The organism is Streptomyces vastus (assembly GCF_039532825.1).
Taxonomy (GTDB): Bacteria; Actinomycetota; Actinomycetes; order Streptomycetales; family Streptomycetaceae; genus Streptomyces; species Streptomyces vastus.
This window is the reverse complement of record NZ_BAAASJ010000039.1, coordinates 110,635-167,272: the sequence shown is the minus strand read 5'-3', so window position 1 is coordinate 167,272 and position 56,638 is coordinate 110,635. Positions and strand designations below refer to the sequence as shown.

Sequence of the window (56,638 nt, the reverse complement as noted above, 5' to 3'; positions counted from 1 at the left end):
GGAACGCGTCGAAGAGGCGTACGCCGCCCCGCGTGCCGTCCGGGGCGCGGTCGCCCGCCTGCAGGGCGTCCTCCAGGAGGCCGGTGCGCGTCTCCACCGCCAGGGAGCAGCGCCGGTAACCCAGTCCGAGCTGCTGCGTGGCCTCGCCGCGTCGGGTCTCGCCCCGGTGGACCCGTGTCGACAGGCCCAGCATCTGTGCGGCGAGCGGCAGCCGTTCCTCCTCGTACGAGTCGAGGAGGGCGTCCGGTGCATCGCCCCGCAGGACGGCGCCGAGCTTCCAGCCCAGGTTGTACGCGTCCTGGACGCTGGTGTTGAGGCCCTGGCCGCCGGCCGGTGAGTGGACGTGGGCCGCGTCTCCCGCGAGGAACACCCGGCCCTCACGGACGCGGTCCGCAAGCGCGGCCCGTGGGCGGAAGTCCGAGGCCCAGCGGACCTCGGTCACGGCTTCGGCGGCGAGATGCGTGCGCTTGGCGATGAGCTTCCGGATGCCGTCCAGGGAGAGGTCCGGTGTGGCTGACGGGTCTTCGAAGTCGGCCACGAGCTGGAAGTCCTCGACGGCCGGGAGCGGCCAGACGGCGAGGAAGCCCTCGCCGTCGGCCGGCGGGAAGACGTGCAGGTTCTCGCGGTCGAGTCCGGTGATGCGGACGTCCGCCACCAGCGTGGGGCTCGGGTCGACCGTCTCGCCGGTCATGCCGATGCCGAGCAGCCGGCGCACGGTGGAGCGGCCGCCGTCTGCGGCCACCGCGTACCGGGCCCGTACGGGGGCGCCCGTCGCGAACGTCGCCGTCACCCCGTCCGCGTCCTGCGCGAGCCCGGTGAGCTCGCGGCCGAACGCGACGTCTGAGCCCAGCTCCCGCAGCCGCGCACAGAGGATCTCCTGCGTGCGCCACTGGGGCACCATCCACGGGCCGCCCGCGTACGGTTCGGTCTCCGTTGCCTCGGTCTCGTCGAACATCCGGTGCTCGCCCTGCCGCTTCCCGTCCTGCCAGATCATGCCGACGGGATAGCGACCGCCCGCCGCTCGCACCGCGTCCAGCACGCCGAGGTCGTCGAAGACCTCCATAGTGCGCGGCTGGATGCCCTTGCCGCGCGAGCCGGGGAAGAGCCCGTCGGCCCGCTCGACGACGAGGGCGCGTACGCCCTGGCGGGCCAGGTCGCAGGCGAGCGTGAGGCCGGTGGGGCCCGCACCTACGACCAGTACGCCGGTTTCCTTAACGTCGTTAAGTTCCATGCGGGGAGGATCTCCTTAACATCGTTAAGTTGTCAAGGAGATGCTGCCGGACGGGGTCCGGATAGGGTGCGGACGTGGCTGTGGCGAAGAAGATCGACCGGGCGCTGGTGGCCGACGCCGCGCTGCGGCTGCTGAACGAGGTCGGCCTCGAAGGTCTCACTCTGCGCGCCATCGCCAAGGAACTGGACGTCAAGGCCCCCGCCCTGTACTGGCACTTCAAGGACAAGCAGGCGCTGTTGGATGAGATGGCGACCGAGATGCTCCGGCGGATGAACGCCGATCTCGGCGAGCTGCCGGCGCGGTGGCAGGACGCCGTCACCACCGCGATGCGCGGACTGCGCGCGCACCTGCTGCGCTACCGCGACGGCGCCAAGGTCTACAGCGGTACGCACTTCACGGACACCTCGTACGCGGACCCGATGGAGCGCTACCTCCGGGTACTCACGGCTGAGGGCTTCACTCCGGCCCGCGCCGCCCGCGCCTGGTTCACCGCGACCAGCTACACCATCGGCTACGTCATCGAGGAGCAGGCGATGGGGCCCGACCCGGCCAGGGGCGAGGAGGGTTACGACCTCGCGGCCCGCGCCGAACGGCTCGCCGCGTACCCGCTGGCCGTGGCCGCGGGCGAGGCGATGTTCCGCGACCACGACCGTGGCTTCGAGGAAGGCCTCGCGGCGATCATCGCCGGAATCGACGTGACGCTGCGAGGCTCTTGACGGCGTTCAGCGAGGCGCGTTCAGCGACGAGGCCTCGACAGCGCCGAGCGCAGTCGGGGTCCCAAGCGGTCCTCGACCAGGCGGTTCAACAGCCACGCCAGTAGCAGCATCGTTGCGATCGTCAGCAGGAAGGTCGCGTACGACGGGATGTTCAGGCTCTGGTGGTAGGCCTTGATGGCGACCCAGCCGAGGTGCTCGTGCACCAGGTAGAAGGGGTACGTCAGCGCGCCCGCGACCGTCAGCCAGCGCCAGTGGGCCCAGTTCAGCCAGCCCAGGGCGATCGCGCCGACCGCGACGAAGCCGAAGGTGACGACCAGGATGATGCCGGACGAGGTGCGGTAGGAGAAGAAGTCCGGGTTGGGGGCGTGCCACAGGCCGGCCACCGCGTAGTGCTGGCCGAGCAGCCAGCTGACGAGCACGATGCCCCAGGCGTACGCGTCGTGCCGGTCGCGGTGGATGAGGTAGAGGCCGATGCCGCCGATGAAGAACGGCGCGTACTCGGGCATCAGGATCAGGTCGAGCAGCGGCTCGTTCGCCGCCTCGGCGATCGCCGCGGCCATGGTCCAGCCCGCGCAGAACAGGATGATGCCCTGGCGGTTCGCGCCCGGCATGACGACGCACAGCGCGAACAGCGCGTAGAAGCGGACCTCCGCCCACAGCGTCCAGCAGACGCCCAGCACCCGGTCCACGCCCAGGGGCTGCTGCATCATCGTCAGGTTCAGCAGCGCGTCGCTCGGCGAGACGGCCTTGTACGCCACCGCCGGCAGCGCGAAAACCACTGTCACGAGGATCACCGCCGCCCAGTAGGACGGCAGCAGCCGGGACGCACGCGAGGCGAAGAACGAGCGCAGCGGCCGTCCCCAGCCGCTCATACAGATCACGAAGCCGCTGATGACGAAGAAGATGTGCACGCCCAGGCAGCCGTACGCGAACCACTCGCTCATCGTGGGGAACTGCAGCTTCGCCGAGGAGCCCCACGCCTTCGCGACTTCGCCGTCGCGGCCGCCGTAGTGGTACGCGGCCACCATCAGCGCGGCTATGAGCCTTAGTCCGTCGAGCGCGCGAAGGCGCGAGGCACGGGGCCGGGCGATGATCGGGGGCGGTGGCGTGCCGCCCGCGCCGGTGCCGGTACTGACGGCGATGGCGCCCGCCTCCGGAGAGGCCGTCGGGACGGGCTTTGAGTCGACCGAAGTCATCCGAGAGTGGCCCTCTTGAGCGATCGGGCGCGACGGGCCACACGGCGTACGGTGGCGTTGCGCGGAATGAAGGCCAGTTGGGCCGGCACGGCGCCGGGCAGACCCAGCGAGGTGAGCCGTCGGCGCTTGAAGTAGCGCCAGTTATGGCCGTTGAGGTGGCGCGACAGATACCGCTCGGCGGCCGGCCGCAGATCCGGGTAGATCTTGGACTGCATGGCGTAGCCGACCGCCCGCAGCAGTTCGGTGAGTTGTTCCGTGCCGAGCCCCTTGCGCTGCTCGGTGACCGCCTTGCGGTCCGTCAGCTCGGGCAGCATGGCGTCCACGATCGTCACGGGGACGCGATTGCTGTTCTCGTACGGCGAGAGGCGGTCCAGGAGCGTCTCCGTGCCGATCCGGGCGACGGGCAGGCCGTACAGCGCCGAGGCGGTGAGCAGTGCCGTGGAGAAGCAGCCGGCGACCAGCGCCGGCCGCATCCGCTGGTAGAGCACCTCGGCGAGCACCGGAGTGTCCAGCACCGTGAGTTCGGCGCCGAGCTTCTCGGCCTCCTTCTCCAGGGCGCGCGACCAGCGGGCCGGTGCGCTGGGGTGCGGCTTGAACACCACACGCTGGTGGCCGAGTTGGACGGCCCCCCGCAGCATCCGTACATGCAGGTCCTCTTCCTGCTCGGCGGTGAGGATGCCGAGCGCGGAGAGGTACTGGCCGAGCAGCAGGGCCGGCTCTTCGATGACGGGCAACTCGTCACCCGTGTCGATGAGTTCGGCGAGCACCTTGGTGAACGCGTCCGTCGGTACGATCTCCGGCTCGACGTCGAACTCGGTGAGCAGCAGGGGCTTGAGGTCCGGAACCAGGTCGAGGTGCAGGAGCCGGTCGATGCGCGTGCCGACCAGCGGGTCGATCTTGCTGCGGGTGGGCCCGTAGCTCATCAGGCCGTCCGCGTAGACGGTGATGGGCGCGCCCGTGAAGATCTGCGCGACACCGAGTGCCGGGTTCACCTGAATCGACTCGACGGCCAGCTCGATGTCGTCGTCACCGAGATTCCAGGCGAGCCGCAGATGACGCTCCCACAGCGGTACGTCGTTCAGACGCGGCGACCAGCCGCCCGGGTGGAAAGGGGAGATGGTCTCGTTCCACGAGACCACGTCGTCGAAGCGGCCGCGCAGACGCTCGAAGCCGGGCATCTCGTCGATGCCCGGCGAAGTCTCGGGCGTCGCCGAGTTGTTGGAGACCAGCAGGATGCGCCGGTCGGCAGGGCGGAAGCAGTCGGCGTCGACGGCCGCCGCCAGCGTCGCCGTGCCGTACAGCGTCGACGCCATGAAGATCTGGGTGGTCACGCGGCCACCCCCGCGGACACGGGACGGCGGCGCAGCCGGCGCAGCCGCGTCGCGCGCTGTACGTCCATGGAGTCGAGGGCGTCGTCGAGGACGTCCTGCGGCATACGCCGCAATGCGACGGCACTCATCGACTTCAGTTTCCGTGCCACGGGAGGCTCGAACCTTTCGATGGAACCCAGGTGATGAGAAATAATCGCACAGTAGGTCCGCACGGCCTTCGGCAGGAGTTTGTCCGCCTCCCGGTCCTCGGCAGTTTCCCGTACGACCTGGTCGAAGGCGCGAATGAAATCCAGCTGCCGTACGTCCCCGATCTGTGTCAGCGAGGATGAAACTCCGCGCCGGTAGAACACACCGAGCAGCCCCACCACGCCGAACGACTCGGCCTCGCGGTGCAGCTTCCAGATCCACGGCCGGTCCTCGGCCGTGCGCAGCCCGTCGGTGAAGTGCAGAACGCCCCGGTCGACCAGGCGGCGGTGGTAGATGCCCGCCCAGGCGTACGCGTAGTCCACGGACGTGGAGCGGTCGGCGGGCAGGATCGCCTCGCGCGGGTTCAGCACGACACCGCGCCGGCCGTGCGGAACCCGGTGGATCGAGCGGGCCCGAGCGGTCGTCTGGACATGGTCGGTACGGACGAAGTCGACGCCCAAGTCCTCGATGGCTGCCAGGAGTTGGGCGTAATAGCCGGGCGCGAGCCAGTCATCGCCGTCGAGGAACGTCAGGTACTCGCCGCGCGCCGCGTCGATACCCGTGTTGCGCGCGGTCGCCAGACCTCCGTTCTGCTCGTGTCTGACGTACACGGCACCCTGGAGCTCGCGCTCCGCGCGCGCGAGAATGTCCGGTGTCTCGTCACGCGAACAGTCGTCGACGAGAATGAATTCGAAGTCCTGACGCGCGTTGGCACGCAGGCTCCTCAGGGTGTCGGGTGCGTATTGCTGCACGTTGTAGAACGGCACGATGACGGAGAGCTTGACCACCCACGTGACGTTAGGGGGAAGCCCGGCATTCGTCTTGACCGATGGTGAGATGTCAGGTGAACGGCGCGTGGCGGAACGGTGAACCCAGCCTTTTCCTACGCGGATCCGGGCCCGATTCGCCATTCGGCGATGTGCTGTTAACCCTTTGTTGCATTCCGGTTGGGCCGCGCATCGGAATCGCTTCCTAGCGTCTTCGATGTGCCAGCAAGTACCTCGAACTCCCTGCGAGTCGCCGTTCTCGCGGATTCCGATACCCGGTGGAAATGGGGCGCGCTCACCGCGAACCGTATCGCACCGGCCGAATCGGACATCCGCCTCGACGGTTATCTCCTGCGCGGCCGTGCGACCCCCACCGCCCGCCAGCTCCAAGAGGTCGGCGTCCGCGCGGACTCGCTCCGCGAGGTCACCGGTGTCGAATTCCTGCGGACCCTGCGGGAAGCGGAGTACGACATCGTCGTTCTCGCACTCGTCGGCGGCGCCGTCCAGGCGATGCTGCACGGACTCGGACACGCCTGGCAGGAGCGCGCGAAGCGCCCCGTGGTCGTCACCGGCTATGTCGGCGTCGTCTACGAAAAGCTCGCCGACGGGCTGCTGCTGCGGCACGGCGCGGACCTCGTCCTCGCCAACTCCCGCCAGGACGCGGAGCGTTTCACCGCCGTGTACGAGGGAGTGGGCGCCGACGCCTCCTCCGTGACCGAGGTCGCGCTGCCGTTCCTCGGCGGCGACTCGTACGAGAAGCACGACCCGTACACCGTCGTCTTCGCCGCGCAGCCCTCCGTGCCGGAGAGCCGCAAGGACCGTATGTACCTGCTGGAGCGGCTCGTCCAGCACGCACGGCTGCACCCGGACCGCGAGGTCCTGCTGAAGCTGCGCTCCAAGCCCGGCGAGCACACCACGCACATCGAGGAGCAGCCCTACCAGAAGCTGGCGCAGCGCCTCGACCTGCCCGCCAACTTCCGCCTCGTGTACGGGCACATGGGCGAGGTCCTCGACCGCACCGACCTGCTGGTCACCGTCAGCTCGACGGCCGCGCTCGAGTCCCTGCACCGGCGCATTCCCACGGTCCTGCTCACGGACCTGGGCGTGCGCGAGTCGCTCGGCAACCACCACTTCGTCGGCTCCGGATGCCTCGCCTCCTGGGACCAGCTCGACGCCGGGCACAAGCCCTCGCCCGACGAGGAGTGGGTGGCACGGCAGGGTGTCGCCGCCGACGGTGCGTACGAGACGGCCTTCGACGCGGCCCGTACGCGCATCGCCGTGCTGCTCGACAAGGGCGAACTCCCTTCCCTCGCCCCCTACTACACGCCCGTCACCGCCCCCGGCTATCTGCCCGGCATCCTCGCCCGCCACCACCTCGCCCCGGACGGCAGCCCGCTGCCCGGCGCGCCCGCCGCCGACACCGAGCCGGGACCCGTACGGCAGATCGTGCGCCGGGCGGCGCGCGGCGCCTACCGGCACGGCGTGCAGCGTGTGGCGCCCGTCATCCGCCGGATGGGCGAGCTGTGAGCGCCCCCGAGCCGACGGGCGCCGAGCGCTCCGCTGAAGGCGCCGTCATGAACCTGCAGGTCCGTTGTGGCTGGTCGCGCAGTTCCCCTCGCCCCTTGCGGGGCGCGATACAGCGCCGCACCACCACACGACCGTCAACCAAGGAGTACAGGCAATGACCAACTCGGAAGCGGACCAGGCGACGGCGGGCCGGGTGAAGCCGGTACGTCGCGTGCTCGCGGTGATCCCCGCCAGGGGCGGCTCCAAGGGCGTCCCCGCCAAGAACCTCCTCCCGGTCGGTGGCGTGCCGCTGGTGGCCCGCGCGGTGCGCGAATGCCGCGCGGCCCGGCTGGTGACGGACGTCGTGGTCTCCACCGACGACCAGGCGATCGCCGCCGCCGCCCGCGAAGCCGGCGCGGAAGTCGTACTGCGCCCCGCCGCCATCGCCGGCGACACCGCCACCTCCGAGGCGGCCGTCCTGCACGCCATGGACGCCCACGAGGCGCTGCACGGATCCGCGGTCGACGTGGTGCTCCTCGTGCAGTGCACCAGCCCGTTCATCGTCCGCGAGGACCTCGACGGGGTCGCGGGCGCGGTCGTGGAGAACGGCGCGGACACCGCGCTGACCGTGGCGCCCTTCCACGGCTTCATCTGGCGGGACGCCGACGACGACCCGGCCGTGGTCGACACCCGGGCCACCCAGGCCGTCGGCGGTGGCACGGCCGTCGCCAACACCACGGCCACAGACGGCGGTTACGGCGTCAACCACGACAAGTCCTTCCGCCCGCGCCGCCAGGACCGCCCGCAGGACCTGCTGGAGACCGGCGCCGCGTACGCCATGGACGCCGCCGGGCTGCGCGAGCACAAGCACCGCTTCTTCGGCCGTACGGAGCTCGTACGCACCGACCCCGCGCGCGTGCTGGAGATCGACGACCCGCACGACCTCGCCCGGGCCCGCGCACTGGCGCCGCTGTTCGACGCGAACCGCCCCGGCGCCCTCCCGACCGCTGACGACATCGACGCGGTCGTCCTCGACTTCGACGGCACCCAGACCGACGACAGGGTGCTGATCGACTCCGACGGACGGGAGTTCGTCTCCGTGCACCGCGGAGACGGACTCGGTATCGCGGCCCTCCGCAAGAGCGGCCTGACGATGCTGATCCTGTCCACGGAGCAGAACCCGGTCGTCGCCGCCAGAGCCCGGAAGCTGCAGATCCCGGTCCTCCACGGCATCGACCGGAAAGACCTCGCACTGAAGCAGTGGTGCGAGGAGCAGGGCATCGCGCCTGAGCGCGTGCTCTACGTCGGCAACGACGTCAACGACCTCCCGTGCTTCGCCCTCGTGGGCTGGCCCGTGGCGGTCGCGAGCGCCCACGACGTCGTGCGCGGCGCCGCACGCGCGGTCACCACCGTCCCCGGTGGCGACGGCGCGATCCGAGAGATCGCCAGCTGGATCCTCGGTCCTTCTCTCGACTCCCTCGACAAGTAAGGAACTTCTCCACCATGAGCACCAACTCCCGTCTGCGCACCTTCGGTTCGAAGACCGCCGGCCCGGGCCACCCCGTCTACGTCGTCGGCGAGATCGGCATCAACCACAACGGCGAGCTCGAGAACGCGTTCAAGCTCATCGACGCGGCCGCCGAGGCCGGCTGCGACGCCGTGAAGTTCCAGAAGCGCACCCCGGAGATCTGCACCCCGCGCGACCAGTGGGACATCGAGCGCGACACCCCCTGGGGCCGCATGACCTACATCGACTACCGCCACCGTGTGGAGTTCGGCGAGGACGAGTACCGCCAGATCGACGAGTACGCCAAGTCGAAGAACATCTCCTGGTTCGCCTCCCCGTGGGACACCGAGGCCGTCGCCTTCCTCGAGAAGTTCGACGTCCCGGCCCACAAGGTCGCGTCCGCGTCCCTGACCGACGACGAGCTGCTGCGCTCGCTGCGCGCCACCGGCCGCACGGTCATCCTCTCCACCGGCATGTCGACGCCGAAGCAGATCCGCCACGCGGTCGAGGTCCTCGGCTCGGACAACATCCTTCTCTGCCACGCCACTTCGACCTACCCCGCGAAGGCCGAGGAGCTCAACCTGCGCGTCATCAACACGCTCCAGGCCGAGTACCCGAACGTCCCGATCGGCTACTCCGGCCACGAGACGGGCCTGCAGACCACGCTGGCCGCGGTCGCACTGGGCGCCACCTTCGTCGAGCGCCACATCACGCTGGACCGCGCGATGTGGGGTTCGGACCAGGCCGCTTCGGTGGAGCCGCAGGGCCTGACCCGCCTCGTCCGCGACATCCGCACCATCGAGGCCTCCCTCGGCGACGGCATCAAGAAGGTGTACGACTCCGAGCTCGGCCCGATGAAGAAGCTGCGCCGCGTCCAGGGCGTCGTCGCCGAGGCCGAGATCGCCGCCGCCGCGGGCGAGCCGGTCGCGGTCTGATCCCGGCCCCCATCAGTCCGTATCCACGGACTCCCCAGTCCGTACTCACGGAAGCGACGGTCATACGTCGATGAGCCCCCGCGCCGGATCCGCCGGCCCCCGCCCGGCCTCCACACACACGCTCGCGTTCGTGGAGAGCCCGGTCCAGCTCCTCAACGTCCTGGAATGGGCGCATGCCGATGCCCTCCGGGCTGCGGGGGAGTCGGCCGGGCCTGCGCCCGGCGCGGGGGGCGGAGGGCCGGCGCCCGCGCCTGCGGCGTGGCCGGCACCCGCGGCGGGCCCGGGGGCCGACGAATCGACGGCCGGCGCGGCGCCGGATGCCGCCGAGGCGGCGTCCGGTCCCAGGGCCGGGAACGCAGGGCCGAGTCATGCGGCGGGACTGGCACGCATGCCGGAGGCCACCGGCCCGGCGGGTGGGCCCGTGCCCGGCACTGCCGGTGCGGTGGCCCACGCCGGGCTCACCCTCGTCGTTCTCTCCCCCAACGACCCCATGACCCGGGGGCAGCTGCGCCGCATGGCGGAACTCGCCCGTGGTGAAGGGCACGAAGTGCGCTGGGAGGAGGCCCGGGGTGGGGCTACGGCGCCCTTTCACACGGTGGGCGGCCTGGCGCCGCTGCTGCGGCGGGCGAAACGGATCGTCATGGGCGACCCGTTCTCCCGCTACGTACAACTCCTGCTCACCATCACCCGCGCCCGCGACCTGGTCGTCGTGGACGACGGCACCGCGACGATGGAGTTCGTCTCCCAACTCGCCCGCGGTGAACGCCTGGTGCGCTGGCACCGGCGCGGCGGCCGGCCCGGCCCGCGCGACCTGGTGTTCGCGCCGGTCTCCGCCTCGGCCCGGCGCCGCCTCACGCCCGGCTCCCGGCGCCGCGTGGAGGTGTTCTCCTCCATGCCGATCACCGAGACGCCCGACGGCGTCCACGTCACGGCCAACGACTTCTCCTGGACCCGCGCCCGCTTCGGCCCGCCGCGCCTCACCAAGGGCGCCGACCTCGTGGGCACCTCCCTGGTGGAGACGGGTGTCGTGGACCCCGACCGCTACCTCGACGCGGTGAAGGGGCTCACCAAGACCTACGGCGCGACCCGTTACTTCGCACACCGCCGCGAAAGCACCGACAAACTCCACCGGCTGGCCGTCGAAACCGGCCTGGAGATCGTCCGCCCAGACCTCCCTCTCGAACTGATCGCCCGCCGCGGCCCCATCGGCCGCACGATCCTCAGCTTCCCTTCGACGGTCGTCCACACTCTGCCGCTGGCGCTCGCCGGCACCGAAGTCCGCGTCGCCGTCTGCGACATCGACCCGGCGTGGCTCACGGCGACCGCCTCCCCGCGGGCCCAGGGCTTCCTGTCGGGAGTCACGGGAACGGCCCGCGACGTACACCGGTTGTCGGCGGTCACGACGGCAACCTGAGGAGGGCCCAGCGCGGGCTCAAGTGCGGCTCGGTGCGGGTGCTCAATTGGGTTTGCGGGCCAGCAGGAAGGCGCGCGGGAGCTTCTCGTTCTCGTTCGGCTCGCGGATGACCTGGGCGTGCATGACGAGCCCGGCCTTGTCGATGAGCTCGGTGACGTTCTCGGGACGCCGCCAGTGGTAGTCCAGCGAGATGGCGTGGCCGAAGCGTTCCGTCAGCTCGAAGTGCTCGTCGCCCGCCTGGAAGGCGAGCAGCAGGTGGCCGCCGGGGGCGAGTACGCGGTGGAACTCCGTGAAAACGTCGGGGAGTTGATCGTCCGGGACGTGGATCGTGGAGTACAGGGCCGCGATTCCGCCGAGTACGTCGTCCGGAAGGTCGATGGCCGTCATCGAGCCCACGTGGAAACGCAGCTCGGGGTACGACTGCCGGGCCATCGCGACCATCTTCGGCGACAGGTCGATCCCGAACACGGGCGTGTCCAGGCTGCTGAGGTACGCCGTCACATGCCCCGTCCCGCATCCGACATCGGCGATCGGGCCGACCCCGGCGCTCCGCACGAGCTCGGCGAACCCGTTGATCAGCGCCTTGTCCAGAGGCTTGTGTTCCAGGTCGTCGGGAAAGCGGTCCGCGTACTCGGTGGCCATCGAGTCGTAGGACGCGCGGGTGTTACGTATGAAGTCCGGTTCGCTCACGGTCGGGGACGATACTGCGCGGCATGGGGTCGGTGGCCGCGGTTCACGCGTTCTTCGGCGGAACGTCGGCTTCGGGGAAGGCCGTGCGATGCGTTGCCGGCGGGCGTACCGCCACGCGGGCTGGAACGGCCCGCGACTGGGATGCGTGGTATGCGTAGAAGTCCGGGTACCGAGGTCCGGCCTCCACCGGCAGCACCGGTCATCCCCGTGGCTCCGGGAGCGGAGACCCCGCTTCGGGCCCGAAAGCCGGGCGAGTGTACCCATCGCGGCTGATATGTAAGCGCGACGCGGTCGGGTTTTCTCGGCCGGCGGGCTGAATTTTTGTTGATCGTGGGTCAGCCGGCCCCCGAGTCGCCCTACCCTTCAAAGGGTGAACCAGTTGATGTCCCTAGAGTCCGAGGCCGAAACGACTGGCGGAGCCGTGCTCCCCGGCACGCTCCCGGAGGGCTTGCGCACGGAACTCGTAGCGTTCCGCCGCGACCTCCACATGCACCCCGAGCTCGGCAACCAGGAGTTCCGTACCACCGCGGCGATCAAGGCGCGGCTGGAGCGCGCCGGGCTCCGGCCCCGTGTGCTCGCCATCGGAACCGGGCTCATCTGTGACATCGGCGAACCGGACCCCGCCCACCCCATGCTCGCCCTGCGCGCGGACATCGACGCGCTGCCGATCCCGGACATGAAGGTCGACTGCGCGTATCGCTCGACCGTCCCCGACCGCGCGCATGCCTGCGGACACGACGTCCATACGACCGTGGTGCTGGGCGCCGGACTCGTACTCGCCGAGCTGCACAAGAAGGGCCTGCTGAGGCGCGCCGTACGGCTGATCTTCCAGCCCGCCGAGGAAGTGCTGCCCGGCGGTGCGCCCGACGCCATCGAGTCAGGAGCCCTGGACGGTGTCGGACGCATCGTCGCCGTGCACTGCGACCCGCGGGTCGACGCGGGGCGCATCGGGCTGCGGCACGGACCCATCACCTCGGCGTGCGACCGGCTCGAGGTCGCGCTGGACGGCGCCGGCGGACATACCGCGCGCCCTCACCTCACCACCGACCTCGTGACCGCCGCCGCCCGCGTCGTCACGGACGTGCCCGCCCTGGTCGCGCGCCGCGTCGACGCTCGCAGCGGGCTCGCCGTCACCTGGGGCCGTATCGAGTCGGGGCACGCCTGCAACGTCATCCCGCAGCACGCCGAGCTGTCCGGAACCGTGCGCTGCCTGGACCTCGACTCCTGGCGGGCCGCCCCCGACCTCGTGCACGCCGCGATCGACGAGATCGCCGACCTCTACAAGGCCAAGTCGGAGATCAACTACATCCGTGGCGTCCCGCCCGTCGTCAACGACCCGATGACGACCGAACTGCTCCGCGAGGCGATGGCCGCCCGCTTCGGCGCCCAGTCCATCGAGGACACCGAGCAGAGCCTGGGCGGCGAGGACTTCTCCTGGTACCTGGAGCACGTGCCCGGCGCGATGGCCCGCCTGGGTGTGCGGACGCCCGGAGAGCGGGGCGTACGGGATCTGCATCAGGGCGACTTCGACGCGGACGAGCACGCCATCACGGTCGGTGTCGAGCTCTTCACCGCGACCGCCCTCCTCGACGTGACCCCATAGGTGCCCAGTAGTCCGGGTGGCCGCACGGCGTCACTCCGGTTGTGCCTCGTCCAGCCCCATAGCAGCCGGTGCGCGTGCCTCTACGGCGCGCGCACCGCCACGTAGAGGCTGACCGGGCATACGGAGTGTGAGGTGCGGGAGGTGGGTTATGTGCTGAGCCGCACCTTTCGCGGCCATGGTTCACGAGGACTTAACCGGCCATTGGCACGAATGGATAACGGCCCGGTGGTACCCCATTCCCCAGAGGGTCTACGCGCGTTACTGTGCGCCGAACTCAGCACCCACTGCGGGGCTTTTGAGAATGGGGAACTTCGAGATGCGTCGGATATCCAAACTGACCCGAGTCGCGGTGGGGGTCGCGTCGCTCGCGCTCGCTGCCACGGCTTGCGGCGGCACCAGCAGCGAAGCCGGAAGCAGCGATGGTGAGGGCGACAGCAAGAAGGGCCTCGCCATCGCCTACGACATCGGAGGCAAGGGCGACCAGTCCTTCAACGACGCCGCCTTCTCGGGCCTGGACAAGGCCAAGAAGGAGTTCGGCTACGAGACGGCCGACATCGAGCCCACCGAGGGTGAGACCGACGCCGACAAGGTGCAGCGCCTGACCTCGCTGGCCAAGCAGGGCTACAACCCCATCGTCGGTATCGGGTTCGCCTACGGGCCCGCGATGACCGAAGTCGCCAAGAAGTACCCGAAGGTCAGCTTCGGCATCGTCGACTCGGTCGTCGAGGCCGACAACGTGGCGTCCCTGGTCTTCGCCGAGAACGAGGCCTCGTACCTCGCCGGTGTCGCCGCCGCCAAGGCGACCAAGACGAACACGGTCGGCTTCGTGGGCGGTGTGGACATCCCGCTGATCCACAAGTTCGAGGCCGGTTACAAGCAGGGCGTCACCGACACCAACCCCAAGGTCAAGGTGCTCTCGCAGTACCTGACGCAGACCGCCGAGGAGGGTGGCTTCTCCAGCCCCGACAAGGGTAAGGCCGCCGCCGAGTCCCAGCTGGAGAAGAACGCGGACGTCGTCTACCAGGCCGCCGGCCTCTCCGGCCAGGGCGTGATCGAGGCCGCCGCCACCCAGAAGAAGTGGGCGATCGGCGTCGACTCCGACCAGTACGAGCAGGAAGCCCTCGCCAAGTTCAAGAACTACATCCTGACCTCCGCGCTCAAGGATGTCGGCGGTGCGGTGTACGCGCTCGCCAAGTCCGTCGAGGACGGCAAGCCGCTGACGGGCGTGCAAACCTTCGACCTGAAGGTGGACGGCGTCGGCCTCTCCGAGACCAACCCGGAGTACGCCAAGATCGCGGGCCTCAAGGACGCGGTGGACAAGGCCAAGGCGGCCATCATCGACGGCACCATCAAGGTCAAGACCGAGTAACGATTGCTCGGCACGGTTGGGGGAGGCAGGCGGGCGCGCACGGCGCCCGCCTGCTCGTTTTTCGCCGGGTTCCGCGGTGTTGTTCACGGCCGGATAACAAGGTGAACGGGAGGGGTTTTCTCGCGGGTCTACGCGCGTTACTCTGCGGCGAAGCCAGCGCCAGAGTCATACCGCAAGGGCGCTTGGCGCTCCGCTGGAAGAACCGTGATGCACCGCGGGCCGGCGGAGGCTGGTCGCGCAGTTCTCCGCGCCCCTCACGGGCGCGGTACCGCACCGGACTTCACCAAGGCCGCTTTGTACGACAGGAGCAACAACTCATGCGCCGGGTTTCCCGCCTCGCTCTCGCAGGCGCCGCGACCACCTCTCTCGCCCTCGCCCTGACCGCCTGTGGCGGCACCTCGACCTCCGCCTCCTCGGAGGCGGACGGCAACCAGGGGCTCGCCATCGCCTACGACGTCGGCGGCAAGGGCGACCAGTCCTTCAACGACGCGGCGTACGCGGGCCTGGAGCGGGCGAAGAAGGAGTTCGGCTACGAGACCACCGACGTCGAGCCCACCGAGGGTGAGACGGACGCGGACAAGACCCAGCGTCTGGTCTCGCTGGCCAAGCAGGGTTACAACCCGGTGGTCGGCGTCGGCTACGCCTACGCGACTGCTGTGAAGGAGGCGGCGGAGAAGTACCCGGACACCACCTTCGGCATCGTCGACGACTCCACGATCGAGGCGAAGAACGTCGCGGACCTGGTCTTCTCCGAGGAGCAGGCCTCGTACCTCGCCGGTGTCGCCGCCGCCAAGTCCACGAAGACGAACACGGTCGGCTTCGTGGGCGGTGTGGACATCCCGCTGATCCACAAGTTCCAGGCGGGCTTCGAGCAGGGCGTCGCGGACACGAATCCCAAGGTGAAGGTGCTCTCGCAGTATCTGACGCAGACCGCGGAGGAGGGTGGCTTCTCCAGCCCCGACAAGGGCAAGACGGCCGCCGAGAGCCAGATCGAGAAGAAGGCCGACGTCGTCTACCAGGCGGCGGGTCTCTCGGGCCAGGGTGTGATCGAGGCCGCCGCCGCGGGCAAGGTGTGGGCGATCGGCGTCGACTCCGACCAGTACAAGCAGGAAGCCCTCGCCAAGTACAAGAACCACATCCTGACCTCGGCGACGAAGGACGTCGCCAAGGCGGTGTACAACCTTGCCAAGTCGGTCGAGGACGGCAAGCCCGAGACCGGTATCGTCAGGGGCGATCTCAAGGCAGGTCAGGTCGGCCTCGCGGACTCCAACCCGGAGTTCAAGAACAACACCGAACTCCAGAAAGCCATCACGACGGCCAAGGAGAAGATCATCAGCGGCGAGATCAAGGTCAAGACCAGCTGATCCGGCAGGACCACGAGCAGTGCGGCGGTCCCCGAGTGGCCGCTGGTAACCGCGGGGTTACATCTGCTGAACGGGGTACCGGGAGCCTGGCTCCCCGTACCCCGTTGTCGGCGGTACGTCGCCCCTCTTCCGATGCCGTAGGGGCGCGCGTAGACGACCCCCTTCCCCAGGAGAGTGCGCCATCAACGCGTCCAGCAGCCCTCCGGCCGAGGCGGCGGGCGGTCAGGTGACCGCAGTCGAACTCGCCGGGATCACCAAGCGATTCCCCGGGGTCGTGGCCAACCACGACATCCACCTCAGCGTCCATAAGGGCACCGTCCACGCGCTCGTCGGCGAGAACGGCGCCGGCAAGTCGACCCTGATGAAGATCCTCTACGGCATGCAGAAGCCGGACGAGGGCACCATCGCGATCGACGGTGAGCAGGTCTCCTTCTCGTCGCCCGCCGACGCCATCGCCCGCGGCATCGGCATGGTGCACCAGCACTTCATGCTCGCCGACAACCTGACCGTCCTCGAGAACGTCGTGCTGGGCAGCGAGAAGCTGTACGGCATCGGCGGCAAGGCCCGCCGCAGGATCCAGGAGATCTCCGAGCGGTACGGCCTCGGGGTGCGCCCCGACCTCCTGGTCGAGGAACTCGGTGTGGCCGCCCGCCAGCGCGTGGAGATCCTCAAGGTCCTCTACCGCGGCGCCCGCACGCTGATCCTGGACGAGCCCACCGCCGTCCTCGTGCCGCAGGAGGTGGACGCACTCTTCGCCAACCTGCGCGAGCTCAGGTCAGAGGGCCTTTCGGTCATCTTCATCTCCCACAAGCTGGGCGAGGTGCTCTCGGTCGCCGACGAGATCACGGTCATCCGGCGCGGTACGACGGTCGGTACGGTCGTGCCCGCCGAGACGACCTCGCGCCGGCTCGCCGAGCTGATGGTGGGCAGCGAGCTGCCGACGCCGGTGACCGCGGAGTCCACGGTCACCGACCGCCGCGTACTGACCGTCGAGGACCTGCGCCTGGAAGCTCCCGGCGGCAAGGCGCTGCTCGACGACATCAGCTTCACCATCCACGCGGGTGAGGTCCTGGGCCTGGCCGGAGTCGAGGGCAACGGCCAGACCGAGCTGGTCGACGCGCTCATCGGCCTCAAGCACGCCGATTCCGGCGTCATCAAGCTGGCCGAGGAGGAGATCACCTCCTGGCCCACCCGCAAGCGCCGCGAGCAGGGCGTCGGCTACATCCCCGAGGACCGCCACCGCCACGGACTGCTCCTGGAAGCCCCGCTCTGGGAGAACCGCATCCTCGGCCATGTCACCGAGCGGCCCAACGCGAAGGGCGTCTGGCTAGACCCGAAGGCCGCGCAGGAGGACACACGGCGCATCGTCGAGGCGTACGACGTCCGCACTCCCGGCATCGACGTCACGGCGGCCTCCCTGTCCGGCGGCAACCAGCAGAAGCTGATCGTCGGCCGCGAGATGAGCCACAAGCCGCGCTTCCTGCTCGCCGCCCATCCCACCCGCGGAGTGGACGTCGGCGCGCAGGCCGCGATCTGGGACCAGATACGCGAGGCGCGCCGCGAGGGCCTCGCCGTCCTGCTGATCTCCGCCGACCTGGACGAGCTGATCGGTCTCTCCGACACCCTCCGCGTGATCTACAACGGCAGGCTGGTCGCGGACGCCGACCCGACCACCATCACCCCGGAGGAACTCGGCTCGGCCATGACCGGCGCCGCCTCCGGACACCTTGAGAACGAAGAGCTCGTAGAGCAGCTCGAAGAGCACGCAGAAGCCCCGGAAGACGAGGCCCGCTGATGAAGAAGTTCGACAGGGAGCGCGTGCTCCTCGCGGTGGCCGGGCCGGTCATCGCGCTCGTCGTGGCCGTGGCCCTGACCTCGATCGTGCTGGTCGCCTCCGGCAAGAACCCGGTCGAGCCGTACACGCTGATGTTCGAGCAGGCCACGTTCTCCGACGTCCAGGTTCTGATCATCAACCAGGCCTCGATGTACTACATCGCTGCCCTCGCGGTGGCCGTCGGCTTCCGGATGAACCTGTTCAACATCGGTGTGGACGGGCAGTACCAGCTCGCCGCCATGATGGCCGCGATCGTCGGCGCCCATGTCGCGCTGCCGGCGGCGCTGCAGATCCCGCTGCTGATCCTCACCGCGGTCTTCACCGGCATGTTCTGGTCGGGCATCGCCGGTGTCCTCAAGGTCACCCGCGGTGTCAGCGAGGTCGTCGCGACGATCATGCTGAACGCCATCGCGACCTCCGTCATCGGCTACCTGTGGCTGCCCAACGTCTTCGGCGTGAAGGTCGGCAACAACAACACGACCGGCGAGATGCACGAGTCCGGCTGGATGCCCGGCATCGACATGGGCGCCGCCGGCGAGATCTACGGCTTCGTGGTCATCGCGGTGCTGCTCGGCATCGGCTACTGGGTCATGCTCAACCGCACCCGCTTCGGTTTCGACCTGCGTTCCTCCGGCGCCTCGACGACCGCCGCCGCCGCCAGCGGAGTCGACCCCAAGCGCATGGTGGTCACCGCGATGCTGCTCTCCGGCGGTCTTGCGGGCATGGCGGGCCTGCCGATCCTGCTCGGCGGCACGCACACGTACAGCCTCAACTTCCCCACCGGCATCGGATTCCTTGGCATCGGCATCGCCCTGCTCGGCCGCAACAACCCGACCGGCATCGCCTTCGCGGCTCTGCTGTGGGCCTGGCTCGACAAGGCCTCGCCCGAGCTGGACTTCCACGACTACGACAAGGAGATCGCGGTCATCATGCAGGGCCTGATCGTGCTCTCGGTCGTCGTCTCCTACGAGGCCGTACGCGAATGGGGTCTGCGCCGCCAGCAGCGCCGCGTCGGTGCTGAACTCGCCGCGGGCCACGTCCTCGGCGCCTCCTCTGACAACTCGACCGAGAAGGAGGTGGCTGGCCGATGACCACCGCAACCGACCTCAACCAGCCCACGCTGCAGCCCGCGGCACCCGTCGGCCGTCGCCTGACACTCCCTGTCCTGCTGCTGATCATCGCGGGCGCCCTGGCGCTGACCTCGATCGTCCGCATCATCACCGGCGCCGACGGCATCACCAACGTCAGCCAGATGTCCACCGCGCTCGAACTGGCCGTCCCGATCGGCCTCGCCGGTCTCGGCGGTCTGTGGGCGGAACGCGCGGGCGTCGTCAACATCGGCCTCGAGGGCATGATGATCCTCGGCACCTGGTTCGGCGCCTGGGCCGGCTACCAGTGGGGGCCTTGGACCGGCATCCTCGTCGGCATCATCGGTGGCTGCGTCGGCGGACTGCTGCACGCCGTCGTCACTATCACCTTCAACGTCAACCACATCGTCTCCGGTGTGGCCATCAACATCCTGGCCCTCGGCGCCACCCGCTACCTCGCCCCGCTCGCCTTCGAGGGCGTCCAGGGCGGCTCGGCCAAGCAGTCCCCGCCGGTGGAATCCCTCGGCGACTTCACGGTGCCAGGTCTCTCCGACGTGCTCATCGACCTCAACCGCGAGGGCTGGTTCCTGATCTCCGACATCGCGGGCCTGCTCGGCGGACTGGTCACCAACGTCTCCTGGCTGACCCTGATCGCCGTCGCCCTGGTCCCCGCCACCTGGTGGATCCTGTGGCGTACGCCCTTCGGTCTTCGCCTGCGCTCCTGCGGCGAGAACCCCATCGCCGCCGAGTCGCTCGGCGTGAACGTCTACAAGTACAAGTACCTGGCCGTGATCATCTCCGGCGGCCTGGCCGGCCTCGGCGGTGTCTTCCTCTCCATCGTGGCCAACCCCTTCTACCTGGAGGGCCAGGTCAGCGGACGCGGCTATATCGGCCTCGCCGCGATGATCTTCGGCAACTGGATGCCGGGCGGACTCGCCATCGGCGCCGGCCTGTTCGGCTACACCGACAGCCTCAACCTGCGCGGCGGCTCCTCGAACGTCCACGCCCTGCTGCTGCTCGCCGCCATCCTGCTGGTCATCGGCGCGATCTGGCTGGTGGTCAAGAAGAAGTACGCGGCCGCCGTGCCGACCCTTGCCGTCGGCGTGCTGGTCTTCACCTGGTACGCCGTCACCGACGAGGTCCCGAATCAGGTCGTCTCCGCCACGCCGTACGTCATCACGCTGCTCGTCCTCGCACTGTCCGCGCAGCGCCTGCGAATGCCGAGAGCGAACGGCATGCCGTATCGCAAGGGCCAGGGCAAGTGACACCCGCCGTCGACTGGGAGGCCCTCCGGGAAGCGGCGCGTGCGGCCATGTCCCGTGCGTACGCCCCGTATTCGGGCTTCCCGGTCGGCGCGGCGGCCCTGGTCGAGGACGGCCGCACGGTGTCGGGCTGCAATGTCGAGAACGCGTCGTACGGGCTGGGGCTGTGCGCCGAGTGCGGGCTTCTCTCCCAGCTCCAGCTCACCGGCGGCGGCCGGCTGACGCACTTCACCTGCGTGGACGGCCGCGGCGAGATCCTGGTCCCGTGCGGGCGCTGCCGCCAGCTGCTGTACGAATTCGGGGGCCCCGAGCTGCTCCTGGAGACCCCGGCGGGGATCGTGCCGCTGTCGGAGATGCTGCCGCAGGCTTTCGGCCCGGGCCATCTCAACAAGTGACAAGCGACGACAAGTGCATTGTGGAAGGAAAGCCATGACGCTGTTGTTGGCGGACGCCATCTCCGTCATCCGCACCAAGCGGGACCGTGGTGAGCTCAGCGACGAGCAGATCGACTGGGTCATCGACGCGTACACACGCGGTGAGGTCGCCGACGAGCAGATGTCCGCACTTGCGATGGCCATCCTGCTCAACGGCATGAACCGTGCCGAAATCGCCCGCTGGACGGCGGCGATGATCGCCTCCGGCGAGCGCATGGACTTCTCGTCACTGTCCCGGCCGACGGCCGACAAGCACTCCACGGGCGGAGTGGGCGACAAGATCACGCTTCCGCTGGCACCGTTGGTGGCGGCGTGCGGGGCCGCCGTTCCCCAGCTGTCGGGCCGCGGCCTCGGCCACACCGGCGGCACCCTCGACAAGCTGGAGTCGATCCCGGGCTGGCGGGCGCTGCTCTCGAACGAGGAGATGCTGAACGTCCTGGACGGTGTCGGCGCGGTGATCTGCGCGGCGGGCGACGGTCTGGCCCCCGCCGACAAGAAGCTGTACGCGCTGCGGGATGTGACGGGGACGGTCGAGGCGATCCCCCTGATCGCCTCGTCGATCATGTCGAAGAAGATCGCGGAGGGTACGGGTTCGCTGGTCCTGGACGTGAAGGTGGGCACGGGCGCCTTCATGAAGACGCTCGAGGACGCGCGTGAACTGGCGTCCACCATGGTCGGGTTGGGCACGGACCACGGAGTGCGGACGGTCGCGCTCCTGACGGACATGTCGACCCCACTGGGCCTGACGGCTGGCAACGCGCTCGAGGTCCGCGAGTCGGTGGAGGTCCTTGCGGGCGGCGGCCCTTCCGACGTCGTCGAGCTGACCCTCGCCCTGGCCCGCGAAATGCTGGACGCGGCGGGCGTGAAGGATGCGGACCCGGCCAAGGCCCTGGCGGACGGCTCGGCGATGGACGTATGGCGCCGCATGATCACGGCCCAGGGCGGCGACCCGGACGCGCCCCTGCCGACCTCCCGTGAACAGCACGTGGTCAAGGCCTCCTCCTCGGGCGTCCTGACCCGCCTCGACGCGTACGACGTCGGCATCGCGGCCTGGCGCCTGGGCGCGGGCCGCGCCCGCAAGGAGGACCCGGTCCAGGCGGCCGCAGGCGTGGAGATGCACGCGAAGCCGGGCGACGCGGTGACAGAGGGCCAGCCTTTGCTGACCCTCCACACGGACACTCCGGAACGGTTCGCGTACGCGCTGGAGGCGGTCGAGGGTTCGTACGACGTCGCGGCGCCGGATACGGACTTCACGGCTGCGCCGGTGGTGTTGGAACGTATCCCCTGACCTGGAGTTTCCTCATTCGGGTGAACGGGATCGGTGGACCTGCACCGGTCCCATTCGGCATGCTGTGATCGGTGACGCAACGAATGGAGACCGCCATGAGCGCACTCACCGTGAGCCAGGAGCCCGAGCAGAACTGGGACGACCTCGTCCGGTTCTGGGAGGACATGGAATGGCCTGAGGGCAGCAAGGTGGAGATCATCGAGGCGATCATCACCGTGTCATCTGCTCCCGCCTACCGTCACAACCTGATCGCGGAAACAGTCCAGCGTCGCCTCTACTCCGTGATCCCCGAGGACTGGGGGATCTTCCAGACACTGGCGATCGCAGTGCCGTCCCGTCTCGGCATGCTCATCCCGGACCTCGTGGTTGCCCCGAGGCGGGAGGACACGGACTCGGACACCCACATCCCGGCCGCCCTCGCCGAACTCGTCGTCGAGGTCACTTCCCAGTCCAACGCACGCCATGACCGCATCAGCAAACCCGCTGCCTACGCCACGGCCGGTATCCCGCTCTATCTCCTCGTCGACCGCTGGGCGCCCGACGGCCCGACCGTGACGCTCTACGGAGAACCCAAGGGCGACGTCTATCGCCCCCTGAGCATCGCCAAGTTCGGTGAACCCATCAAGCTCCCCGCTCCCTTCGATCTCGTCATCGACACCAGCGAGTTCCCCGGAACCTGAGCCACCTTCACCCCAACAACGCCGCGACCACCACCAACACCGGCACCGCCAACATGGTCGACAACAGGATCGACTCGCGTGCCAGCACCTCGCCGACCCCATAGCGCGAGGCGTACGTGAAGAGGTTCTGCGCGGCCGGCAGCGCAGAGGTGACCACCACGTCGAGCAGCGGCGCCCCGTGCAGGCCGAAGACTCCCGCCGCCAGCGCCCAGGCCACCAGGGGCTGGCCGACGGACTTCAGGGCGACCGACAGCAGCACCGGAGCCCGGTCCGGGCCCCGGCCCGGCATCGTGCTCCCGCAGAGCGAGATACCGAAGGCCAGCAGGACCGCGGGTACCGACATGTTCCCGATCAGGGTCAGCGGGTCGAGGACCGGGCCCGGGACCGTCAGACCGCTCGCCGAGACGGCCACTCCGGACAGGGAGCCGATGCCGATGGGGTTGCGCACGGGGGCGGTCACCCGCTGCCACAGTGAGGCCGTCTCGCCCGGCCGCGACAGGTCCAGGATCGTCAGCGCCACAGGGGTCATCACGATCTGCTGGAAAAGCAGCACCGGCGCCACGAGCGAGGCGTCCCCCAGCACGTACACGGCGATCGGAATACCGAGGTTGCCCGCGTTGACGTAACTGGAGCACAGCGAGCCGATCGTCGTCCGGCCCACGCCCCAGCGGCGTACGGCGCCGACCGCGACGAACACCCCGGCGACCGCGCACGTACTGATCGCCGTCACCAGCAGCCGGCTGGAGAGGATCATCGACAGATCGGCCTGGGCAAGGGTCGTGAAGAGGAGAGCGGGCGTGGCCACGTGAAACGCGAGCTTGGTCAGTACCTCCCGTCCGTTGTCCCCGAGATAGCCGCGACGCCCGATCACATAGCCGACGGCGATGACCACGGCGATGACCGCGAAGCCGTTCAGCACACCCTGCACGGCGCCTCCTCGGGCGGAAGCGTGTAGGAGTCTCCGTCGGGCTCGTAGGTGACGTATCCGCCCGCTGCCTGGGCGCCCAGCCACTCCCGGACGTACCGCTCGTGGGTGCCCGTGCGGGCGGCGAGCTGAGAGGTGACGGGCTCCCCGTCCCCCATGGCACGCCACAGCCCGAGCCGGTCCCCGATCACGACCAGGGCCGCGTTGAGCGCCCCGCCGGCCTCCTGCACGACCTTCCCGGCGAACGCCTCCACGCGGCTCTCGTCGATGGTCGCGGTCACGTTGTGCGTCATCGTTCTCTCCGTTTCCTCGAATTCCTCGAAAACGTCGTCGGTCGATGCGAGGAACGCTAGGGACGGCGGCGCGCGCCTTCGTGAGCCGAACGTGAGGCGCACGTGAGGGAGCCGGCTCATGTACGCCTCATGTTCGGCTCACCCACGGCCCCGCGGCCCCACGCACAGTCGGGAATGTCCGTACGAACCGTGGGCCGTGGCGCACGGCCCGGCATGAAGGAGCGGGTACATGCACATTCAGATCGTCACGTTCGAACTGCACGGCATCGACGAGGCCGGCTACCAGGCGCAGGCCGAGGCGGTCGCCCCGGCGTTCGCGGCCTTGCCGGGGCTGCGGGCGAAGGTGTGGCTCGCCGACCCCGGCACGAACACCTACGGGGGCGTCTACACCTGGGACGACCGCGCCGCGATGGAGACCTACCTGGCCGGGGAGCTCTTCCGGGGCTTGCAGGCGACCCCGGGCATCGGGACAGTGGTTTCCAGGGACTTCGCCGTCCTGGAGGAGCCCACCAAGCTCACCCGAGGTGGTCACTGACCTCGGTGGCCGCTGACCTCGCTTCCGGCCGGCGGCAGGAGTGGGGGACGCATGACCGGAACCTTGCGCGGCCTGCTGGCGGCCCGGGCCGCCGCCGTCGTGGGCAGGCAGTCCGAGCGGGCGGTGCTGCTCGACCTGGTCGAGCAGCACCGCCCGCTCGTCGTCGCCGTCCACGGCATCGCCGGCGTCGGCAAGTCCGCACTGGTGGCGGCCTTCACGGCGGATGCCCGCGAGCGAGGCGCCACCGTCGTCACTCTCGACTGCGCCGCGGTCGAGCCGACGGAGCGGGGCTTCCTGGCGGCGCTGGCTCGGTCCACCGGGCACCCGGTCACTTCCGTCGTCGAAGCGGCGGCCGTACTGGGCGGGTCGGCCGCCGTGTCGTGCTCGCCCTGGACACCTACGAGCTGCTGCGGCTGCTGGACACCTGGCTGCGCCAGGATCTCGTCCCGGCACTGCACGACAACACCCGCGTCGTCCTCGCCGGGCGTGAGCCACCGGTGTCCGGCTGGCTCACCGATTTCGGTGGCCTGCTGCGGACCGTGCCGCTGGGCAGCCTGCCGCCCGCCGACGCGGAGGAACTGCTGCGCCGACGCGTGCTCGGCACGCACTCGGCGAGCGCCAAGCGATGAGTTCCGCGTCACCGCTCGGTCTACCGATCGTGGACGCCATGACACCCGCTGTACTCGTGCTGGCCGGCCCCGTCGCCCGTGACGAGGTGCCGCGACTGTGCGAGGACGTGCGCGCGAGACTGGAGGCCACCGGCGCCGGTGTCGTGGTCTGCGATGTCGCGGGCCTCGGTCCGCCCGGACTGACCACCGTCGACGTACTGGCCAGACTCCAGCTCGCCGCCCGCCGGGCCGGGGGCCGGATACGCCTGCGCGATCCGGACCCGGCGCTACGCGCGTTGCTCGGCCTCGTCGGGATCCGCCTCGAGGTGGAGGGGCAGCCCGAAGAGCGGGAACCACCGCTTCGTGTCGAGGAAACAGTGGAACCCCACGATCCGGCCCCCTGAAATCTCCAGGACCTGGACGGCCCACGGCGTGTAGCCGCCGTTCTCCGGATCCGGCTTGTACTGGGCGAAGCCCGGCAGCCCATTGACCTCGACCGGCACCAAGCGCGAGTTCGCACAAGGGGCGCCCAGCGTCGTCATGAAGCCCGTGATGTCCTCGGGGCCGCTCAGCCACAGGTCGAACGGCGGCATCGTCATCACGGCGTCCTCGTGCAGCAGCGCCGTCAACGCCGTCATGTCGTACCCCTCGAACGCCGCCACATAGCGCTCCAGGAGCTTCTGCTGCTCCTCGTCCAGCGGGTCGGAGACGGCGCCCTCCTCGGCCGCGCCGTCGCGCTCCGCGAGCGTCGCCCGGGCCCGCTGGAGCGCGCTGTTGACCGAGGCGACCGTGGTGTCGAGCAGCTCGGCGACCTCGCTCGCCTTCCAGGCCAGCACCTCGCGCAGGATCAGCACGGCCCGCTGCTTGGGCGGCAGCTGCTGCAGGGCGGCCATGAAGGCGAGGCGCACCGACTCCTTGGCCACCGCCGCCTCTGCCGGGTCGCTGGGTGTGGGCAGTACGCGGTTGTCCGGCATGGGTTCCAGCCAGGTGTTGTCCGGGCGCGGGGTCAGTGCCGCCTGCGCCAGTGGTGTCGAGTCCGTCAGGTCCATGGGGCGGGCCCGCTTGTTGCCCGCCGTCAGCATGTCCAGGCATACGTTCGTCGCGATCCGGTACAGCCACGAGCGCATCGAGGAGCGGCCCTCGAACTTGTCGTAGCTGCGCCAGGCGCGCACCAGTGTGTCCTGCACCGCGTCCTCCGCCTCGAAGGACGAGCCGAGCATGCGGTAGCAGTACCCCGTCAGCTCGACCCGGTGCTTCTCCAGCCGGACGTCGAGATCCGCTGCAGTCGCCGTACCGTCGCTCATGGCCAACCCACCCCTGTGGCTGATTCCGTCGCACGCACCTTTGCGCGCCAGCACTTCGGAAGCTACCGCAGCCCACTGACAACGGCCCCCAGACCACACGAACGCCCAGGTCGGGGGCTCCGCCCCCGGGCCCCCGCCAAGGGCTCCGCCCCGGGCCCCCGCCAAGGGCTCCGCCCCTGGACCCCGCTGGGGCCGCGCCCCAGGCCCCCCATCGGCCTGGCGGCCTCGCCCTCAATCGCCGGACGGGCTGATTGATGTCGGCCTCGGCTGCACAGTTCAGCCCGATCCACGCAAAATCAGCCCGCCCGGCGGCAACTCAGCCCGCCCGGCGGCAACTCAGCCGGGCCGGAGGAAAACAGCCGGGCCGGAGGAAACAGCCGGGCCGGAGAAAAACGGCCCGCCCGGCGGCAAATCAGCTGGGCCGGCTGAAATTGAGCCGGCCCGGCGAAAAGTCAGCCCGTCCGGCGTTTGAGGACCGGGGGTCCGGGGGCTGGCCCCCGAAACGGGGTCCGGGGCGCAGCCCCGAAGGAGAGCCGGGGCGCAGCGCCAGTGGGGTCCAGGGGCGCAGCCCCTGGTGGGGGCTCCGGGGCACAGCCTCAGGGATGGAAAGGGCGGGGGCGGCGGGGGCGAAAACCCTCGGCGCGGCCCCCGGCCCTCAGGGGCCCGCGTCGGCGACCGGCGTCAGTGCGCCGCCACCAGCCCCCGCCGGGCCTGCACCCGAGCCGCATGCGACCCCACCACCGTGATCCCCACGACCCCGACCACCGCCAGCAGCCCGAACGCCACCGTCCCGCCCCAGCCCCCCGCGTGGAACGCGACCGCCCCGAGCGTGCTGCCCGCACTGGACCCCACGTAGTACGCGGACTGGTACAGGGCGGATGCCTGCGCGCGCCCCTGCTTCGCCGTGTGGCTCACCGACGACGATGCGACCGCGTGGCCCGCGAAGAAGCCCGCCGTGATCAGGACCAGGCCGAGCAGAACCAGCACCAGCGAGTCCGCCAGCGACAGGAGCAGGCCCGCTGTCGTAGTGCCGCCTGCCAGGTAGAGCGAGCCTCGGCGGCCGAGGCGGCCCACCAGCTTGCCCGCCGTCGACGCCGAGACCGTACCGACCAGGTAGACGAGGAAGATCGAGCCGATGATCCCCTGGGGGAGGGAGAACGGGGCGTCGGTCAGCCGGTAGCCGATCACCGTGTAGACGGCGCCGAACACCGTCATGAACAGCGCACCGATCGCGTACAGCCGACGCAGCAGCGGATTCGAGAGGTGGGTGCGGACCGTGCGGGCCAGCACCCGAGGCCGCAACGAGCCCGCCTTGAAGTGCTTCGGCGCCGGCAGCAGCAGCCGGAACGCGACCGCGCAGGCGACCGCGACGACCCCGATCGCGCCGACGGCGACCCGCCAGCCCCACTCCTGCGCGACCCAGCCCGTGATGACCCGGCCGCTCATCCCGCCGACGCTGTTGCCCGCGACGAACAGACCGATCGCGGTGATCAGCGCCTTCGGCCGTACTTCCTCCGCCAGATACGCCGTCGCCGAGGCCGGCAGCCCGGCCAGCGCCGCACCCTGCACCGCCCGCAGCGCGATCAGGGCGCCGACCGACGGGGCGAAGGGAACCAGCAGCCCGACGGTCACCGCGATCCCCAGGGATGCCGTCATGACCGTACGCCGGCCGAACCGCTCCGACAGCGCGCTCATCGGCAGGACGAACAGCGCCAGCGCGCCGGTCGCCGCCGACACCGTCCAGCTCGCCGCGCTCGCCGTCACCCCGAAGTCGCCGGAGATCAAAGGAAGAAGGGCCTGCGTGGAGTAGAGCAGCGCGAAGGTCGCGACACCCGCGAGGAACAGGGCGAGGCTCATCCGGCGGTAGCCGGGCCCGCCCGGAGCCATGCGGGAGTCGGTCGTGGAAGCGGCGGAAGGTACGGAAACGGTCGAGGCGGCGCCCATGGTGGTGGACGCCTGGGTACTGACGGAAGGCATGCTTCGAACCTAAAGAACGGTCTCTCATCCGTCCAATGCATGGAATCGTCATAATCGTTCCCATGAAGCATCAGCAGAGGTCAGAGCCTCACCTGTCACCATCCAGTGACACAGAAGACATCGTCGCGCTGCTCGCCCCACGCCTGGCGTACTTCGCGGGAGTCGCCCGCACCGAGCACGTCACACGCGCCGCGCAGGAGATGCAGGTCCCGCAGTCGACCCTGTCCCGCGCCATGGTCCGCCTCGAACAGGACCTGGGCGTCGACCTGTTCGCCCGCCGGGGCCGTACGGTCTCGCTCACCTCCGCCGGGCGTACGTTCCTGGGCTCCGTGGAGCGGGCGCTCGCCGAGATCGAGCGCGCGGCCGACGCGGTACGGGCCGACGCCGACGCCACCTCCGGCAAGGTCGCCTTCGGATTTCTGCACACCATGGGCTCCGAAACGGTGCCCGGGCTCATCCGTGCCTTCCGGGCCGACCATCCACGCGTCCGCTTCAGCCTCGTACAGAACTATGGCGAGGCGATGATCGAGCGGCTGCGCTCGGGCGAACTGGACCTTTGCCTCACCTCCCCGGTGCCGGACGCCCCCGACCTCGCGGCCCGCCGCCTCGACGAGCAGAAGCTGCGCCTCGTGGTCCCCGCCGACCACCGCCTCGCCGGCCGCAAGCGCGTCCGCCTGGCCGAGGCCGCCGACGAAACCTTCGTCACCCTGGAACCCGGCTACGGCCTGCGCCGCATCACCGACGACCTCTGCAAGGAGGCCGGCTTCCGCCCTCGAATCGCCTTCGAGGGCGAGGAGGCCGAAACGCTACGGGGTCTCGTGGCGGCGGGTCTGGGAGTAGCCCTCCTGCCACCACCGGCCGTACCCCGCCCAGGAGTTGTCGAACTCACGGTCACCGCCCCGCGAGCGGCCCGAGAGATCGGAGTCGCCTGGCTGGAGGGCCACCCGGACACACCACCGGTGGCAGCCTTCAAGAAGTTCCTACTGTCGAGGAGAGGCAACCTGCTCCCGGACTGACACTGGCATGCCCCCGCCGTTCGAACTGGGGCCGGCTGCAGCGCCCCTGTAAGGGGCGCGGGGCTGTATCAATGTGCGGCTCCGCCGTGCGGGCGCGACAAGCCACGACGGCCCCGCGCGGGCCCACGACGCAAAGCCCCTAACGGCGAAGAGACTTCCCAAAGCCGGAGGCAAGCGGCATCCGCAACCCCAACGGAGGCGGAGCCGCAAACGCATCCTCCACAGGCCGCGAAAACCCCCGCCCGAACAGCGCCCCCATCACAAAGTCCTCAGCGAGCGCGAGGACTTCCTCCCGATGCTGGGACAGCCCATGCCCATCGGAGTGCACCTCGAACCGACAGATGTCCCGGTTCGCCTTCTTCGCCCGCGCCGCGAGCCGAAAGGACAACTCCGGATCACTGCGCGCATCCATCGTCCCGTGCACGATCAGCACCCGCCGCCCCCCGAGCTGCTTGACGGGTTCCTCGGCGGCCGCCATATCGTCCTCCGGGAGCCAAGGGGACAGCGACAGGACGGAGTTGACGGCGGGGTGCCCGGCCGCGTGCAGGGCGGCCCGGCCGCCCATGTCGAGACCGGTGAGACACACGGGTACGTCCCCGTAGCGGCGTACGACCTCGTCGGCGGCCCAGGCGGCATCGTGCGCGAGATGCGCCTCGCTGCCGTTCCAGCCGCGAAACCTGTAGTGCACCACGTGCGCGATCAGCCCGTCCGTACGCCCCGCGCGCGCGAGGCGGCGCCCCAGCGAACGTACGGAGGCGGTCGCCAGCATCGGTGACGGCCTGCGGGCGGAGGTCTCCTCGCCACCGGGCAGCAGCAGCACCACGCCGCTCACCGCCGTCGGTTCCGTGCCGAGCGCCCGCCCCAGCCGGGCCCTGCGAACCGGCGTCGCTTGCTGTGCCATGACAGAACATTGTCAGAAGCAAGGGTGTACGTCAGTCGTCCGCAGGGTCACCGTTGGGTATCGACGAATTTCCCAAAGGAGGGCTCTACGCGCGTAGGCGCTAGTATTCGGAAATGACGACCCAGCACCAGCACACTCCCGGTGCGGACCAGATCCGCCGGGCCCCCAAGGTCCTGCTGCACGACCACCTCGACGGCGGTCTTCGCCCCGGGACCGTCGTCGATCTCGCCCGCGAGACCGGCTATACGAACCTGCCTGAGACCGACCCCGACAAGCTGGGTGTCTGGTTCCGCGAAGCCGCCGACTCCGGGTCCCTGGAGCGGTATCTGGAGACCTTCGCGCACACCTGCGCCGTCATGCAGACGCGCGACGCCCTCGTCCGGGTCGCCGCCGAGTGCGCCCAGGACCTCGCCGAGGACGGAGTCGTCTACGCCGAGGTGCGGTACGCGCCCGAGCAGCACCTGGAGAAGGGGCTCACCCTCGAAGAGGTCGTCGAAGCCGTCAACGAGGGCTTCCGGGAAGGCGAGCGGCGCGCCCGCGAGAGCGGCCACCGGATCCGCGTGGGCGCCCTGCTGACCGCCATGCGGCACGCGGCCCGCGCCCTGGAGATCGCCGAACTCGCCAACCGCTACCGCGACGTGGGCGTGGTCGGCTTCGACATCGCGGGCGCCGAGGCCGGCTACCCGCCCACCCGCCACCTGGACGCCTTCGAGTATCTGAAGCGGGAGAACAACCACTTCACGATCCACGCCGGTGAAGCCTTCGGGCTGCCCTCCATCTGGCAGGCCCTCCAGTGGTGCGGTGCCGACCGGCTCGGCCACGGCGTACGCATCATCGACGACATCCATGTCGCCGACGACGGCTCCGTGAAGCTCGGCCGCCTCGCCTCGTACGTGCGCGACAAGCGCATCCCGCTGGAGCTGTGCCCCAGCTCCAACCTGCAGACGGGCGCCGCCGATTCGTACGCCGAACACCCCATCGGGCTGCTACGACGCCTTCATTTCCGCGCGACCGTGAATACGGACAACAGGCTGATGTCGGGCACCAGCATGAGCCGGGAATTCGAGCACCTTGTTGACGCCTTCGGTTATTCGCTCGACGACATGCAGTGGTTCACAGTCAATGCGATGAAATCAGCATTCATTCCTTTCGATGAACGGCTGGCGATGATCAATGACGTGATCAAGCCCGGCTATGCGGAGCTGAAGTCCCAGTGGCTGTTCCAGCAGACTGCCTCGACCAGCGGTTCTGTGGTCGAGGGGAGCTGATCGGGTCGTAGGGAAAGCGGCCGGGCGATTGTCGCCCCGGCCGCTTTTCGATGTTTGCGGGGCGTTCTCCCACGTGACTACGGTTTCGAACCGCTCGAGATCCGTCACAGCGCAAGGACGAAGTCGAAAAATGAAGCAGTCTGCTGTCAAGACCCTCGGTGTCGCCGCTCTCGGTGCCGCCTTCGCCGCCGTCGGCGCGGGTGCCGCCAACGCGGCCCCGGCCGTGCCCGACCCCACCGGGACCGTGGACACCGTCACCTCGGTCGTGCCTCTGGGCGAAGCCGCCCAGACGCTGCCCGCCGGCGGTCTGAACACCACCCAGCCGGCCACCGACGGCGCCTTGCCCGCGGACCCGGCCGCGCTGGCCGCAGACCCGACCACCCAGCCCGCGGACGCGGCCGCGCCGGTCACGGATGTGGCCGGTACCGCCCCCGGCACGGGGCTGATCGGCGGCCTGCCGCCCCAGCTGCCCGCGGCCGGTCTGCCGGAGCTGCCCGCGGCCGGTCTGCCGGGGCTTCCCGCGGTCTGAGTCCGCACCTGCACGCACCGATGGGGCGCCTCCTCCGATCCGGGGGGCGCCCCATCGGCGTACGTGCGTGTGGGGTGCGTCGATCACCAGGCCGTACGAGCCGCCTTGCCCTCCGAGGGGAACAGGATCCACAGCGCTATGTAGAGCAGGAACTGCGGACCCGGCAGCAGGCAGGACACGAGGAAGATCACGCGCATCGTGGTCGCGGAGGTGCCGAAGCGCCGTGCCAGCGCAGCGCACACTCCGCCGATCATCCGGTCGTTCGTGGGGCGGGCAAGGCGGTTCATCACGGCTCCTTCGTGAGGGTGGTCCGAGGCCTCCCCTGTGGCTGCCTCATCTGCCTTCCACGCTACGAACACGAAGGGGGCAAAGCGTCGCTCTACGGGGCGATCCCGACCCTGGGAATCGTCGGGGTCCGACCCTGAGCCGCTTCCTCCCGATGGAGGGCGGCCCGGCGCCGCGTCTCGGTCCGGCGGCGCAGCCTCGCGCGTGCGGCGGGGACGAACGCCATATGGGCCAGGGCCACTCCCACGGTGTTGAGCAGCAGCGAGTCGACGTCCACGACCTGGCCGGGGATCCCGGTCTGCAGCAGCTCGATGCCCATGGAGAGCAGGGCCCCGGCGGCGACCGTACGGAGCAGGGACAGCATTGGGGAGGCGGACAGCCTGCCGCCGGCCATGGGCAGCAGCACGCCGAGCGGAGCGAGCAGCAGCAGCCCCTTGCCGATACTGCGGGCCGCAGCCTCTGGGCCCAGAGCCAGATCGGCTCTGATGCTCGCGAACGGACGCAGGTTCGCGGCGCTCACCCACGGCACGTCCAGGGGACGCAGCGTGAGCCAGGCGACGAGCGCGAGATGTGCGACGAGAAGAACACCTCCCGCCGCACGGATGCGGAACGCGGCGCTGCCGCCGTTTGAGCCTTGACGCTGCACGACCCCCAAGACGCGGCCTCCGGCAGGATCGGTTCCGTGTGTCGCAAGGGCTTGCCTCACACGGGTGCGATGGCGCTCCGCTGGAGGCACGGGGATGGACCTGCGGGTCGGTGGGGGCTGGTCGCTCCCCCGCTCTCGGCTTCTCCCTCACTCTCGGCTTCGCTCGAGCGGGGGGTCCCCCATGAGCGGGGGACCCCCATGAGCGGGGGACCCATCGCGGCGGAGCCGCAAATGTCACAGCCCCGCGCCCCTGTCGGGGCCTGCGGCCCCTCAAGCGGGCGGACTCAGGGCCGGTCGATCTCCGTCGACGGCGGGGAATGGGTGCCCGGCCTGGAGAGGACCTCCGGTGTGCACTCGTAGCGGCGTACGGGGTCCGTGCCGGGGCCGCCGAGGATCACCGCACCGCCGTCGGAGGCCGCGGCCGAGGCGCTGAAGGTGCAGATGAGCTGGGCCAGGGCGTACGAGGTGAACGCGGCGGGCTCGGTGCTGAGCCGGAGCGCGCCCTTCGGGTCCTCCGGGCGCGGCTCGCCGACCGTCATGCCTTCCTGGACGTCCGTCGTGTAGCCCGCCTGCCGCTCGGCGTCCGTCGGTTCCGCGGCCAGCTGGTCGAGGAGCGCCTGCGCGGCCTGTACGCGGTCCATCTCCGTGTTGCCGTCGGCGACGCGCACGATTCGGTCGACCCGCACCAGTTGCGAGGAACACAGCATGAAGACCTGGACGAGGATCCCGCCCGAGGACTGCGTACCGAGATCCGGTCCACTCGCCGTACAGGACAACCGGGACGGCGCGGGCCCGAACTCGGTCGGCACCTCCGTCGGCCGGATCCCGCACCCGGCGAGCGCCACGGCGAGCAACGGCACGGTGAGCAGGGCGGTGCGCAACCGCCGCACGCCCCCTGAGCCACGTACGCCCCCTGAGCCATGTACGCCCCCTGAGCCGCGTACGGTCATCGCGCCTCCCCCTCGGAGCCGTTGCCCTCACGGGACTTGCCGTTCTTCTTGTTCCGGTTTCCCCGGCCTTCTCGGTCCTGCCCGTCCTCCTGGTCCATCAGGACCGAGGCGTCCTGCGGCAGCCTCAGGGTGAACACCGCGCCCGATTCAGGGGAGTTGGCGGCGGAGAGCTCGCCGCCGTGGATGTGCGCGTTCTCCAGGGCGATGGACAGTCCCAGGCCGCTGCCCTCGGAGCGCGGGCGGGAGGCGCTCGCCTTGTAGAAGCGGTCGAAGACGTGCGGGAGGACCTCCTCGGGGATGCCGGGGCCGTGGTCCTGCACCTCGATGAGCACGTCGTCCCCCTCCTCGCGCACGGACACGCGCACCGGGGAGCCGCCGTGCTTGAGGGCGTTGCCGATCAGGTTCGCCAGGATCACGTCCAGACGGCGCGGGTCGAGACGCGCGGTGATGCCGCGCTCGGCGTCCAGCTCCACCGCGTCCAGCCAGGCGCGCGCGTCGATGCACGCGGTGATCTGGTCGGCTATGTCGACATCGTCCAGGACGAGCCGGGCCGTGCCCGCGTCGAAGCGGGTGACCTCCATGAGGTTCTCCACGAGGTCGTTCAGGCGCCGCGTCTCGCTGACGACGAGGCGTACGGCGGGCTCGATCATCGGGTCGACGCTGCCGGTCTCCGCGTCGAGCTCCTCCTCGAGGACCTCGGTCACGGCCGTGATCGCGGTCAGCGGCGTACGCAGCTCGTGCGACATGTCCGCCACGAAGCGGCGGGAGGCCTCCTCGCGCGCGCTCATGTCCGCGACCCGCTTCTCCAGAGCCTCCGCGGCACGGTTGAACGTCCGTGACAGATCCGCGAGTTCGTCCGTGCCCGACACCCGCAGCCGGGTGTCCAGCTTGCCCTCGCCGAGCCGCCGGGCCGCCGTGCCGAGTCGGTGCACCGGCCTGAGCACGGTCGTCGCGGCGGCCTGCGCGAGCAGCGCCGAACCGATCAGCGCGAGCCCGGTCGCGATACCCAGCGACCAGGAAAGAGAGTTGAGGTCCTCGGCCTCCGGCTCCAGGGACTTGAGCATGTAGCCGGTCGGCCCGCCCCCGATCACCTTCGCGCCCCCCACCAGATACGGATGGCCGCCGTCGACGATCTGCTGCCAGTACAGGTGGTACGGGTGCTTGTTGCCCGAGGTGAGCTCCTGCTCCCTGTTCACCGCCTTCTGGAGGGACTTCGGCACGTCGTCCAGGGAGAAGTCGTCCAGATCGGAGTTGCCGACGACGGTCTGCCCCGCCTCGTCCTCGGCGATCAGCAGCACACTGAACCCCTGCGGGCTGTTCGCCATCTGCCGTGCGGCGGCCTCCAGGTCGTCCTGCGTCGGATGCACCGCCAGCGCGCTCGCGCGGTTCTGCATCTCCTGCTGGAAGTCGCGCAGCACCGCGTCCCGCGTACGGGTCAGCACGGCCTCGCGGTTGAGCCAGTACGCGATTCCCGACGCCGAAACCGCCGCGGTGAGCGCAACGAGTCCGAACACGACGACCAGGCGCAGTCGCAGGCTCGTGAACCGCAGGCCCGCCAGTATCGTCCTGCGCGCGGCGGCCCAGCCGCGGAGCTTGCCCTGCGCTTGTGTCACTGAGGACTGTCCAGCCGGTATCCCACGCCGCGCACGGTACGGATCAGCGTCGGCGAGGAGGGCACGTCCTCCACCTTCGCGCGCAGCCGCTGCACACAGGCGTCGACGAGCCGCGAGTCACCGAGGTAGTCGTGCTCCCACACCAGACGCAGCAACTGCTGGCGGGACAGGGCCTGTCCGGGCCGGCGGCTGAGCTCCAGGAGCAACCGCAGCTCGGTGGGCGTCAGCTGGAGATCCTCGCCGTTCTTGGTGACCGTCATCGCGGCGCGGTCGATCACCAGGCTGCCGAACGTCGCCGAGTCGGTGGCCTCCCGCTCGCCACGCCGCAGCACGGCCCGGATGCGGGCGTCCAGCACCCGCCCCTGCACCGGCTTGACGACATAGTCGTCGGCCCCCGACTCCAGCCCGACCACCACGTCGATGTCGTCACTGCGGGCGGTGAGCAGGATGATCGGCAGCTGGTCCGTGCGCCGGATGCGCCGGCACACCTCGAACCCGTCGATGCCGGGCAGCATCACATCCAGCACGATCAGGTCCGGCCGCTGCTCGCGCAACAGCTTCAGACCGTCCTCGCCGGTGGCAGCGGTGGCCACACGGTGCCCCTGGCGCGTCAGCGACAGCTCCAGGGCCGTACGGATGGCGTCGTCGTCCTCGATCAGCAACAGGGAAGGCACGGACGTCATTCTGTCCCATGACATGGCGCCGTATCGACTCCTGGACCGCTCCCACACATCTCACCCATAGGAGTGACGGTCCGAGATACCGGATGAGTAGCCGTACGACGCTTCTCTGTGATCAACCTGTGCTGCGCCTGGGCCCCGTCCCTGTTGCACGCCTGTGACAGTCGGCTGACACCGTCATGAAGTCGCGTAGGCAAGCTTCTCGGCACAGGCAAGGAAGCACCACAGAGCGGTACCGAGAATCCGGAACTCCACGACGGGGGGCGCGAGATGAACACGCTGCACAGCACCAGCACTAGCGCGGTCGCAGTTGTCACGCGTCTTCACGACGTCACACGCAACACGGAGAAGTCCGGGAGCGATGGGGGTCCCTCCCGCGCGAGCGCATTCGAGCGTGGGGGAGGGCGGGGGGGCGCTCGCGGTGCCGGGCGTCAGCACACCGGGTCGTACATGACGGTGGTTGACGCACATCTGCTGGGGGGCAACGGGGGAACGCACGGGGGATCCACGTACGGGGAGGGCTCGGGGGAGCGTCGTTCGGTGTCGGAGGCGGAGTTCACCGCCTACGTCCAGGAGCGCCGCGCCTCCCTGTACGCAACCGCCTACCACCTGACCGGCGACCGCTTCGAGGCCGAGGACCTGCTGCAGAGCGCCCTCTTCTCGACGTACAAGGCGTGGGACCGGATCAGCGACAAGGCCGCGGTCGGGGGCTACCTCCGCCGCACCATGACCAACCTGCACATCAGCGCGTGGCGCCGCCGCAAGCTGAACGAGTACCCGACCGAGGAGCTGCCGGAGACGGCCGGCGACACGGACGCGATGCGCGGCACCGAGCTGCGCGCCGTCCTGTGGCAGGCGCTCGCCCGGCTGCCCGAACTCCAGCGCACCATGCTGGTCCTGCGCTACTACGAGGGCCGCACGGACCCGGAGATCGCGGAGATCCTCGACATCAGTGTCGGCACGGTGAAGTCCAGCATCTGGCGGTCACTCCGCCGGTTGCGCGAGGACGAGGTCCTCAGCTTCGGCCGTGACGAGGAGGAGTCCTTCGGGGAGCTTGTCGCCTGACAGGCCCGCCGAGGGCAACGGGGGAAAGGTAAGTACGGGGGAAGCACGGGGGCTGTTCGTCACTCTGGGGGAGGCGGCGGACAGGGCAACGGGGGAGCACTGCAGGGGGGACCACGGGGTCAACGGGGGACCACGGGGGATCACGGGGGATCACGGGAAAAGGGAGCGGGACTGGAGGGCCGGGGGGCCAACCAGTCCCGCTTTTCTGCGTACGTGATTGAAGCGGTCGTACGTGGCTACGCCGCCGTACGCGCCTTCACGCACCGTCCCGCAGCGGCCGCCGCGAGCCGCCCCAACGCCTCGTCCTTGTCGCAGGCGTGGGCGCCCAGGGATGTCTGGCGGGCCACGATGGAGCGTTCGGCGCGCATCAGGCGCCAGCCGCGGCGGAGCAGGAACGGGACGGACTTGCGGCCCTCCTTGAGGTCCCGCAGAAAGCGGCGGCGGAACGTCCGCACCGGGCCGCGGCTCAGGCACAGCGCATCCGCCAGCACACCGAGTTCCTGGCAGCGTCCGACGATCTCGGCGGCGAAGACGCCCTCCGCGATGAACAGCGGGGACCGCCCGACGTCGACGGTCTCCTCGCCGGTACGGGCGCTCAGGGAGATGTCGTACACGGGGACCTTCGTACGCCCCCTGCGGCACAGCTCGACGATCGCCGCGACGGCCGTGTCCGCGTCCCAGGACAGCGGATGGTCCCAGTCGACGTCCGAACTGCCTGCCACCTGCGGCAGCGTCGGATCGTCGCCCTCCTTGTAGAAGTCGTCGAGCCGCAGCACCGGAAGACCGGACCGGGCCGCGAGCAGGGACTTGCCGGAACCGGAGGGGCCGCACAGCAGCACGACCCGGGTGGCTGTCGGAGGATGGGAACTCACGAGGTACCAGTGTGCGGCATCGAGAGCTCCCTGCCGACACCCGGGTCGGCAGGGAGCAGCGTCAAGTGTCAGAACTCAGTACGCCGAGCCCGAGGCACCCAGTGACCCCGTCGGATGCCAGACCGTCTTCGTCTCCAGGAAGAACGTCAGGCGGTCCGTGCCCGGGTCCGCGGACAGGTCCACAGGCTGGGGGCGGCGTACGCGTTTCAGGTTGTCCGCGGCTGCGATCTCCAGCTCCTTCGCGAGTACGTCGTCGGCGCCGGCCAGGTCGATCGCGTTGACGTCCTGGTGGGCGGCGAGCGGGGCCGCGATCTCCGCCGTACGGCCGGAGAGGACGTTGACCACGCCGCCGGGGAGGTCGGAGGTGGCCAGGACCTCGCCGAGGGAGAGGGCCGGGAGCGGCGACTTCTCGGCCGCCACCACGATCGCCGTGTTGCCCGTCGCGATCACTGGCGCGACCACGGAGACCAGGCCCAGGAAGGACGACTCCTGGGGCGCGATGACCGTCACCACGCCCGTCGGCTCGGGCGTCGACAGGTTGAAGAACGGGCCCGCCACCGGGTTTCCGCCGCCCACAACCTGGGCGATCTTGTCGGTCCAGCCCGCGTACCAGACCCAGCGGTCGATCGCGGCGTCGACCTGAGCGGCGGCCTTCGACTTCGAGAGGCCCTCCGCGTCGGCGACTTCCCGGACGAACTGGTCCTTGCGGCCCTCCAGCATCTCCGCGATGCGGTAGAGGATCTGACCGCGGTTGTAGGCCGTGGCGCCGGACCAGTGCCCGAACGCCTTGCGCGCGGCGACCACCGCGTCACGGGCGTCCTTACGGGACGAAAGGGGCGCGTTCGCCAGCCACTTGCCCTTCGAGTCCGTCACCTCGTACACCCGGCCGCTCTCGGAACGCGGGAACTTCCCGCCGACGTACAGCTTGTAGGTCTTGAAGACCGACAGTCGCTCGGTCTTCTCGGACTTCTCAGACATCGAGGTACGCCTCCAGGCCGTGACGACCGCCCTCGCGGCCGAAGCCCGACTCCTTGTAGCCGCCGAACGGCGAGGTCGGGTCGAACTTGTTGAACGTGTTGGACCAGACGACGCCCGCGCGGAGCTTGTTCGCCACCGCGAGGATGCGGGAGCCCTTCTCCGTCCAGATGCCGGCGGAGAGGCCGTACTGGGTGTTGTTGGCCTTGGCGACGGCCTCTTCCGGGGTGCGGAAGGTGAGGACGGAAAGCACCGGGCCGAAGATCTCGTCGCGTGCGATGGTGTGCGCCTGGGTGACGTTCGTGAAGAGCGTCGGGGCGAACCAGTAGCCGGAGGACGGCAGTTCGCAGGCCGGGGACCAGCGCTCGGCGCCCTCCGACTCGCCCTGCTCGGTGAGCGCGGTGATACGGGCCAGCTGCTCGGCGGAGTTGATCGCGCCGATGTCGGTGTTCTTGTCGAGGGGGTCGCCCAGGCGCAGGGTCGACAGGCGGCGCTTCAGGGAGTCCAGCAGCTCGTCGTGGATCGACTCCTGTACGAGAAGACGGGAGCCCGCGCAGCAGACCTGGCCCTGGTTGAAGAAGATGCCCGTCACGATGCCCTCGACGGCCTGGTCGATCGGCGCGTCGTCGAAGACGATGTTGGCGCCCTTGCCGCCGAGTTCGAGGGTGAGCTTCTTGCGGGTACCCGCGACGGTCCGCGCGATCTCCTTGCCGACGGCTGTCGAGCCCGTGAACGCGACCTTGTTCACGTCCTCGTGCGCGACCAGGGCCGCGCCCGTGTCGCCGTATCCCGGAAGGATGTTGACGACGCCCTTGGGCAGGCCGGCCTGGCGGCAGATGTCCGCGAAGAACAACGCCGACAGGGGAGTGGTCTCCGCGGGCTTCAGGACGACCGTGTTGCCGGTCGCGAGGGCCGGGGCGATCTTCCACGCCAGCATGAGGAGCGGGAAGTTCCAGGGGATGACCTGGCCCGCGACGCCGAGGGGCCTGGGGTCGGGCCCGAAGCCCGCATGGCCGAGTTTGTCGGCCCAGCCCGCGTAGTAGAAGAAGTGCGCGGCGACCAGGGGGAGGTCGGCGTCGCGCGTCTCCTTGATGGGCTTTCCGTTGTCCAGCGTCTCCAGGACGGCCAGTTCGCGGCTGCGCTCCTGGATGATGCGGGCGATGCGGAAGAGGTACTTGGCGCGCTCGGAGCCCGGCAGCGCCGACCACTTCTCGAAGGCCTTACGGGCGGCCTTCACCGCACGGTCGACGTCCGCCTCGCCCGCCTGGGCGACCTCGGATAGGACCTCTTCGGTGGAGGGCGAGATCGACTTGAAGACCCTGCCGTCCGCCGCCTCGGTGAACTCGCCGTCGATGAACAGGCCGTACGAGGGCGCGATGTCGACGACGGACCGGGACTCTGGGGCCGGCGCGTACTCGAATACGGAAGCCATGATGATCAATCCACCGTCACGTAGTCGGGGCCGGAGTAACGGCCGGTGGCCAGCTTCTGGCGCTGCATCAGCAGGTCGTTGAGGAGCGAGGACGCGCCGAAGCGGAACCAGTGGTTGTCCAGCCAGTCCTCGCCCGCCGTCTCGTTCACCAGGACCAGGAACTTGATCGCGTCCTTGGTGGTGCGGATGCCGCCCGCGGGCTTCACCCCGACCTGTACCCCGGTCTGCGCCCGGAAGTCGCGTACGGCCTCCAGCATGAGCAGGGTGTTCGCGGGCGTCGCGTTGACAGAGACCTTGCCGGTCGACGTCTTGATGAAGTCGGCACCCGCAAGCATGCCGAGCCAGGAGGCGCGCCGGATGTTGTCGTACGTCGACAGCTCGCCGGTCTCGAAGATGACCTTCAGGCGGGCGCTCGTCCCGCAGGCCTCCTTCACGGCGACGATCTCGTCGTACACCTTCATGTAGTTCCCCGCGAGGAAGGCACCGCGGTCGATGACCATGTCGACCTCGTCCGCTCCGGCCTCGACGGCGTCGCGTACGTCGGCCAGCTTCACGCCGATCGCGGCGCGCCCCGCCGGGAAGGCGGTGGCGACGGAGGCGACCTTGACGCCGGAACCGGCGACGGCCTCCTTGGCGGTGGCCACCATGTCGGGATAGACGCAGACGGCCGCCGTCGTGGGGGTCGTACGGTCCGTGGGGTCCGGGTGGACGGCCTTGGCGCCGAGCGCCCGGACCTTGCCCGGGGTGTCCGCGCCTTCCAGCGTCGTCAGGTCGACCATGGAGATGGCGAGGTCGATGGCGTACGCCTTCGCCGTGGTCTTGATGGAACGGGTGCCGAGCGAGGCGGCCCGCGCCTCCAGGCCGACGGTGTCGACGCCGGGCAGCCCGTGGAGGAAGCGGCGCAGCGTGCTGTCGGACGCGGTTACGTCGCCGAGTGCGTGTGCGGCTGGTGCTGTGGTGGGCATGGTCACGAGGGGAGCATATCTACGCGCGTAGCGGCTGTACAGCCCTCCAGCCTTTCCCGGCGCTCGTCGCGAGCTACTCGAGCGCCCGCCGCGAGGTCATCGAGCGCTCGGCGACCGCGGATGAGCGCTGTCAGAGGCGTCGGGCAGAATCGGGAGCATGACGACCCCGGACCATCAGCCACCCCGACCGGACTCCTCGGGCTCTTCGGAATCCCCGCAGACTCCGGACTCTCCGGATGCTACGGGCTCTTCGGGTTCCCAGGGCTCTTCCGATTCGCCGGATGCCCAGGGCGTGCCTGAGCCGCCGGGTTCGTCGGATTCTCCCGGCTCGTCGGAACCCACGCCGTCCATGCCCTCCACGCCGCCCTCGGGTCCGGAGTCCAGGGACCGGATCTACCGGTCGCCGGCGGCCATCGGTGGCGGTGTGCTGCTGCTCGCCATCGCGGGCTGGCTCGGTATCGACGCGCTGATCGTGGGCAAGGGCCGCACGCCGTGGCTGGCGCTCGCGGGGCTCATCCTCCTCGTCCCGCTGGTCGTCGCCTTCACCCTGCGCCCGGCCGTCTTCGCGAACGACGACAGGCTGCGCATCCGCAACCCCTTCCGCGTGATCGTGCTGCCCTGGGGCACGGTCGAGGCCCTGCGCTCCGGCTACTCGAACGAGGTGCTCGACAAGTCCGGCACCAGGTACCAGCTGTGGGCGATACCCGTCTCGCTGCGCGCCCGCAAGAAGGCGGCGCGGCAGCAGGCCCGCGCCGACAAGGAGGGCGGCGACATCCGTCCGTCGCGGATGCCGGAGCCGACCGGGCCCGTGCGCGCCCACGCCGACCAGATCATGGATGAGCTGCGTGAGCTGGTGGTAGCGCGTGGACCGGACAAGCGGGCGCAGGGGGAGCCGTCGGTGCGATGGGCCTACGAGATCGTGGCGCCGGTGCTGGCCGGTGCGGTGCTGCTGGCCATTCTGCTGGCGGTGGGGTGACCACTCGGGCCGCCTCAGCATCCTGAGGCGGTACCAACACCCCGGATCTTGAGGAGATGGGCGCTTTGGGCCGTACGAGAGGGTGGTGTCTGCCTCAGCCGTCCGGGGTCCCGTCACGGGGCCCCGACATCACGGTCCAGGCGTCACCGGCGTAGCCACGCACCGAGGGAGTAGATGTGTCGTACGACGAGCCTCTGCGGCTGCCCGCCACGGCGATACCCGAGGGCTGCCGGGACTGGACGGCCGGGCAGGCCGGGGTCTGGTCGGCGGCGCTGCCGCCGCGCTGGACGTTCCTGCGCGTACGCAGGTCGGTTGCGGCCGGAGCGACCACCTTCGCGCTGTGCGCGGGCGGCTGGGCCGTGGTGCTCGGCGGGCTGTGGCCGCTCCTCGCGGCGGCGTTCGCGGTGTACGTCCTGTGGGTGCTCGCCCGCCCCGAGCTCGTCTGGGCCGGGGCGCCCGCGCTGCTCCTCGCGCTCGCCTTCCAGGCACCGTCGCAGCCGTGGGCGGTGACCGCGCTCTTCGTGCTTGTCGTGGTGGTTTGCTGGGCGGTCGTCGCCGTACGCCTGCGGGCTCGAAGCACGCAGCACGAGCGGGCGCTGGAGGCAGCCGAGGGCATCACGGCGTGGCTGCCGGACGCGGAGGAACCGGTGCGGCGCGGCAGCTTCCTGCGCAACCTCGGCCTCGTGGTCCTCGCCCTCGGCGTGCTGACCGGTGCCACCTCGGGCCTCTGGGGCTCGGCCGCCGACCGCCAAGGCGCCTGGGCGGCAGCCTTCTTCGTGGCCGGCCTCGGCGCGACTGCCCTGGCCTCGGCCTGGTTCGGCCGTCATCGCGCCGTCGAACTGCGCCGGGAACCCGCACCGGTGCTTCGCGTCCTGGTGCGCGACGACGTGGAAGGCAGCACGGAGGTCTACGCAGCGGATGACGTCCGGGCCATCCGCCCCCTGTTCACGGTCGACCTGACCTCGTTCGAAGAGGACGAGGACGACGATGACGATGCGGAAGCCGAAGGGGCGGAAACCGAGGACGACGAGGAGGAGCTCGAGCGGCTCCTGGAGGTCGTGGACGCCGACACCCCGGGCCCGGTCCGCGAAGCCGTCCTCTTCGGCGTGCCCTTCGACGGCGCCGAGGTCCTCGTCCTCAGCGCCGACGTGGACCCGGCCCAGCCTCCGCTGATCGAGTGGTCGACGGGACCCGTACGCCCGTTGTCGCTGAGCGCGGGGCGGCGGCGTATCGAACGGGCGAAGGCCCGGGAGGCGCAGAGCCGCCAACTGGAGGAGCAGGCAAGGGAGCTGGCCGGGACCCAGCCGCCCGTCGCGGTGCGCCGCTGGCATGCCGGGTGGCTCGACCGGCTGGCCGCCGCGCTGCTGGTGGCCTGGGGCGTATGGCTCTGCTGGGCCTGGTTCACCGAATCCGGCACCGCCGTGTGGAAGCTGGCCCTGGTCGTCGTACTGGGCGTCTACGGCGCGGTCCGCGTCCCCGTGAAACTGGCCTGGCGCATCACCGCCGACCGCACGGGCCTATGGGTCACCGGGCTGCGCGGACCCCAGCACGTTCCCTGGGAGGACCTCCGCTCCGTACGCCGCCAACGCTTCGAACTCAAGCTGCGCTGGCGCGGCGACAACTGGGCTGTCGCCGCACCTCACTGGGGCTGGCTCGAGCGCACCCGCGGCCTGGTCCACCCCTATGACGCGCTGGCCGCCGAACTCAGCGCGATGCGCACGGATCCCGCACTGCGGCCCACGGGGGAGAGCACGGCCCCCGAACGCGGGCGTCCGCTGTGGCCGCTGGCGGCCGTGCTGGCGCTGGGGTGGGTGGTTGCGGTGATGGCGCTGAGGTGAGATTGCACCAGGCCGCAGTGTGTGTCAGATGCCCGCTGCCGCCGAGAGGTCCCGCTTGATGGCCGTCAGGAGAGCCGTCGCCTTCTTGCGGGCCGTGGGCAGGCCGGTGTGCGAAGCGACCGGGATGACGACCTCCAGGTAGCACTTCAGCTTTGGCTCCGTGCCGCTGGGGCGGACGATGACGCGGGCGCCGTCGAGCGTGTAGCGCAGGCCGTCCGTGGGCGGGAGCTTGTCCGTGCCCTTCGTCAGGTCCTCGGACTTGGTGATCGCCAGGCCCGCGAGGTGGGTGGGCGGCTGTTCGCGGAGGCGGCGCATCGCGTTCGCGATCAGGGAGAGGTCGTCCACGCGGACGGAGAGCTGGTCGGTGGCGTGCAGGCCGTGTTCCACGGCGAGGTCGTCGAGGAGGTCGAGGAGGGTTCTGCCCTGCTCCTTGAGCTCCGAGGCCAGTTCCGTGATCAGCAGGGCCGCCGTGATGCCGTCCTTGTCCCGTACGCCCTCGGGGTCCACGCAGTAGCCAAGGGCCTCCTCATACCCGTAACGCAGGCCCTCCACCCGGGCGATCCACTTGAAGCCCGTCAGGGTCTCCTCGTACGGGAGCTGCGCCTTCTCCGCGATACGGCCGAGGAGGGAGGACGACACGATCGACTCCGCGAAGGTGCCGCGGGCGCCGCGCTTCACAAGGTGGGCGGCGAGGAGGGCGCCGACCTCGTCGCCGCGCAGCATGCGCCAGTCGCCGCCGTCCTCGATGGCCACGGCGCAGCGGTCGGCGTCCGGGTCGTTCGCGATGATCAGGTCCGGGTTCGCCTCGCGGGCCTTCGCGAAGGCCAGGTCCATCGCGCCCGGTTCCTCCGGGTTCGGGAAGGCGACCGTGGGGAAGTCCGGGTCCGGGTCCGCCTGTTCGGCGACGAGGACGGGCTCCGGGAAGCCCGCGCGGGCGAAGGCGGCGAGGAGGGTGTCCGTGCCGACGCCGTGCATCGCTGTGTAGACGGTGCGGGCGGTGCGGGGGGAGTTCTCGGCGAGTACGGCGTCCGTACGGGCGAGGTAGGCGTTGTGGACGCTGTCGTCGCCTTCGCCGGCGAGGATCTCCCAGCCTCCGGCCGGACGCGGTACGTCGCTCAGGCTCGCGATCGCCTCGATCTCCGCGGCGATCTCGGCGTCCGCCGGGGGGACGATCTGGGAGCCCTCGCCTAGGTAGACCTTGTAGCCGTTGTCGCGCGGCGGGTTGTGGCTGGCGGTCACCTCCACGCCCGCGACCGCGCCGAGGTGCCTTACGGCGAAGGCGAGGACGGGGGTGGGGAGGGGACGGGGGAGCACGGCTGCCCTCAGGCCCGCGCCCGTCATCACCGCGGCGGTGTCGCGGGCGAAGTCCTCCGACTTGTGGCGGGCGTCGTAGCCGATGACGACCAGGCCGTTCTCCCGGCCCTTGCCCTTGAGGTACGCGGCGAGGCCCGCGGCGGCTCGGATGACCACCGCGCGGTTCATCCGCATGGGGCCGGCGCCGAGTTCGCCTCTAAGGCCCGCGGTGCCGAACTGGAGGGTGCCGGTGAATCGTGCGGTGAGCTCCGCTTCGTCCCTGGCGTCGATCAGCGTGGTGAGTTCGTCCCGGGTCTCCGGGTCGGGGTCTTCGGCCAGCCACGCCTTGGCCTTCGCGACGAGTTCATCCTGCACGGGGGGTCAACCTCTTTCTTTGGTTCCTGTCCGGCCTGGTGCGGGTGGGTGGGGGGAGGGTTTTCTTTCCCCAGCCCCGCCCCTTCCCGAAACTGGGGGCTGCGCCCCCAGGCCCCCCGCAAGGGGGTGGGTGGTGACAGTCGTGTCGCGGCTGCGGGGTGCGTCGTGGCTGGTCGCGCAGTTCCCCGCGCCCCTGAAAAAAACCAAGCCTGCGACTTCCGGCGCCCCGAGCGCCCGCGCCCCCTAAACGCGCTCACCCCGGGAAGCCCGTACCCCCGACTACCCGCAGCCTCCCACCGGCCCACGGCCCCGCACCCACCCACGCGCCTCAGGGGCGCGGGGCTGTGACATCAGCGGCTCCGCCGCGGGGCGCGACCAGCCACAACGAACCCAAAGGTTCAGATTCGATCCAGCACCTGCGTCAACAACGCCCCCATCCGCGCAGCCGAATCCCGCCCCGCCTGCAGAACCTCCTCATGGTTCAGCGGCTCCCCCGTCATCCCGGCGGCAAGATTCGTGACCAGCGAAATGCCCAGCACCTCCGCACCCGCCTCCCGCGCAGCGATGGCTTCCAGAACCGTCGACATCCCCACCAGATCCGCACCGATGACCCGAGCCATCCGAATCTCCGCCGGCGTCTCGTAGTGCGGCCCGGGGAACTGCGCGTACACCCCCTCCTCCAAAGACGCGTCGATCTCCTTGCACAGGGCGCGCAGCCGACGCGAGTAGAGGTCCGTCAGGTCGACGAAGTTGGCGCCGACGATCGGCGACGTGGCCGTGAGGTTGATGTGGTCGCTGATGAGCACCGGCTGACCGGGCCGCATCCCCTCGCGGAGTCCCCCGCAGCCATTGGTCAGCACAACGGTCTTGCACCCGGCGGCGACAGCGGTACGCACTCCGTGCGCGACGGCGGCGACACCGCGCCCCTCGTAGAAGTGGGTGCGGCCAAGAAAGACGAGCGCCCGCTTGTCGCCCAAGCGGTACGAGCGGATCTTGCCGCCGTGGCCCTCGACCGCCGGCGGGGGGAACCCGGGCAGCTCGGTGACCTGGAGCTCGGCCTCGGGGGCACCGAGGGCGTGCACGGCCGGTGCCCAGCCGGAGCCCATCACCAGCGCGACGTCGTGGGTCTCGGCGCCCGTGAGCTCGCGCAGGCGCGAGGCGGCGGCGTCGGCGGCGGCGTAGGGGTCGCCCTGGATGTCGTCCGGAAGAAGAGAAGCGTTCACGCGATGAGGGTAGCTGGTCGATGCCTACGCGCGTAGATGCTGAGGGCCACAGGTTCGCGATCGTTGTCCTGATCGTTGTCTTTTTCGCGAACCAACGCCCCTGAATCAACGGCGCCCCTGAATCGACAGCGCCTCTGAATCGGCTGAATCAACAGGGCCGCTTCCGCAGTTCCATCACATAGTCGTGCGGCGCGCCCGCCGACTCCGCCGCGTCCGCGATCTCCCCCAGATAGCGCGCCGAAGGCAGCCCGCCCTCGTAGCCGTTCAGCACGTACACCCACGCCGGCTCCTCGCCCTCCAGCGTGTGCACACGGACCCGCATCCGCCGGTATATGTCGAGCCCGACGCCCTCCCAGCGGTCCAGGGAGTCCTCGTCGAGCGGAGCGACGTCGTACAGCGCGACGAACACCTGCGAGCGCGGCGCCTCCGCAATGGTCGCGAGTGCGCCCTCCCAGCCCATGTGCTCGCCGCCGAAGGTCAGCCGCCAGCCGTTGAGCCACCCGGTGGCGCGCAGCGGCGAATGCGGGGCCCGGCGCGTCATGAGCCGCGGGTCGAGATTGCCGGCGTATGCGGCGTAGAGCGACATGGGGTTGAGGGTACGGCAGCGACGCGCGAGCCTCTCCTGTAACAGAGGCACCCGGCGCAGGCCCCCCGGGGCGGAAGCACTGTGGGGCGTGCGGGACAATGGAGTACGTGACTCGGATCGTGATCATCGGTGGCGGACCCGGCGGATACGAGGCGGCCCTGGTGGCCGCCCAACTCGGCGCGGAGGTAACCGTCGTCGACTGCGACGGCCTGGGCGGTGCGTCGGTGCTCACCGACTGCGTGCCGTCGAAGACGCTGATCGCGACCGCCGAGGTGATGACCACCTTCGACTCCTCGTACGAGGAACTCGGCATCATTGTGGCCGACGACACTCCACACATCGACACGCCCGCCCGGGTGGTCGGAGTCGATCTCGGCAAGGTCAACCGCCGGGTGAAGCGGCTCGCGCTCGCCCAGTCGCACGACATCACCGCATCCGTGACGCGGGCGGGGGCGCGAGTCATGCGCGGTCGCGGGCGGCTCGACGGCCAGCAGGCCCTGGACGGGTCCCGGAAGGTCGTGGTGCGGGCCGCGGACGGCAGCGAGGAGACGCTCGTCGCCGATGCCGTGCTCATCGCCACCGGTGGACATCCCCGTGAGCTGCCCGACGCGCAGCCGGACGGCGAGCGGATCCTGAACTGGACCCAGGTGTACGACCTCGATGAGCTGCCCGAGGAGCTCATCGTGGTCGGTTCCGGTGTCACCGGTGCCGAGTTCGCCGGTGCCTATCAGGCGCTCGGGTCGCGGGTCACGCTCGTATCCAGCCGTGATCGTGTGCTGCCGGGTGAGGACTCCGATGCCGCGGGCGTCCTGGAGGACGTGTTCCGGCGGCGTGGCATGAACGTCCTGGCGCGTTCCCGCGCCCAGTCCGCCAAGCGCGTGGGCGACCGGGTCGAGGTGACGCTGGCCGACGGTCGCGTCATCACCGGCTCGCACTGTCTGATGGCCGTCGGCGCCATCCCCAACAGCCATGGCATGGGGCTCGAAGGGGCCGGCGTCAAGGTGAAGGACTCCGGGCACATCTGGACGGACAAGGTGTCCCGGACGACGGCTCCGGGGGTGTACGCGGCCGGTGACGTCACCGGAGTCTTCGCGCTCGCCTCCGTGGCGGCGATGCAGGGCCGTATCGCCATGTACCACTTCCTCGGTGACGCGGTCGCCCCGCTGAACCTGAAGACCGTGTCCTCGAACGTCTTCACCGACCCCGAGATCGCGACCGTCGGCTACTCGCAGGCGGACGTCGACGGCGGCGTCATCGACGCCCGGGTCGTGAAGCTGCCGCTGCTGCGCAATCCGCGCGCCAAGATGCAGGGCATCCGGGACGGCTTCGTGAAGATCTTCTGCCGGCCGGGCACCGGGATCGTCGTCGGTGGTGTGGTCGTATCGCCGCGCGCCTCGGAACTGATCCATCCGATCTCGATCGCGGTCGACAACAACCTGACCGTCGAACAGATCGCGAACGCCTTCACCGTGTATCCATCCCTTTCGGGCTCGATCGCCGAGGTGGCCCGGCAGCTGCACACCCGGAAGACCGAGCCCGACGCCTGACGGCCGGAAGTAACTCCTCGCTGGTCACGGGGAGTTGCCGCTTCTTTGAGCGGTGTGGACAGCGGGAGTGGACGCGTATACCACTTTCCGTGCTGCCGTGCGAACAACTTCTGTTATTCGGCGCAAACTGCTGAAAGCAGACGGTCGTTGGGGTTACTGTCAGTTTCGTGTTCGCTGCAGAACGTCGCCAATTGATCCTCGAAATGGTGCGAGCGAACGGGGCCGTGTCGCTCCGTGAGCTCGCCCGCGTCGTCCAGACCTCTGAAGTGACCGTACGGCGGGACGTGCGCGCACTGGAGGCAGAAGGACTCCTCGACCGCCGGCATGGCGGTGCGGTATTGCCGGGCGGGTTCACGCGGGAGTCCGGCTTTCCGCAGAAGTCACATCTCGCGACCGCCGAGAAGACGGCCATCGCCGATCTCGCCGCGAGTCTCGTCGAAGAGGGCGAGGCCATCGTGGTCGGGGCGGGCACCACCACGCAGGAGCTGGCCCGCCGGCTCGCGCGGGTGCCAGGGCTGACCGTCGTCACCAACTCCCTTCTGGTGGCTCAGGCGTTGGCCCATGCCAACCGCGTCGAGGTCGTGATGACCGGAGGCACCCTGCGCGGTTCCAACTACGCCCTCGTCGGCAGCGGGGCCGAGCAGTCCCTTCAGGGGTTGCGGGTCTCCCGGGCCTTCCTGTCCGGGAGCGGACTGACCGCCGAGCGCGGCCTGTCCACCTCCAACATGCTGTCGGCCAGCGTGGACAGGGCCCTGGTGCAGGCCGCCGCGGAGGTCGTCGTCCTCGCCGATCACACCAAGCTCGGCACGGACACGATGTTCCAGACGGTGCCGACGGATGTGATCACGCGCCTGGTCACGGACGAGCCGCCCGCCCATGACGACCGTGCGGCCACGGAGTTGCAGGCCCTGGCCGATCAGGGGGTGCAGATCGCTGTGGCCGGCTCGGGCAGTGCGGGACCGGTGGGGCGGCAGCCGCCCCACCGGGACGTGCCGCTTCCCAGTCCGCGTCGGGGGCAAGTCCCCGGCGGGGGGCCGCAGTTGCGGAGCACTGCCGGGGTCCTGGGGGAACAGCCCCAGAGTGAGCGAGCGCGGGTTGCGGATATGCGTCGGCGCTAGGCCCTCGCCGGGCGGAACGGAAAGTGACGGGCGGCTTCCGGGGTGGGTGGTTCGGGGTCCGCTGCCGGCTGCGGGTTCGTTGTGGCTTGTCGCGCCCCGCGGCGGAGCCGCTGATGTCACAGACCCGCGCCCCCTTGGGTACGTGGTGGGTGCGGGGCCGTGGGCCGGTGCGTCAGCCCGTCGCAGGCTGGGCATACGGCCCTTCGGCTCACACAGGGCGCAGGTGGCCTGAGACAGAACCTGAGCGACGGGCATACGACGCACCGGCCCGCGTCCCCTCCCGCCGGTGAAAAGCTGCGGGTAGTCGGGGGTACGGGCTTCCCCGGGGCGCCGGGAGTCGCAGGCTTTGGCTTTCAGGGGCGCGGGGCTGTGACATATGCGGCTCCGCCGCGGGGCGCGACCAGCCACGACGGACCCGCAGTCGCCAACGGACCGAACCCACCCACCCGGTAGGCGCCCCGTCCAACCGCCGGACGCGTACGGCTCAGTCCTTGATCTCGCAGATCACCGCACCGGACGTGACCGACGCACCGATCTCCGCACTCAAGCCCTTGATGGTGCCCGAGCGATGGGCGTTCAGGGGCTGTTCCATCTTCATGGCCTCCAGGACGACGACCAGGTCGCCCTCCTTGACCTCCTGGCCCTCCTCGACCGCGACCTTGACGATGGTGCCCTGCATCGGGGAGGCGAGGGTGTCGCCGGAGGCTGCGGGGCCGGACTTCTTCGCCGCGCGGCGCTTGGGCTTGGCGCCCGCCGCAAGTCCCGTACGGGCCAGGGACATGCCCAGGCTGGACGGCAGGGAGACCTCCAGGCGCTTGCCGCCGACCTCGACGACGACCGTCTCGCGGCCCGGCTCCTCGTCCGCCTCTGTGGCCACCGGAGCGGCGAACGGCTTGATCTCGTTGACGAACTCGGTCTCGATCCACCGGGTGTGCACCCTGAACGGGTTACTGGTGAACGCCGGGTCCGCGACCACCGCCCGGTGGAAGGGGATGGCCGTTGCCATGCCCTCCACCTGGAACTCGGCCAGCGCCCGGGCAGCCCGCTGCAGGGCCTGCTCACGGCTGGCACCGGTGACGATCAGCTTGGCGAGCAGCGAGTCCCAGGCCGGGCCGATCACCGCACCGGACTCCACGCCCGCATCCAGGCGCACGCCCGGACCGGACGGCGGCGCGAAGGTCGTCACTGTGCCGGGAGCGGGCAGGAAGTTACGGCCGGGGTCCTCGCCGTTGATGCGGAACTCGAAGGAATGCCCGCGGATCGCCGGGTCGTCGTAACCCAGCTCCTCGCCGTCGGCGATGCGGAACATCTCGCGCACCAGGTCGATGCCGGTGACCTCCTCGGTCACCGGATGCTCGACCTGCAGGCGGGTGTTGACCTCCAGGAAGGAGATCGTGCCGTCCACGCCCACCAGGAACTCGACGGTGCCGGCACCGACGTAGCCGGCCTCCTTGAGGATGGCCTTCGATGCCGCGTACAGCTGCTGGTTCTGCTCATCTGTCAGGAACGGCGCGGGGGCCTCCTCGACCAGCTTCTGGTGCCGGCGCTGCAGAGAGCAGTCCCGGGTCGAGACCACGACCACGTTGCCGTGCTGGTCGGCCAGGCACTGGGTCTCCACATGCCGCGGCTTGTCCAGGTAACGCTCCACGAAGCACTCGCCGCGGCCGAACGCGGCCACCGCCTCGCGCACCGCGGAGTCGTACAGCTCGGGCACCTCTTCAAGGGTGCGGGCCACCTTCAGACCGCGTCCGCCGCCGCCGAACGCCGCCTTGATCGCGATCGGCAGGCCGTGTTCCTCGGCGAACGCCACGACCTCGTCGGCGCCCGAGACCGGGTCGGGGGTGCCCGCGACCAGCGGGGCGCCCGCGCGCTGCGCGATGTGCCTCGCTGCGACCTTGTCACCCAGGTCGCGGATCGCCTGCGGGGGCGGGCCGATCCAGATCAGGTCCGCGTCCAGGACCGCCTGCGCGAAGTCCGCGTTCTCCGAAAGGAAGCCGTAGCCGGGATGGATGGCGTCCGCCCCGGAGTCCTTGGCGGCCTGGAGCACCTTGGTGATGTCCAGGTAGCTGGTGGCGGGGGTGTCACCGCCCAGGGCGAACGCCTCGTCCGCGGCCCGCACATGCAGTGCGTCCCGGTCCGGCTCGGCGTACACCGCCACGCTCGCGATACCGGCGTCTCGGCACGCCCGGGCGACACGGACAGCGATTTCGCCACGATTGGCGATCAACACCTTGCGCACGTTGGCTCCCTCTCCTTGAAACAAGCCGAGTTTAGGGACTGCCGACACGTCGTTTCGACCCATCCCCGATGGTGAGCTTGCCCACACGGAGCGTGATACGAGGCCCGCTCGCCCGCGAAATCCCTTGTCGCACCGCGGTACGCAGGGGACTTCTCAAGAACCCTAGCCCCCTGATGTGGCCAAGGTCTCTGTGAGAGCGTGCTGCGGCCCACTCTGTTTCTTTGTGGAGTCCCTACGAATGGGCTAATGAATCTTTGCCCTCGCCGGATCCCTTGTCCCGACGTTTACCCGTTAGTAGCGTTCGCGATGTCTCGAACGTACTTGGGGTAACGCAAGCCCCGGTCGAACGGCAGTCGAAAGTGGGTGGGGGCCGGTGGTACGCAGGCCGGTGGCATGGGTGGCCGCGATCGTGCTCTTCGTGGAGGCGGTGGGCATCGCACTTGTCAACTGGTTCATGGGAGTCGTCGTCGACCGGCAGGAGATGTCCCTCGCGGGGCTCGACGCGGGCATGATGTCCGTGTCCTCGAAGATCGCGGGCCTGGTCTTCGGCCTCTACTTCGCCATCTGCGGCTTCGTCGCGCTGCGCGTCGCCCTGCGCGACCGTGCCCCCGCCGGCCTCGGCCGCATCGTGCTCATCAGCGCGGCCGTGGTGCACGGCCTGCTCGGCGCGTTCACGGTCGGCCTGGTGGGCTGGGGCGCGTTCGCCTTCATGATGGTGGTGTTCGGGCTGATCGTGCTGATCTTCATGGGGTACGACCGTGACGGCGGGCCGGACGTCTCCGATGCGGTGCCGGGTGACGGCGACGGGCCGGGCTCCACGGTCGCGCCCCCGGCACCGACCGCCTCCTGATCGGGGTCAGCTCTCCCGGGGCGTCCACAACTCCGTGATCCCCACGCCCAGTTGGGCCAGCAGGCGGCGCAGCATCGGCAGTGAGATCCCGATGACGTTGCCGTGGTCGCCGTCGATGCCCTCGATGAACGGGGCCGAGCGGCCGTCGAGCGTGAACGCCCCGGCCACGTAGAGGGGTTCGCCCGAGGCGACGTACGCGGCGATCTCGGCGTCCGTCGGCTCGCCGAACCGCACCACGGTGGACGCGGTCGCCGAGGCGTACCGTCCCGTCACCGTGTCGTACACGCAGTGCCCCGTCTGCAGCGTGCCCGCGCGCCCGCGCATCGACTTCCAGCGCGCGGTGGCCTCCTCGGCGTCCGCGGGCTTGCCGAGCGCCTCGCCGTCCAGGTCGAGCACCGAGTCGCAGCCGATCACCAAGGCGCCCTTGAGCTCGGGCTTCGCCGCCACCACCGAAGCCTTCGCCTCGGCCAGGGCGCGTGCCAGCTCGGCGGGGGTGGGGGCGGTCACGGCCTCCTCGTCGACCCCGCTGACGATGACCTCGGGGTCGAGGCCGGCCTGCCTCAGCAGGCTGAGCCGGGCAGGGGACTGGGAGGCGAGGACGAGTCGACGGCGCGGCTGATCAGTCATGGGGCCAGGGTAGCGACGCGGCGGGAGGGGGCGTCGGGGAAGGGCGTCGGGGCGGTCACCGGCGGCCCGGTCACCGTCCCGGTGACGGGCCCTGTGACCGGCGGCGGATCACATGACGCCGAGCACGATCATCGCGAGCACCATCGCCAACGCCATGAGAATCCCCAGCCGCCGCAACATGTCCTGCATGTCGCGCAGTTCCTTGGGCGGCTCGTTCTCGGGGTCGGACCAAAGCATTCCACGATCGTGACTCCGCGCCGGGCCCGGCCGCCTGAGTACGCATACTCATCTTGCGTAGGAGAGAAGCCCCGAGGCCCCCCGGCCCCCTAGCCCGGCCAGTACGTGCGCCCCCAGGCCCTGGGACCGGGCGCGGGCAGCCGGCTCATGGCCACGCGTGCCGGGTTGGCCCAGGCGTCCGGCTCGCGGGGCGCGCCGGACGGGGCGGCAGCCACCGCCGCGGCGCGCGCCTGGACCACCGCCAGTGCGGCGGCCAGCTCCTCCGGGGTCGGATTGCCCCGTACGACCTTGATCATGACCGCTCCCAACTGGTGCCCTACAGGGGGATGTTGCCGTGCTTCTTCGGAGGCAGTGATTCCCGCTTCGTACGCAGCTGACGCAGGCCCCGTACGACATGGGAACGGGTCTCGGACGGCATGATCACGCCGTCGATGTAGCCGCGCTCGGCCGCCGCGTAGGGGTTGAGGAGCCGGTCCTCGTACTCCTGGATGAGCCGCTGGCGGACCTCCTCGCGCTCCTCCTCGGGCGCGGCGGCGATCGTGCGGCGGTGCAGGATGTTGACCGCGCCCTGCGCGCCCATCACGGCGATCTGGGCCGTCGGCCAGGCGAGGTTGAGATCGGCGCCCAGGTGCTTGGAGCCCATGACGTCGTACGCGCCGCCGAACGCCTTGCGGGTGATCACCGTGATCAGCGGGACGGTCGCCTCGGCGTAGGCGTAGATCAGCTTGGCGCCGCGGCGGATGATGCCGTCGTGCTCCTGGTCCACGCCCGGCAGGAAGCCGGGGACATCGACGAAGGTGATCACCGGGACGTTGAAGGCGTCGCAGGTGCGCACGAAGCGTGCCGCCTTCTCGCTCGCCTTGATGTCCAGGCAGCCCGCGAACTGCATCGGCTGGTTGGCCACGATGCCCACCGGGTGGCCCTCGACGCGGCCGTAGCCGGTGAGGATGTTCGGCGCGTACAGCGGCTGCGTCTCGAAGAAGTCGGCGTCGTCCAGGACGTGTTCGATCACCGTGTGCATGTCGTACGGCTGGTTCGCGCTGTCCGGTACGAGCGTGTCCAGCTCGCGGTCCTCGTCCGTGAGCGCCAGGTCCGCCTCCTCGGGGAAGGCGGGCGGCTCGCTGAGGTTGTTCGACGGGAGGTAGGACAACAGCGACTTGATGTACTCGATCGCGTCCTTCTCGTCGCCCGCCATGTGATGGGCCACGCCGGACGTGGCGTTGTGGGTGCGGGCGCCGCCCAGCTCCTCGAAGCCGACGTCCTCACCCGTCACCGTCTTGATCACGTCCGGGCCCGTGATGAACATGTGCGACGTCTGGTCGACCATCACCGTGAAGTCGGTGATCGCGGGGGAGTAGACCGCACCGCCCGCACACGGGCCGACGACCAGGCTGATCTGCGGGATCACGCCGGACGCATGGGTGTTGCGGCGGAAGATCTCGCCGTACATGCCGAGCGCCGAGACGCCCTCCTGGATGCGGGCGCCGCCGGAGTCGTTGATGCCGATGACCGGGCAGCCCGTCTTCAGCGCGAAGTCCATCACCTTCATGATCTTCTGCCCGAAGACCTCGCCCAGGGCGCCGCCGAACACGGTGAAGTCCTGCGAGAACACGGCCACCGGGCGGCCGTCGACCGTGCCGTAACCGGTCACGACCCCGTCGCCGTACGGCCGGTTCTTCTCCATGCCGAAGTCCGTCGAGCGGTGCTGCGTGAACTCGTCCAGCTCGACGAAGGAGCCCTCGTCCATGAGCAGCTCGATCCGCTCACGAGCTGTCAACTTGCCCTTGGCGTGCTGCTTTTCGACGGCACGCGCCGAGCCGGCGTGCGTCGCCTCCTCGATACGGCGCCGCAGATCCGCGAGCTTGCCCGCGGTGGTGTGGATGTCGATCTCGTGCAGCTGTTCCGGCTCGGACATCGGGATGGGGCTCCCTGCCTGCTCAGTGGGGACGTGGCGAGTGAGGTGCTCAGAAGGGGGGATGGCTACTCATCCGTAGCGTAGTGCGGTGCCTACCGTTCGGCAGTGCGGCGTTTACCACACCCCTCCTCTCTTGTCAGTGGAGGAATGAGATCTCCAGATCAAGCGACGTGGCGGCCACAGCCGGCTGCACGATCGATGCGTCGCGGCGGGACACGCTGGAGGGGTGACGTCACGAGAGTGATCGAGCGCCCGTGAACCTCAGCCCGTCAGGGCTGGAATCCGTCCCTTCTGCGGGGCGGAGGATGTCAAACCTAGGGTGGGTTCTATGACGACGCCACCAGGTGCAGAAGGAAACCCGTCCAACGAGCCGGGTGAGCCGAGTCCGGGCCGCTGGTCCGACCTCGGCCGGCCGCCCCTCAACGCCAACGCGCTGCGCCGGGCACTGGTACGGGACGGAGGGTTCTGGACCGACGTCGCGTTGGTCTCCCGTACCGGCTCCACCAACTCCGACCTCGTCGCCCTCGCCGCCGACGGCAAGGCCGAGGAGGGCGCGGTCCTCGTGGCCGAGGAG

54 protein-coding genes and 1 pseudogene (2 of these 55 running past the window's edge) are annotated in these 56,638 nt (G+C 70.0%); 28 read left to right on the top strand and 27 right to left on the bottom strand.

Annotated elements, in window-relative coordinates; genetic code table 11:
• On the bottom strand, positions 1-1,231 hold the 5' portion of the coding sequence (locus ABD357_RS20325) for an FAD-dependent oxidoreductase (protein ID WP_344391800.1). Its footprint begins 209 nt before the window's first position; the window shows 1,231 of its 1,440 coding nt (coding positions 1-1,231); the start codon lies at positions 1,229-1,231; its stop codon lies beyond the left edge, outside the window.
• 80 nt (positions 1,232-1,311) lie between these two features.
• On the opposite strand from ABD357_RS20325, the gene ABD357_RS20320 reads away from it, so the two are divergent.
• Positions 1,312-1,947 carry a TetR/AcrR family transcriptional regulator C-terminal domain-containing protein gene (locus ABD357_RS20320; RefSeq protein WP_425584942.1) on the top strand — a complete coding sequence of 212 codons (636 nt, stop codon included), beginning with the start codon at positions 1,312-1,314 and terminating at the stop codon, positions 1,945-1,947.
• A 20-nt stretch (positions 1,948-1,967) separates the two neighbouring features.
• Here the strand turns inward: ABD357_RS20320 and ABD357_RS20315 are convergent, their stop codons facing one another.
• From ABD357_RS20315 to ABD357_RS20305, 3 genes are read right to left on the bottom strand one after another with little or no spacing between them, the layout of a single operon-like run.
• Positions 1,968-3,143 (bottom strand): acyltransferase family protein, encoded by a 1,176-nt coding sequence (locus ABD357_RS20315; RefSeq protein WP_344391798.1) that lies wholly within the window; start codon positions 3,141-3,143, stop codon positions 1,968-1,970.
• Positions 3,140-4,474: an alpha-2,8-polysialyltransferase family protein gene (locus tag ABD357_RS20310; protein WP_344391797.1), complete on the bottom strand. Its 1,335-nt coding sequence runs from the start codon at positions 4,472-4,474 to the stop codon at positions 3,140-3,142. Before ABD357_RS20310 ends, ABD357_RS20315 begins: the two co-directional genes overlap by 4 nt.
• On the bottom strand, positions 4,471-5,448 hold the full coding sequence (locus tag ABD357_RS20305; protein ID WP_344391796.1) for a glycosyltransferase family 2 protein: 978 nt from the start codon (positions 5,446-5,448) through the stop codon (positions 4,471-4,473). The genes ABD357_RS20310 and ABD357_RS20305 overlap by 4 nt, the downstream gene beginning before the upstream one ends.
• 198 nt (positions 5,449-5,646) lie before the next feature.
• Between ABD357_RS20305 and ABD357_RS20300 the strand changes: the two genes are divergently transcribed.
• From ABD357_RS20300 to ABD357_RS20285, 4 genes are all read left to right on the top strand, one after another.
• Positions 5,647-6,954, top strand: a complete 1,308-nt coding sequence (locus ABD357_RS20300) for a DUF6716 putative glycosyltransferase (RefSeq protein ID WP_344391795.1) — start codon at positions 5,647-5,649, stop codon at positions 6,952-6,954.
• Positions 6,955-7,108: 154 nt separating this feature from the next.
• Positions 7,109-8,422, top strand: coding sequence for a cytidylyltransferase domain-containing protein (locus tag ABD357_RS20295; RefSeq protein ID WP_344391794.1), 1,314 nt, complete (start codon positions 7,109-7,111; stop codon positions 8,420-8,422).
• A 14-nt stretch (positions 8,423-8,436) separates the two neighbouring features.
• Positions 8,437-9,375, top strand: coding sequence for an N-acetylneuraminate synthase family protein (locus ABD357_RS20290; protein WP_344391793.1), 939 nt, complete (start codon positions 8,437-8,439; stop codon positions 9,373-9,375).
• Between the two features lie 70 nt (positions 9,376-9,445).
• Positions 9,446-10,789, top strand: a complete 1,344-nt coding sequence (locus ABD357_RS20285; RefSeq protein ID WP_344391792.1) for a hypothetical protein — start codon at positions 9,446-9,448, stop codon at positions 10,787-10,789.
• A gap of 42 nt (positions 10,790-10,831) precedes the next feature.
• Here ABD357_RS20285 and ABD357_RS20280 read toward each other — a convergent pair whose 3' ends face one another.
• A complete protein-coding gene (locus tag ABD357_RS20280; RefSeq protein WP_344391791.1) occupies positions 10,832-11,479 on the bottom strand; it encodes a class I SAM-dependent DNA methyltransferase in 648 nt (215 codons plus the stop codon).
• A gap of 382 nt (positions 11,480-11,861) precedes the next feature.
• Between ABD357_RS20280 and ABD357_RS20275 the strand changes: the two genes are divergently transcribed.
• The 9 genes from ABD357_RS20275 to ABD357_RS20235 all read left to right on the top strand — a co-directional run bounded on the left by ABD357_RS20275 (position 11,862) and on the right by ABD357_RS20235 (position 22,401).
• The gene (locus ABD357_RS20275) at positions 11,862-13,082 is read left to right on the top strand and encodes a M20 family metallopeptidase (RefSeq protein WP_344391790.1); all 1,221 of its coding nucleotides are present in this window, start codon (positions 11,862-11,864) and stop codon (positions 13,080-13,082) included.
• A gap of 316 nt (positions 13,083-13,398) precedes the next feature.
• Positions 13,399-14,451: a BMP family lipoprotein gene (locus ABD357_RS20270; protein WP_344391789.1), complete on the top strand. Its 1,053-nt coding sequence runs from the start codon at positions 13,399-13,401 to the stop codon at positions 14,449-14,451.
• Positions 14,452-14,768: 317 nt separating this feature from the next.
• Positions 14,769-15,815, top strand: a complete 1,047-nt coding sequence (locus tag ABD357_RS20265; protein ID WP_344391788.1) for a BMP family lipoprotein — start codon at positions 14,769-14,771, stop codon at positions 15,813-15,815.
• A 226-nt stretch (positions 15,816-16,041) separates the two neighbouring features.
• Positions 16,042-17,610: an ABC transporter ATP-binding protein gene (locus ABD357_RS20260; RefSeq protein ID WP_344391787.1), complete on the top strand. Its 1,569-nt coding sequence runs from the start codon at positions 16,042-16,044 to the stop codon at positions 17,608-17,610.
• On the top strand, positions 17,610-18,740 hold the full coding sequence (locus ABD357_RS20255) for an ABC transporter permease (protein ID WP_344391786.1): 1,131 nt from the start codon (positions 17,610-17,612) through the stop codon (positions 18,738-18,740). Before ABD357_RS20260 ends, ABD357_RS20255 begins: the two co-directional genes overlap by 1 nt.
• Positions 18,737-20,002, top strand: coding sequence for an ABC transporter permease (locus ABD357_RS20250; RefSeq protein ID WP_344391785.1), 1,266 nt, complete (start codon positions 18,737-18,739; stop codon positions 20,000-20,002). The genes ABD357_RS20255 and ABD357_RS20250 overlap by 4 nt, the downstream gene beginning before the upstream one ends.
• Positions 19,999-20,394, top strand: coding sequence for a cytidine deaminase (locus ABD357_RS20245; protein WP_344391784.1), 396 nt, complete (start codon positions 19,999-20,001; stop codon positions 20,392-20,394). The genes ABD357_RS20250 and ABD357_RS20245 overlap by 4 nt, the downstream gene beginning before the upstream one ends.
• A 43-nt stretch (positions 20,395-20,437) precedes the next feature.
• On the top strand, positions 20,438-21,721 hold the full coding sequence (locus ABD357_RS20240; RefSeq protein WP_344391832.1) for a thymidine phosphorylase: 1,284 nt from the start codon (positions 20,438-20,440) through the stop codon (positions 21,719-21,721).
• A gap of 95 nt (positions 21,722-21,816) precedes the next feature.
• A complete protein-coding gene (locus tag ABD357_RS20235; RefSeq protein WP_344391783.1) occupies positions 21,817-22,401 on the top strand; it encodes a Uma2 family endonuclease in 585 nt (194 codons plus the stop codon).
• Positions 22,402-22,408: 7 nt separating this feature from the next.
• Here the strand turns inward: ABD357_RS20235 and ABD357_RS20230 are convergent, their stop codons facing one another.
• Positions 22,409-23,329, bottom strand: a complete 921-nt coding sequence (locus ABD357_RS20230) for an AEC family transporter (RefSeq protein WP_344391782.1) — start codon at positions 23,327-23,329, stop codon at positions 22,409-22,411.
• Positions 23,314-23,619, bottom strand: coding sequence for a hypothetical protein (locus ABD357_RS20225; RefSeq protein WP_344391781.1), 306 nt, complete (start codon positions 23,617-23,619; stop codon positions 23,314-23,316). Before ABD357_RS20225 ends, ABD357_RS20230 begins: the two co-directional genes overlap by 16 nt.
• 229 nt (positions 23,620-23,848) lie before the next feature.
• Between ABD357_RS20225 and ABD357_RS20220 the strand changes: the two genes are divergently transcribed.
• The 4 genes and pseudogenes from ABD357_RS20220 (at position 23,849) to ABD357_RS20210 (ending at position 25,166) form a co-directional block, all read left to right on the top strand.
• Positions 23,849-24,154: a YdhR family protein gene (locus ABD357_RS20220; RefSeq protein WP_344391780.1), complete on the top strand. Its 306-nt coding sequence runs from the start codon at positions 23,849-23,851 to the stop codon at positions 24,152-24,154.
• 51 nt (positions 24,155-24,205) lie between these two features.
• Positions 24,206-24,448 (top strand): annotated as a pseudogene (locus ABD357_RS44770) (ATP-binding protein); the annotation flags it as partial.
• A gap of 86 nt (positions 24,449-24,534) precedes the next feature.
• Positions 24,535-24,783 (top strand): hypothetical protein, encoded by a 249-nt coding sequence (locus ABD357_RS20215; RefSeq protein WP_344391779.1) that lies wholly within the window; start codon positions 24,535-24,537, stop codon positions 24,781-24,783.
• Positions 24,780-25,166, top strand: coding sequence for an STAS domain-containing protein (locus ABD357_RS20210; protein ID WP_344391778.1), 387 nt, complete (start codon positions 24,780-24,782; stop codon positions 25,164-25,166). Before ABD357_RS20215 ends, ABD357_RS20210 begins: the two co-directional genes overlap by 4 nt.
• Here the strand turns inward: ABD357_RS20210 and ABD357_RS20205 are convergent.
• Positions 25,050-26,066, bottom strand: a complete 1,017-nt coding sequence (locus ABD357_RS20205) for a sigma-70 family RNA polymerase sigma factor (RefSeq protein ID WP_344391777.1) — start codon at positions 26,064-26,066, stop codon at positions 25,050-25,052. The two genes, ABD357_RS20210 and ABD357_RS20205, sit on opposite strands and share 117 nt — an antisense overlap.
• A 681-nt stretch (positions 26,067-26,747) precedes the next feature.
• Positions 26,748-28,043, bottom strand: a complete 1,296-nt coding sequence (locus tag ABD357_RS20200) for an MFS transporter (protein WP_344391776.1) — start codon at positions 28,041-28,043, stop codon at positions 26,748-26,750.
• Positions 28,044-28,105: 62 nt separating this feature from the next.
• On the opposite strand from ABD357_RS20200, the gene ABD357_RS20195 reads away from it, so the two are divergent.
• The gene (locus ABD357_RS20195) at positions 28,106-29,059 is read left to right on the top strand and encodes a LysR family transcriptional regulator (RefSeq protein WP_344391774.1); all 954 of its coding nucleotides are present in this window, start codon (positions 28,106-28,108) and stop codon (positions 29,057-29,059) included.
• Positions 29,060-29,198: 139 nt separating this feature from the next.
• Here ABD357_RS20195 and ABD357_RS20190 read toward each other — a convergent pair whose 3' ends face one another.
• Positions 29,199-29,960 (bottom strand): alpha/beta hydrolase, encoded by a 762-nt coding sequence (locus tag ABD357_RS20190; protein ID WP_344391772.1) that lies wholly within the window; start codon positions 29,958-29,960, stop codon positions 29,199-29,201.
• A gap of 113 nt (positions 29,961-30,073) precedes the next feature.
• Between ABD357_RS20190 and ABD357_RS20185 the strand changes: the two genes are divergently transcribed.
• Both ABD357_RS20185 and ABD357_RS20180 read left to right on the top strand, forming a co-directional pair.
• On the top strand, positions 30,074-31,228 hold the full coding sequence (locus ABD357_RS20185) for an adenosine deaminase (protein WP_344391771.1): 1,155 nt from the start codon (positions 30,074-30,076) through the stop codon (positions 31,226-31,228).
• Between the two features lie 130 nt (positions 31,229-31,358).
• On the top strand, positions 31,359-31,757 hold the full coding sequence (locus ABD357_RS20180) for an ATP-binding protein (protein WP_344391769.1): 399 nt from the start codon (positions 31,359-31,361) through the stop codon (positions 31,755-31,757).
• Positions 31,758-31,840: 83 nt separating this feature from the next.
• Here ABD357_RS20180 and ABD357_RS20175 read toward each other — a convergent pair whose 3' ends face one another.
• The 5 genes from ABD357_RS20175 to afsQ1 form a co-directional block, all read right to left on the bottom strand.
• The gene (locus ABD357_RS20175; RefSeq protein ID WP_033325258.1) at positions 31,841-32,044 is read right to left on the bottom strand and encodes a PspC domain-containing protein; all 204 of its coding nucleotides are present in this window, start codon (positions 32,042-32,044) and stop codon (positions 31,841-31,843) included.
• Between the two features lie 92 nt (positions 32,045-32,136).
• The gene (locus tag ABD357_RS20170) at positions 32,137-32,688 is read right to left on the bottom strand and encodes a VanZ family protein (RefSeq protein WP_344391768.1); all 552 of its coding nucleotides are present in this window, start codon (positions 32,686-32,688) and stop codon (positions 32,137-32,139) included.
• Positions 32,689-32,972: 284 nt separating this feature from the next.
• Positions 32,973-33,578 (bottom strand): hypothetical protein, encoded by a 606-nt coding sequence (locus ABD357_RS20165; protein WP_344391767.1) that lies wholly within the window; start codon positions 33,576-33,578, stop codon positions 32,973-32,975.
• A 56-nt stretch (positions 33,579-33,634) separates the two neighbouring features.
• The gene (locus ABD357_RS20160; RefSeq protein WP_344391766.1) at positions 33,635-35,251 is read right to left on the bottom strand and encodes an ATP-binding protein; all 1,617 of its coding nucleotides are present in this window, start codon (positions 35,249-35,251) and stop codon (positions 33,635-33,637) included.
• The gene (gene afsQ1 / locus ABD357_RS20155; RefSeq protein WP_211118247.1) at positions 35,248-35,925 is read right to left on the bottom strand and encodes a two-component system response regulator AfsQ1; all 678 of its coding nucleotides are present in this window, start codon (positions 35,923-35,925) and stop codon (positions 35,248-35,250) included. Before afsQ1 ends, ABD357_RS20160 begins: the two co-directional genes overlap by 4 nt.
• Positions 35,926-36,201: 276 nt before the next feature.
• On the opposite strand from afsQ1, the gene ABD357_RS20150 reads away from it, so the two are divergent.
• The gene (locus ABD357_RS20150) at positions 36,202-36,996 is read left to right on the top strand and encodes a SigE family RNA polymerase sigma factor (protein WP_344391764.1); all 795 of its coding nucleotides are present in this window, start codon (positions 36,202-36,204) and stop codon (positions 36,994-36,996) included.
• Positions 36,997-37,232: 236 nt separating this feature from the next.
• Here ABD357_RS20150 and ABD357_RS20145 read toward each other — a convergent pair whose 3' ends face one another.
• The 4 genes from ABD357_RS20145 to deoC all read right to left on the bottom strand — a co-directional run bounded on the left by ABD357_RS20145 (position 37,233) and on the right by deoC (position 41,240).
• On the bottom strand, positions 37,233-37,868 hold the full coding sequence (locus ABD357_RS20145) for a uridine kinase family protein (RefSeq protein WP_344391763.1): 636 nt from the start codon (positions 37,866-37,868) through the stop codon (positions 37,233-37,235).
• 75 nt (positions 37,869-37,943) lie between these two features.
• Positions 37,944-38,846, bottom strand: a complete 903-nt coding sequence (locus tag ABD357_RS20140) for an aldehyde dehydrogenase family protein (protein ID WP_344391762.1) — start codon at positions 38,844-38,846, stop codon at positions 37,944-37,946.
• The gene (locus tag ABD357_RS20135; protein WP_344391761.1) at positions 38,839-40,275 is read right to left on the bottom strand and encodes an aldehyde dehydrogenase family protein; all 1,437 of its coding nucleotides are present in this window, start codon (positions 40,273-40,275) and stop codon (positions 38,839-38,841) included. The genes ABD357_RS20140 and ABD357_RS20135 overlap by 8 nt, the downstream gene beginning before the upstream one ends.
• 5 nt (positions 40,276-40,280) lie before the next feature.
• On the bottom strand, positions 40,281-41,240 hold the full coding sequence (gene deoC, locus ABD357_RS20130) for a deoxyribose-phosphate aldolase (RefSeq protein WP_344391829.1): 960 nt from the start codon (positions 41,238-41,240) through the stop codon (positions 40,281-40,283).
• A gap of 349 nt (positions 41,241-41,589) precedes the next feature.
• Here deoC and ABD357_RS20125 point away from each other — a divergent pair, with 349 nt between their 5' ends.
• Both ABD357_RS20125 and ABD357_RS20120 read left to right on the top strand, forming a co-directional pair.
• Positions 41,590-42,216, top strand: a complete 627-nt coding sequence (locus ABD357_RS20125; RefSeq protein ID WP_344391760.1) for a PH domain-containing protein — start codon at positions 41,590-41,592, stop codon at positions 42,214-42,216.
• A 176-nt stretch (positions 42,217-42,392) separates the two neighbouring features.
• Positions 42,393-44,054: a hypothetical protein gene (locus tag ABD357_RS20120; RefSeq protein ID WP_344391758.1), complete on the top strand. Its 1,662-nt coding sequence runs from the start codon at positions 42,393-42,395 to the stop codon at positions 44,052-44,054.
• A 24-nt stretch (positions 44,055-44,078) separates the two neighbouring features.
• On the opposite strand, the gene ABD357_RS20115 is transcribed toward ABD357_RS20120, so the two are convergent.
• From ABD357_RS20115 to ABD357_RS20105, 3 genes are all read right to left on the bottom strand, one after another.
• Positions 44,079-45,722, bottom strand: a complete 1,644-nt coding sequence (locus tag ABD357_RS20115) for a phospho-sugar mutase (RefSeq protein ID WP_344391757.1) — start codon at positions 45,720-45,722, stop codon at positions 44,079-44,081.
• Between the two features lie 398 nt (positions 45,723-46,120).
• Positions 46,121-46,945: a purine-nucleoside phosphorylase gene (locus ABD357_RS20110; RefSeq protein ID WP_344391756.1), complete on the bottom strand. Its 825-nt coding sequence runs from the start codon at positions 46,943-46,945 to the stop codon at positions 46,121-46,123.
• Positions 46,946-47,093: 148 nt separating this feature from the next.
• On the bottom strand, positions 47,094-47,531 hold the full coding sequence (locus tag ABD357_RS20105) for a gamma-glutamylcyclotransferase family protein (RefSeq protein WP_344391755.1): 438 nt from the start codon (positions 47,529-47,531) through the stop codon (positions 47,094-47,096).
• A 98-nt stretch (positions 47,532-47,629) separates the two neighbouring features.
• On the opposite strand from ABD357_RS20105, the gene ABD357_RS20100 reads away from it, so the two are divergent.
• Positions 47,630-49,078: an NAD(P)H-quinone dehydrogenase gene (locus tag ABD357_RS20100; RefSeq protein ID WP_344391754.1), complete on the top strand. Its 1,449-nt coding sequence runs from the start codon at positions 47,630-47,632 to the stop codon at positions 49,076-49,078.
• A 167-nt stretch (positions 49,079-49,245) separates the two neighbouring features.
• Entirely contained in the window at positions 49,246-50,196 is a 951-nt protein-coding gene (locus ABD357_RS20095) for a DeoR/GlpR family DNA-binding transcription regulator (RefSeq protein WP_344391753.1), read from the top strand.
• Between the two features lie 484 nt (positions 50,197-50,680).
• Here the strand turns inward: ABD357_RS20095 and ABD357_RS20090 are convergent, their stop codons facing one another.
• Positions 50,681-52,435, bottom strand: coding sequence for an acetyl/propionyl/methylcrotonyl-CoA carboxylase subunit alpha (locus ABD357_RS20090; protein ID WP_344391751.1), 1,755 nt, complete (start codon positions 52,433-52,435; stop codon positions 50,681-50,683).
• 388 nt (positions 52,436-52,823) lie between these two features.
• Between ABD357_RS20090 and ABD357_RS20085 the strand changes: the two genes are divergently transcribed.
• Positions 52,824-53,285 (top strand): hypothetical protein, encoded by a 462-nt coding sequence (locus ABD357_RS20085; RefSeq protein ID WP_425584941.1) that lies wholly within the window; start codon positions 52,824-52,826, stop codon positions 53,283-53,285.
• Between the two features lie 6 nt (positions 53,286-53,291).
• On the opposite strand, the gene ABD357_RS20080 is transcribed toward ABD357_RS20085, so the two are convergent.
• The 4 genes from ABD357_RS20080 to ABD357_RS20065 all read right to left on the bottom strand — a co-directional run bounded on the left by ABD357_RS20080 (position 53,292) and on the right by ABD357_RS20065 (position 56,064).
• Positions 53,292-53,912, bottom strand: a complete 621-nt coding sequence (locus ABD357_RS20080; RefSeq protein ID WP_344391749.1) for a Maf family protein — start codon at positions 53,910-53,912, stop codon at positions 53,292-53,294.
• 108 nt (positions 53,913-54,020) lie between these two features.
• A complete protein-coding gene (gene mmpB, locus ABD357_RS20075; protein WP_344391747.1) occupies positions 54,021-54,149 on the bottom strand; it encodes a morphogenic membrane protein MmpB in 129 nt (42 codons plus the stop codon).
• Between the two features lie 89 nt (positions 54,150-54,238).
• The gene (locus tag ABD357_RS20070; RefSeq protein WP_344391746.1) at positions 54,239-54,445 is read right to left on the bottom strand and encodes an acyl-CoA carboxylase subunit epsilon; all 207 of its coding nucleotides are present in this window, start codon (positions 54,443-54,445) and stop codon (positions 54,239-54,241) included.
• A 20-nt stretch (positions 54,446-54,465) separates the two neighbouring features.
• A complete protein-coding gene (locus tag ABD357_RS20065) occupies positions 54,466-56,064 on the bottom strand; it encodes an acyl-CoA carboxylase subunit beta (RefSeq protein WP_344391745.1) in 1,599 nt (532 codons plus the stop codon).
• A 328-nt stretch (positions 56,065-56,392) separates the two neighbouring features.
• Between ABD357_RS20065 and ABD357_RS20060 the strand changes: the two genes are divergently transcribed.
• A protein-coding gene (locus ABD357_RS20060; protein ID WP_344391743.1) for a biotin--[acetyl-CoA-carboxylase] ligase crosses the window boundary here: on the top strand, positions 56,393-56,638 show its start. It continues 657 nt past the right edge of the window; the window shows 246 of its 903 coding nt (coding positions 1-246); it begins with the start codon at positions 56,393-56,395; its stop codon lies beyond the right edge, outside the window.

Coding starts and splice junctions, on each gene's coding strand:
- ABD357_RS20315 (WP_344391798.1), bottom strand. CDS start 3,143: ATGACTTCGGTCGACTCAAAGCCCGTCCCGACGGCCTCTCCGGAGGCG.
- ABD357_RS20295 (WP_344391794.1), top strand. CDS start 7,109: ATGACCAACTCGGAAGCGGACCAGGCGACGGCGGGCCGGGTGAAGCCG.
- ABD357_RS20290 (WP_344391793.1), top strand. CDS start 8,437: ATGAGCACCAACTCCCGTCTGCGCACCTTCGGTTCGAAGACCGCCGGC.
- ABD357_RS20285 (WP_344391792.1), top strand. CDS start 9,446: ATGAGCCCCCGCGCCGGATCCGCCGGCCCCCGCCCGGCCTCCACACAC.
- ABD357_RS20275 (WP_344391790.1), top strand. CDS start 11,862: ATGTCCCTAGAGTCCGAGGCCGAAACGACTGGCGGAGCCGTGCTCCCC.
- ABD357_RS20270 (WP_344391789.1), top strand. CDS start 13,399: ATGCGTCGGATATCCAAACTGACCCGAGTCGCGGTGGGGGTCGCGTCG.
- ABD357_RS20265 (WP_344391788.1), top strand. CDS start 14,769: ATGCGCCGGGTTTCCCGCCTCGCTCTCGCAGGCGCCGCGACCACCTCT.
- ABD357_RS20255 (WP_344391786.1), top strand. CDS start 17,610: ATGAAGAAGTTCGACAGGGAGCGCGTGCTCCTCGCGGTGGCCGGGCCG.
- ABD357_RS20250 (WP_344391785.1), top strand. CDS start 18,737: ATGACCACCGCAACCGACCTCAACCAGCCCACGCTGCAGCCCGCGGCA.
- ABD357_RS20235 (WP_344391783.1), top strand. CDS start 21,817: ATGAGCGCACTCACCGTGAGCCAGGAGCCCGAGCAGAACTGGGACGAC.
- ABD357_RS20225 (WP_344391781.1), bottom strand. CDS start 23,619: ATGACGCACAACGTGACCGCGACCATCGACGAGAGCCGCGTGGAGGCG.
- ABD357_RS20220 (WP_344391780.1), top strand. CDS start 23,849: ATGCACATTCAGATCGTCACGTTCGAACTGCACGGCATCGACGAGGCC.
- ABD357_RS20210 (WP_344391778.1), top strand. CDS start 24,780: ATGAGTTCCGCGTCACCGCTCGGTCTACCGATCGTGGACGCCATGACA.
- ABD357_RS20205 (WP_344391777.1), bottom strand. CDS start 26,066: ATGAGCGACGGTACGGCGACTGCAGCGGATCTCGACGTCCGGCTGGAG.
- ABD357_RS20200 (WP_344391776.1), bottom strand. CDS start 28,043: ATGCCTTCCGTCAGTACCCAGGCGTCCACCACCATGGGCGCCGCCTCG.
- ABD357_RS20195 (WP_344391774.1), top strand. CDS start 28,106: ATGAAGCATCAGCAGAGGTCAGAGCCTCACCTGTCACCATCCAGTGAC.
- ABD357_RS20190 (WP_344391772.1), bottom strand. CDS start 29,960: ATGGCACAGCAAGCGACGCCGGTTCGCAGGGCCCGGCTGGGGCGGGCG.
- ABD357_RS20185 (WP_344391771.1), top strand. CDS start 30,074: ATGACGACCCAGCACCAGCACACTCCCGGTGCGGACCAGATCCGCCGG.
- ABD357_RS20180 (WP_344391769.1), top strand. CDS start 31,359: ATGAAGCAGTCTGCTGTCAAGACCCTCGGTGTCGCCGCTCTCGGTGCC.
- ABD357_RS20175 (WP_033325258.1), bottom strand. CDS start 32,044: ATGAACCGCCTTGCCCGCCCCACGAACGACCGGATGATCGGCGGAGTG.
- ABD357_RS20150 (WP_344391764.1), top strand. CDS start 36,202: ATGAACACGCTGCACAGCACCAGCACTAGCGCGGTCGCAGTTGTCACG.
- ABD357_RS20140 (WP_344391762.1), bottom strand. CDS start 38,846: ATGTCTGAGAAGTCCGAGAAGACCGAGCGACTGTCGGTCTTCAAGACC.
- ABD357_RS20135 (WP_344391761.1), bottom strand. CDS start 40,275: ATGGCTTCCGTATTCGAGTACGCGCCGGCCCCAGAGTCCCGGTCCGTC.
- deoC (WP_344391829.1), bottom strand. CDS start 41,240: ATGCCCACCACAGCACCAGCCGCACACGCACTCGGCGACGTAACCGCG.
- ABD357_RS20125 (WP_344391760.1), top strand. CDS start 41,590: ATGCCCTCCACGCCGCCCTCGGGTCCGGAGTCCAGGGACCGGATCTAC.
- ABD357_RS20105 (WP_344391755.1), bottom strand. CDS start 47,531: ATGTCGCTCTACGCCGCATACGCCGGCAATCTCGACCCGCGGCTCATG.
- ABD357_RS20100 (WP_344391754.1), top strand. CDS start 47,630: ATGGAGTACGTGACTCGGATCGTGATCATCGGTGGCGGACCCGGCGGA.
- ABD357_RS20080 (WP_344391749.1), bottom strand. CDS start 53,912: ATGACTGATCAGCCGCGCCGTCGACTCGTCCTCGCCTCCCAGTCCCCT.
- mmpB (WP_344391747.1), bottom strand. CDS start 54,149: ATGCTTTGGTCCGACCCCGAGAACGAGCCGCCCAAGGAACTGCGCGAC.
- ABD357_RS20070 (WP_344391746.1), bottom strand. CDS start 54,445: ATGATCAAGGTCGTACGGGGCAATCCGACCCCGGAGGAGCTGGCCGCC.
- ABD357_RS20065 (WP_344391745.1), bottom strand. CDS start 56,064: ATGTCCGAGCCGGAACAGCTGCACGAGATCGACATCCACACCACCGCG.